This is a genomic window from Streptomyces sp. NPDC055013, from assembly GCF_053608645.1.
Genome location: NZ_JBSGVW010000008.1, coordinates 177,514 through 235,184, shown reverse-complemented (window position 1 = coordinate 235,184; position 57,671 = coordinate 177,514). Strand labels below are relative to the sequence as shown.

At 70.1% G+C, this 57,671-nt stretch carries 47 protein-coding genes (1 of these 47 running past the window's edge); 25 read left to right on the top strand and 22 right to left on the bottom strand.

Annotated elements, in window-relative coordinates:
- The 8 genes from mads2 to ACWGDB_RS13500 form a co-directional block, all read left to right on the top strand.
- Positions 1-2,041, top strand: the 3' portion of a protein-coding gene (gene mads2 / locus ACWGDB_RS13535; RefSeq protein WP_453822561.1) for a methylation-associated defense system DNA methyltransferase MAD2. The gene continues 98 nt to the left of window position 1, outside the view; the window shows 2,041 of its 2,139 coding nt (coding positions 99-2,139); its start codon lies beyond the left edge, outside the window; it ends in the stop codon at positions 2,039-2,041.
- Positions 2,038-3,462: a methylation-associated defense system restriction endonuclease subunit S MAD5 gene (mads5, locus tag ACWGDB_RS13530; RefSeq protein WP_453822560.1), complete on the top strand. Its 1,425-nt coding sequence runs from the start codon at positions 2,038-2,040 to the stop codon at positions 3,460-3,462. Before mads2 ends, mads5 begins: the two co-directional genes overlap by 4 nt.
- A complete protein-coding gene (gene mads6, locus ACWGDB_RS13525) occupies positions 3,462-7,769 on the top strand; it encodes a methylation-associated defense system protein kinase MAD6 (protein WP_453822559.1) in 4,308 nt (1,435 codons plus the stop codon). Before mads5 ends, mads6 begins: the two co-directional genes overlap by 1 nt.
- Positions 7,760-9,427: a methylation-associated defense system protein MAD7 gene (gene mads7 / locus ACWGDB_RS13520; RefSeq protein WP_453822558.1), complete on the top strand. Its 1,668-nt coding sequence runs from the start codon at positions 7,760-7,762 to the stop codon at positions 9,425-9,427. Before mads6 ends, mads7 begins: the two co-directional genes overlap by 10 nt.
- 110 nt (positions 9,428-9,537) lie before the next feature.
- Positions 9,538-15,093 (top strand): methylation-associated defense system ATP-binding protein MAD8, encoded by a 5,556-nt coding sequence (mads8, locus tag ACWGDB_RS13515; RefSeq protein WP_453822557.1) that lies wholly within the window; start codon positions 9,538-9,540, stop codon positions 15,091-15,093.
- A 491-nt stretch (positions 15,094-15,584) separates the two neighbouring features.
- Positions 15,585-15,833: a hypothetical protein gene (locus ACWGDB_RS13510; RefSeq protein WP_453822556.1), complete on the top strand. Its 249-nt coding sequence runs from the start codon at positions 15,585-15,587 to the stop codon at positions 15,831-15,833.
- An 81-nt stretch (positions 15,834-15,914) separates the two neighbouring features.
- Positions 15,915-16,193: a helix-turn-helix domain-containing protein gene (locus tag ACWGDB_RS13505; RefSeq protein ID WP_453822555.1), complete on the top strand. Its 279-nt coding sequence runs from the start codon at positions 15,915-15,917 to the stop codon at positions 16,191-16,193.
- A 127-nt stretch (positions 16,194-16,320) separates the two neighbouring features.
- Positions 16,321-17,583, top strand: coding sequence for a tyrosine-type recombinase/integrase (locus tag ACWGDB_RS13500; protein ID WP_453822553.1), 1,263 nt, complete (start codon positions 16,321-16,323; stop codon positions 17,581-17,583).
- Positions 17,584-18,046: 463 nt separating this feature from the next.
- Here ACWGDB_RS13500 and ACWGDB_RS13495 read toward each other — a convergent pair whose 3' ends face one another.
- The 5 genes from ACWGDB_RS13495 to ACWGDB_RS13475 all read right to left on the bottom strand — a co-directional run bounded on the left by ACWGDB_RS13495 (position 18,047) and on the right by ACWGDB_RS13475 (position 21,343).
- Positions 18,047-18,679: a hypothetical protein gene (locus tag ACWGDB_RS13495; protein ID WP_453822552.1), complete on the bottom strand. Its 633-nt coding sequence runs from the start codon at positions 18,677-18,679 to the stop codon at positions 18,047-18,049.
- A gap of 25 nt (positions 18,680-18,704) precedes the next feature.
- Positions 18,705-19,409, bottom strand: coding sequence for a hypothetical protein (locus ACWGDB_RS13490; RefSeq protein WP_453822551.1), 705 nt, complete (start codon positions 19,407-19,409; stop codon positions 18,705-18,707).
- 58 nt (positions 19,410-19,467) lie between these two features.
- A complete protein-coding gene (locus ACWGDB_RS13485; protein ID WP_453822550.1) occupies positions 19,468-19,974 on the bottom strand; it encodes a hypothetical protein in 507 nt (168 codons plus the stop codon).
- Positions 19,975-20,349: 375 nt separating this feature from the next.
- Positions 20,350-20,745, bottom strand: coding sequence for a MazG-like family protein (locus ACWGDB_RS13480; RefSeq protein ID WP_453822549.1), 396 nt, complete (start codon positions 20,743-20,745; stop codon positions 20,350-20,352).
- A gap of 25 nt (positions 20,746-20,770) precedes the next feature.
- A complete protein-coding gene (locus tag ACWGDB_RS13475; RefSeq protein ID WP_453822548.1) occupies positions 20,771-21,343 on the bottom strand; it encodes a DoxX family protein in 573 nt (190 codons plus the stop codon).
- A gap of 135 nt (positions 21,344-21,478) precedes the next feature.
- On the opposite strand from ACWGDB_RS13475, the gene ACWGDB_RS13470 reads away from it, so the two are divergent.
- A complete protein-coding gene (locus ACWGDB_RS13470; RefSeq protein ID WP_427841336.1) occupies positions 21,479-21,805 on the top strand; it encodes a nuclear transport factor 2 family protein in 327 nt (108 codons plus the stop codon).
- Positions 21,806-21,900: 95 nt separating this feature from the next.
- Complete coding sequence (locus ACWGDB_RS13465) at positions 21,901-22,887, top strand: aldo/keto reductase (RefSeq protein WP_453822547.1); 987 nt, start codon at positions 21,901-21,903, stop codon at positions 22,885-22,887.
- 280 nt (positions 22,888-23,167) lie between these two features.
- Here ACWGDB_RS13465 and ACWGDB_RS13460 read toward each other — a convergent pair whose 3' ends face one another.
- A complete protein-coding gene (locus ACWGDB_RS13460; RefSeq protein ID WP_453822546.1) occupies positions 23,168-23,947 on the bottom strand; it encodes an SDR family oxidoreductase in 780 nt (259 codons plus the stop codon).
- A gap of 134 nt (positions 23,948-24,081) precedes the next feature.
- Here ACWGDB_RS13460 and ACWGDB_RS13455 point away from each other — a divergent pair, with 134 nt between their 5' ends.
- Positions 24,082-25,722, top strand: coding sequence for an alkaline phosphatase D family protein (locus ACWGDB_RS13455; RefSeq protein WP_453822545.1), 1,641 nt, complete (start codon positions 24,082-24,084; stop codon positions 25,720-25,722).
- On the opposite strand, the gene ACWGDB_RS13450 is transcribed toward ACWGDB_RS13455, so the two are convergent.
- The gene (locus ACWGDB_RS13450; RefSeq protein WP_453822544.1) at positions 25,709-26,743 is read right to left on the bottom strand and encodes a Gfo/Idh/MocA family protein; all 1,035 of its coding nucleotides are present in this window, start codon (positions 26,741-26,743) and stop codon (positions 25,709-25,711) included. The two genes, ACWGDB_RS13455 and ACWGDB_RS13450, sit on opposite strands and share 14 nt — an antisense overlap.
- 88 nt (positions 26,744-26,831) lie before the next feature.
- On the opposite strand from ACWGDB_RS13450, the gene ACWGDB_RS13445 reads away from it, so the two are divergent.
- From ACWGDB_RS13445 to ACWGDB_RS13435, 3 genes are all read left to right on the top strand, one after another.
- A complete protein-coding gene (locus ACWGDB_RS13445; protein WP_453822543.1) occupies positions 26,832-28,148 on the top strand; it encodes a multidrug effflux MFS transporter in 1,317 nt (438 codons plus the stop codon).
- On the top strand, positions 28,100-29,272 hold the full coding sequence (locus ACWGDB_RS13440) for a serine hydrolase domain-containing protein (protein ID WP_453822542.1): 1,173 nt from the start codon (positions 28,100-28,102) through the stop codon (positions 29,270-29,272). The genes ACWGDB_RS13445 and ACWGDB_RS13440 overlap by 49 nt, the downstream gene beginning before the upstream one ends.
- Before the next feature lie 213 nt (positions 29,273-29,485).
- Entirely contained in the window at positions 29,486-30,487 is a 1,002-nt protein-coding gene (locus ACWGDB_RS13435; RefSeq protein WP_453822541.1) for a small ribosomal subunit Rsm22 family protein, read from the top strand.
- An 18-nt stretch (positions 30,488-30,505) separates the two neighbouring features.
- Here ACWGDB_RS13435 and ACWGDB_RS13430 read toward each other — a convergent pair whose 3' ends face one another.
- Complete coding sequence (locus ACWGDB_RS13430; RefSeq protein WP_453822540.1) at positions 30,506-30,718, bottom strand: DUF6243 family protein; 213 nt, start codon at positions 30,716-30,718, stop codon at positions 30,506-30,508.
- A 131-nt stretch (positions 30,719-30,849) separates the two neighbouring features.
- On the opposite strand from ACWGDB_RS13430, the gene ACWGDB_RS13425 reads away from it, so the two are divergent.
- Both ACWGDB_RS13425 and ACWGDB_RS13420 read left to right on the top strand, forming a co-directional pair.
- On the top strand, positions 30,850-31,485 hold the full coding sequence (locus ACWGDB_RS13425; RefSeq protein ID WP_383596098.1) for a TetR/AcrR family transcriptional regulator: 636 nt from the start codon (positions 30,850-30,852) through the stop codon (positions 31,483-31,485).
- 156 nt (positions 31,486-31,641) lie between these two features.
- Positions 31,642-32,370, top strand: a complete 729-nt coding sequence (locus tag ACWGDB_RS13420; protein WP_453822539.1) for a bifunctional DNA primase/polymerase — start codon at positions 31,642-31,644, stop codon at positions 32,368-32,370.
- Positions 32,371-32,384: 14 nt separating this feature from the next.
- On the opposite strand, the gene ACWGDB_RS13415 is transcribed toward ACWGDB_RS13420, so the two are convergent.
- The 7 genes from ACWGDB_RS13415 to ACWGDB_RS13385 all read right to left on the bottom strand — a co-directional run bounded on the left by ACWGDB_RS13415 (position 32,385) and on the right by ACWGDB_RS13385 (position 39,804).
- Positions 32,385-33,377: a hypothetical protein gene (locus tag ACWGDB_RS13415; RefSeq protein ID WP_453822538.1), complete on the bottom strand. Its 993-nt coding sequence runs from the start codon at positions 33,375-33,377 to the stop codon at positions 32,385-32,387.
- Positions 33,337-34,209 carry an iron uptake transporter permease EfeU gene (gene efeU, locus ACWGDB_RS13410; protein WP_453822537.1) on the bottom strand — a complete coding sequence of 291 codons (873 nt, stop codon included), beginning with the start codon at positions 34,207-34,209 and terminating at the stop codon, positions 33,337-33,339. The genes ACWGDB_RS13415 and efeU overlap by 41 nt, the downstream gene beginning before the upstream one ends.
- Positions 34,210-34,212: 3 nt before the next feature.
- On the bottom strand, positions 34,213-35,472 hold the full coding sequence (gene efeB, locus ACWGDB_RS13405) for an iron uptake transporter deferrochelatase/peroxidase subunit (RefSeq protein ID WP_453822536.1): 1,260 nt from the start codon (positions 35,470-35,472) through the stop codon (positions 34,213-34,215).
- 10 nt (positions 35,473-35,482) lie between these two features.
- Positions 35,483-36,628, bottom strand: a complete 1,146-nt coding sequence (gene efeO, locus ACWGDB_RS13400) for an iron uptake system protein EfeO (protein WP_453822535.1) — start codon at positions 36,626-36,628, stop codon at positions 35,483-35,485.
- Positions 36,629-36,777: 149 nt separating this feature from the next.
- Positions 36,778-37,593: a heme ABC transporter ATP-binding protein gene (locus ACWGDB_RS13395; protein ID WP_453822534.1), complete on the bottom strand. Its 816-nt coding sequence runs from the start codon at positions 37,591-37,593 to the stop codon at positions 36,778-36,780.
- A gap of 115 nt (positions 37,594-37,708) precedes the next feature.
- Positions 37,709-38,794: a FecCD family ABC transporter permease gene (locus ACWGDB_RS13390; RefSeq protein ID WP_453822533.1), complete on the bottom strand. Its 1,086-nt coding sequence runs from the start codon at positions 38,792-38,794 to the stop codon at positions 37,709-37,711.
- Positions 38,791-39,804, bottom strand: a complete 1,014-nt coding sequence (locus tag ACWGDB_RS13385) for a heme/hemin ABC transporter substrate-binding protein (protein WP_453822532.1) — start codon at positions 39,802-39,804, stop codon at positions 38,791-38,793. The genes ACWGDB_RS13390 and ACWGDB_RS13385 overlap by 4 nt, the downstream gene beginning before the upstream one ends.
- Before the next feature lie 127 nt (positions 39,805-39,931).
- Between ACWGDB_RS13385 and ACWGDB_RS13380 the strand changes: the two genes are divergently transcribed.
- The 4 genes from ACWGDB_RS13380 (at position 39,932) to ACWGDB_RS13365 (ending at position 44,513) form a co-directional block, all read left to right on the top strand.
- Entirely contained in the window at positions 39,932-41,356 is a 1,425-nt protein-coding gene (locus ACWGDB_RS13380; protein WP_453822531.1) for an HtaA domain-containing protein, read from the top strand.
- 101 nt (positions 41,357-41,457) lie between these two features.
- Complete coding sequence (locus ACWGDB_RS13375; RefSeq protein WP_453822530.1) at positions 41,458-42,978, top strand: HtaA domain-containing protein; 1,521 nt, start codon at positions 41,458-41,460, stop codon at positions 42,976-42,978.
- A 10-nt stretch (positions 42,979-42,988) separates the two neighbouring features.
- Positions 42,989-43,876 carry a hypothetical protein gene (locus ACWGDB_RS13370; protein ID WP_453822529.1) on the top strand — a complete coding sequence of 296 codons (888 nt, stop codon included), beginning with the start codon at positions 42,989-42,991 and terminating at the stop codon, positions 43,874-43,876.
- Positions 43,869-44,513 (top strand): PhzF family phenazine biosynthesis protein, encoded by a 645-nt coding sequence (locus tag ACWGDB_RS13365; RefSeq protein ID WP_453822528.1) that lies wholly within the window; start codon positions 43,869-43,871, stop codon positions 44,511-44,513. The genes ACWGDB_RS13370 and ACWGDB_RS13365 overlap by 8 nt, the downstream gene beginning before the upstream one ends.
- 49 nt (positions 44,514-44,562) lie before the next feature.
- Here ACWGDB_RS13365 and ACWGDB_RS13360 read toward each other — a convergent pair whose 3' ends face one another.
- Together ACWGDB_RS13360 and map are read right to left on the bottom strand one after the other, a co-directional pair.
- Positions 44,563-45,210, bottom strand: coding sequence for a biliverdin-producing heme oxygenase (locus ACWGDB_RS13360; protein ID WP_453822527.1), 648 nt, complete (start codon positions 45,208-45,210; stop codon positions 44,563-44,565).
- 122 nt (positions 45,211-45,332) lie between these two features.
- Entirely contained in the window at positions 45,333-46,190 is an 858-nt protein-coding gene (gene map / locus ACWGDB_RS13355; RefSeq protein WP_453822526.1) for a type I methionyl aminopeptidase, read from the bottom strand.
- A 58-nt stretch (positions 46,191-46,248) separates the two neighbouring features.
- Between map and ACWGDB_RS13350 the strand changes: the two genes are divergently transcribed.
- Entirely contained in the window at positions 46,249-46,479 is a 231-nt protein-coding gene (locus ACWGDB_RS13350) for a hypothetical protein (RefSeq protein WP_453822525.1), read from the top strand.
- Here ACWGDB_RS13350 and ACWGDB_RS13345 read toward each other — a convergent pair whose 3' ends face one another.
- Positions 46,480-47,832, bottom strand: a complete 1,353-nt coding sequence (locus ACWGDB_RS13345; protein ID WP_453822524.1) for an MFS transporter — start codon at positions 47,830-47,832, stop codon at positions 46,480-46,482.
- Between the two features lie 77 nt (positions 47,833-47,909).
- Positions 47,910-48,512, bottom strand: a complete 603-nt coding sequence (locus tag ACWGDB_RS13340) for a hypothetical protein (RefSeq protein WP_453822523.1) — start codon at positions 48,510-48,512, stop codon at positions 47,910-47,912.
- Positions 48,513-48,673: 161 nt separating this feature from the next.
- Between ACWGDB_RS13340 and ACWGDB_RS13335 the strand changes: the two genes are divergently transcribed.
- From ACWGDB_RS13335 to ACWGDB_RS13325, 3 genes are read left to right on the top strand one after another with little or no spacing between them, the layout of a single operon-like run.
- A complete protein-coding gene (locus tag ACWGDB_RS13335; protein ID WP_453822522.1) occupies positions 48,674-49,747 on the top strand; it encodes a sialidase family protein in 1,074 nt (357 codons plus the stop codon).
- A 37-nt stretch (positions 49,748-49,784) separates the two neighbouring features.
- A complete protein-coding gene (gene npdG / locus ACWGDB_RS13330; protein ID WP_453822521.1) occupies positions 49,785-50,510 on the top strand; it encodes an NADPH-dependent F420 reductase in 726 nt (241 codons plus the stop codon).
- Between the two features lie 54 nt (positions 50,511-50,564).
- A complete protein-coding gene (locus ACWGDB_RS13325; RefSeq protein WP_453822520.1) occupies positions 50,565-50,750 on the top strand; it encodes a hypothetical protein in 186 nt (61 codons plus the stop codon).
- Positions 50,751-50,763: 13 nt separating this feature from the next.
- Here ACWGDB_RS13325 and ACWGDB_RS13320 read toward each other — a convergent pair whose 3' ends face one another.
- A complete protein-coding gene (locus ACWGDB_RS13320) occupies positions 50,764-51,564 on the bottom strand; it encodes a site-2 protease family protein (protein ID WP_453822519.1) in 801 nt (266 codons plus the stop codon).
- A 229-nt stretch (positions 51,565-51,793) separates the two neighbouring features.
- On the opposite strand from ACWGDB_RS13320, the gene ACWGDB_RS13315 reads away from it, so the two are divergent.
- Positions 51,794-55,483, top strand: a complete 3,690-nt coding sequence (locus tag ACWGDB_RS13315) for an AfsR/SARP family transcriptional regulator (protein ID WP_453822518.1) — start codon at positions 51,794-51,796, stop codon at positions 55,481-55,483.
- A 46-nt stretch (positions 55,484-55,529) separates the two neighbouring features.
- Here the strand turns inward: ACWGDB_RS13315 and ACWGDB_RS13310 are convergent, their stop codons facing one another.
- Both ACWGDB_RS13310 and ACWGDB_RS13305 read right to left on the bottom strand, forming a co-directional pair.
- Positions 55,530-56,354, bottom strand: a complete 825-nt coding sequence (locus tag ACWGDB_RS13310) for an ABC transporter permease (RefSeq protein WP_453822517.1) — start codon at positions 56,352-56,354, stop codon at positions 55,530-55,532.
- The gene (locus tag ACWGDB_RS13305; RefSeq protein ID WP_453822516.1) at positions 56,351-57,376 is read right to left on the bottom strand and encodes an ATP-binding cassette domain-containing protein; all 1,026 of its coding nucleotides are present in this window, start codon (positions 57,374-57,376) and stop codon (positions 56,351-56,353) included. The genes ACWGDB_RS13310 and ACWGDB_RS13305 overlap by 4 nt, the downstream gene beginning before the upstream one ends.
- Positions 57,377-57,671: the final 295 nt, after the last annotated feature.

Here is a 57,671-nt window from a genome sequence, read left to right as displayed (position 1 = left end):
GGAGGGGCAGGTCGTCGACTACATCACTGGGGAGGCGATCAGGGAGACACCGAAGGAGAAGGTCCGACAGAGGATCGTTCGCGCACTGGTGCACGAGCACGGCATCGACCCTCATGACATGGCGCGCGACTTCTCGGTCACGGTCAGTGAAGAAGGTGCTCCGCGTAAGCGGACGAAGAAGGCCGACATCGCGATCTTCGAGTCCGGTGCCCAGCACACCACGGCGAATCTACGCCGCGTGGTGATCTGCAAGCCTGAGCCGAAGCGAGGCAAGAACGTCGTCAAGCTCCGCGAACCGGTGCAGGCGGAGAAGGATCTGGCCGAGCTACAGGAGCTGATGGGCAACGAGGATCGTCCCGAATGCGCGGACGGCATGTGGACGGACGGGGTCGACTTCTTCTTCCTCAAGAAGGTGATCGGCGACTTTGGTGCGACTTTCGAGGACCGCAGCGACTGGGAGGTCGCCGAGGGGACTAGAGGCAGCCGGACCGTGGCTTCGCATCAGCGGCTGCGGCGAGCTGAGCCGGAGATGCTCAAGACGACCTTCCGGCGTTGCCACAACTACATCCACGGCAACGAGGGCATGCCGAAGGATGCCGCCTTCTGGCAGTTTCTCTACCTCCTGTTCGCCAAGATGTACGACGAGCGGGTCAGCCGGGGAACGGCCCACGGAAGGTTCCGCACGGGCCTAAAGGAGATGTTCGACCCGGCGGGCCGTGCAGCCATCAGCGCCCGGGTCAAGGAACTGTTCGAGGACGTCAAGCGCGAGTACAAAGACGTCTTCAAGCCCACCGACGAGATCACCCTCTCTGACCGGGCCCTCGCCTTCATCGTCAGCGAGCTTGCGCCCTACGACCTGAGCGGCACGGATGTCGACGCCAAGGGAATCGCCTACCAGGAGCTCGTCGGAATTAACCTGCGCGGCGACCGGGGGCAGTACTTCACTCCGCGCGGCGCGGTCAACCTGATGGTCGAGATCCTCGATCCCCAGGAGGACGAGACAGTTCTCGACCCGACCTGCGGTACCGGCGGCTTCCTCCAGGCGACGCTCAACCACCTGCATCACACCTGGCAGAAACAGGAAGGGACATTCGGCTTCCCCGATACCGATGAGCAGCGCGAACGCTTCCGGGACCGGTTGCAAACGTACGCGGAGAAGCACCTGTTCGGCGCGGACTTCGACCGGTTCTTGGTCCGGGCGACCACCATGAACATCATGACGCTCGCGGAGACGACCGGGAATGTCTTCCACATGGACTCCTTGGCCTTCCCCCGAGGGCATCTGCCTGCCGTCGAGTCGGCGAAGAAGCAAATTCCGCTCGGCGAGGTTGTGGACGTGCTTCTCACCAACCCTCCGTTCGGGGCCGACATCCCCGTCAGCGACGATTCGGTCCTCGAGTCGTTCAGCGACGGCATCGCCAAGTCGTGGGTGCGGAACAAGGAGACCGGCAAGGTCGAGGCCAGCGGGACTACACCGTCGAGCATGGCGCCCGAGCAGTTGTTCATCCAGCGCGCCATCGAGTGGGTTAAGCCCGGTGGCCGTATCGGCATCGTCTTGCCCAATGGCATCCTGTCGAATCCAGGGCCGACCGACGAGGCGATCCGCCGGTACATCCTGGAGCACTGCTGGGTGCTCGCGAGCATCGAACTGCCGGTGGAGACCTTCATCGTCGACGCGAACGTCAACATCCTCACGACGCTCCTCTTTCTGAAGCGGAAGACCGATCGGGAGGTGCGCAACCACCGGATTGGAACGGAGAAGCCATACCCGGTCTTCATGGCAGTCGCCGAGAAGGTCGGATTCGACCGCCGGGGGAATGACCTCTACAAGCGCAAGCCCAATGGGGACATCGTGGTGGAGACGAAGGTCGAAATGGAGCGGCTCCGCATCCGCGGCAAGGTGGTCACCCGGCCGCTGAAGCGTAGCCAGCCGGTCATCGACAACGACCTGCCAGTGATCGCGGAGAAATACCGGGAGTTCCGGGCCAAACACCCGGTGCCGGGCGTGGACCCGCGCGAGGGCACGGAGGCGGGCGCGTGAAGGTCGCCAGCCTTTCCAACCCGGTGATGTCAGACTGGCTGGCGGACCAGGGGCTCCGGCTCGACGCATCGCCATACATCGCGGGCTCCCTGGAAGCGAAGAAGATGCTGGAGCGCCTGCCGGACACAGTGCCGCTGGCGAGCGTGACCTCCGGGTACAACGGCGGGATCTTCAGCGGGCCCATGTTCCGTCGGGTCTATCTCACAGACCCTGATCACAGCGTGCCGTTCCTTGGTACGAAGGACATGATGGCGGCCGACCTCACGGGGCTGCCCCGGCTGCGGAAGTCCGACGCCAGGTCGGCGGCCTTGTCCTACCTTCAAGTGAAGCCCGGTATGACCTTGATCTCGCGCTCGGGGTTCAACGCCGGCAGGAGAGCCTACGTCCGGCCTGACATGGGCGACTGCTGGGCGTCGGAGGACATCCTCAAGGTCGAGCCTGACCCGGAGGAGATTAAGCCCGGGTATCTGTACGCCTTCCTGCTTTGCCGGTTCGGAGAGTCACTCGTCCGCGGATCGGTCTATGGGTCGGCCGTGAAGCACATCGAGCCGCACCACATCGCAGGGCTTCCCGTGCCCCGGTTCAACGAGAGGTTCGAGGAGCGGGTTCATCTGCTGGTGGAACGAAGCGCGAAGCTGCGGGCGCGCTTTCAGGCAGGGCTTGTCGCTGCGACAAAAGATTTCTTCGACAGTGTCAAGCTTTCGGAGCTGAGCGACTTTCGTTGGCACCAGGAGAAACGGGACCTCGGGTTTGAAGTTCCCGATGTGGGCTCGGATTCGCTGCGGGCGTTGAACTTCGCGCCTCGGGCTAGAAAAATCATCGAAAAGCTCGAATCGGTTCCGGGTCGAACGCTTGGAGATATTTGCACCAGCGATAGCCTGCGTATTGGCTCGCGCTTTAAGCGGATTGACACTGACCCATCTCATGGAGTGCGCATGATTGGTCAGCGACAGGCGTTCTGGGGCCGCCCTGAAGGCCGATGGATCAGTGCATCTCAGGCTCCAGCAGATTCTCGCCTGCAGGATGAAACGGTCCTTGTTGCGGGGCGTGGCACTCTTGGCGAGAATGAGGTTTACGGTCGTTCAATCTTGGTTACAGGATCCTGGTTGCAGCATGCATACAGTCAGGACTACGTGCGAGTTTCGAGCGGGGATGCTGAAATTCCCGGCGCCTACCTCTTTGCCTTCTTCCGATCCGACGTAGCCTTCAGGGTCCTGCGATCCATGAGTTACGGCGGAAAGCAACAGGGATTCCATCCTCAGCGTCTCCAACAGTTGCACGTGCCCCTCGCGCCCCCTGCCGACCGTATCCGCATCGCCCAAACCGTTCGGTACGCCTACCAATGCCGCGACCGCGCCGACGTTTTGGAGGACAAGGCGCTCGCACTACTCACTGCTGCCATCGAGGAGGCCGCTGGCTGATGGGTGCCAGGATCGTTGCTGTTGGGGAGGCCGTCAACGATGCCGAGCGGAGGGTGATCGCGCACTTGCGTGATCATGCCCCCGACGACTGGACGGTCCTGCACTCCGTTGAAATCCCGTACCGGAACGAGCTGTTCGAGGTCGACCTGGTCGTCGTCACCGGACATGCCGTGCTCGTCATCGACGTCAAGGGCACCCGCGGTCGTATCGAGGTCGCTGGCAACCGGTGGCATCCGGCGATGCGGGCTCCGTTCCGGAGCCCGCTGCCGAAATTGCGCGGGCACGCCAAGCAGCTCAAGACGATCCTGGAGACGGCCCATCGGCCGTTGTCCCGGCTCTACACCGACGCGCTTATGGTGCTGACCGCGCGGGATGCCCTGCTCATCGATCGCACGCCGCGACAGCAGGATGCCAGGGACACCGTCACGCTGCCCGACCTGATCGGACGGCTTGCCGATGCTACCCGTGTCCCCACGGTCTCGGGGCGGTTCGACACGGACATCGCGGCGCATCACGAGCTGATCGTGCGTACGGTCCAGGGGTCCTCCCGACCGCCGTCCGGGCCCCTGCGATTCGGCAGCTGGGAGGTCATCGAGCGGCTCAGTGAGACGGCCCCCGATGACGGTGCCGACATCCACAGCGAGTACCGAGCGAAGAATGCGCTGGCCGTGCAGGGGTCGGGCACGGTCCGGCTCTCCGTTCGCAAGGCCGATCCGTACGCTCCGGAGGCCGATCGGCTGCTGCAGCAAAAGCGGATAGGCATCGCCTACGAGGCGCTGGGCAAGCTGCCCTCGCACCCGAACATCGTCGGGGTGCGGGACTTCTTCGCGGACGAGGACAAGGACGTCTTCGTCACCGTCTTCGACGACGTACCCGGCCACGCTCTGAAGCTGCATCTGACCGGGTCCGAGGATCCGCTAACCGCCGACGCGAAACTGCGGATCATCCGGCATGTCCTGATGGGCCTCGCCCATGCCCACCAACGGCGCATCGCGCACCGAGAGCTGAATCCGTCGACCATCCTGATCGCGCAGGACGGCCGGGCGATGCTGACCGGCTTCGAGTACGCGAAGACCGCGCAGCGGCGCGTCCACACGGTGATGCAGGAAGCCCACCAGGTTGCCGACCGGTCCTATCTGGCGCCCGAATGCCATGCGGACCCCGCTGCGATGGGCATGAAGTCGGACATCTACGCGGTTGGCGTCATCGGCTACCAGCTTCTCACCGGCGAGCTCCCCTTCACTTCGGCCACGGAGCAGGTAAGCGTGGCTGGGCAGCTCCCGGTCAGCGGCCTGGAGGGTGCCGGTGTCCGGGTCGAGCTTGCCCACTGGCTCCAGAAGCTCTGCGCGACGGACCCGGCGGATCGGCCGACCGCGCTCGAGGCGCTGCGGCGACTCGATCTCGCTATGGGCGCGCGAAACATTCCGTCCAAGCGCATCGGCTCCTCCGCCGCGCCCCAGTCTGCCTCTGCGGCGGGGGTGGATGGACCGCGCGGTCCTGAGTTCTTCAAGGACCTGCCTGCCGACTTCCAGCTCGGAACGAAGTACCTGGTGCGGCATCGGCTGGGCCGCCCCGGATCGTTCGGCGTGGCCTACCGGGTGTACGACACCATCAGGAGCGTTGACCGCGCGGTGAAGCTGGTCCTTCGTGATCGGGACTCCGTCCTGGAGCGGCTGCGCCGTGAAGCAGACGTACTGCAGCGACTCCAACACGCGCCGCATCGCAACGTGGTGTCGATGGTGGACGCGGACAGGCTGCTGCCTCCCGACGAATACCCCTACCTGGTCTTCGAGTTCATTGACGGCAAGGACGTCGCCGAGGTGGTCCGCGGCGGGCGGATGGGCGCGGCGGACGTGCTGCGGCTCGCGATCGACACGGCCCGCGGGCTGCGGCACATCCACGAACTCGGGGTATGGCACTGCGATGTCAAGCCGAGCAACCTGCTCTGGACCGACGACGGGGTCAAGCTGATCGACTTCGGGATATCCAAGACCTCGGACTCCTCCGAAGGGCACACCTACACCAGTCCGCGCTACACCCCGCCCGATCTGGACCAGGTCCCTGCTGACGGCACCGGATACACCGACCGCGACTTGTTCGGGCTCGGCGTCACCCTGTACGAGGCGCTGACCGGCGGACAGTATCCGTGGGAAGGCGTCGAGTATCCGCCGCCCGGGGTGCGCCCGGTCGATCCGCGCACCGCCTACAGCGGCTTCGGAGACCTCTCGCCGGGCCTAGTTGAGATCATGCTGCGGGCCATTTCCCCCTACCGTGGCGAGCGGTTCACCACAGCTGAAGAGCTGCTGCGCGCACTGGAGGCCCTGGAATCCGCGCGCATCGCGCCCGTTCCGCCGCGGCTGCCCGCGCGCTCCGAACTGTCGCCCGCTCCGTCGGTCACCAGCAGCGGTGACGAGTCTCTGCGGCCTGAGCCGAACAGCAATCCATTCGTCGCGCACCTCCAGACGCTGTACAGCCAGAGCCGCCGCAGTAACCGAGGCACTCGCGGACTCGACCCGCACAGTATGTCCGTGTATGTCGAGACGGCCCTGGACCGTGAGCTCGTACCGGCACTCCGCGAAGGTCGGCACACGCTCGTCGTGGTCACCGGCAACGCGGGCGACGGCAAGACCGCGTTTCTGGAGAGCTTCGAACGACAGGCCCGCGATCTCGGGGCCACGTTCGGGCCGCGGAGGCCCAACGGCACCGACTTCACCCTGGATGGTCACCGCTTCCGCACCAACCACGACGGAAGCCAGGACGAGGGCGAGACCAGCGGCGACGAGGTCTTGGAAGAGTTCTTCGCGCCGTTCACCGGTGCCGACGACTCGGCGTGGCCGGTTCAAGACGAGACCAGGCTGATCGCTATCAACGAGGGGCGTCTGGTCGACTTCCTCAGCCATCACCACGACCGCTTTCAACACCTTGCCAAGCTCGTCAACCTGGGCTTGGCGGGTCGGCCAACCGGACAGGCCGCCGCCGTGGTCAATCTCAACGCGCGTGACGTGGCTGCCCGTCCCCTCGATACCGATGGGGCGCCCCAAGACGGCGAGTCGCTGCTTGAGCGCATGCTCGACCGGATGACGCACAGCCGGTTTTGGGAGGACTGCGAGAGCTGTGACCTTGCCGCGACCTGTTACGCACGGCACAACGCCCAAACTTTCCAGCACCCCGCGGCCGGCCCGCAGGTCAAGCGGCGGCTGCGGCGGATCTACGAACTGACCCAGCTACGTGGCAAGCTGCACATCACCCTCCGGGACCTGAGGTCGGCCCTCGCTTTCACCCTCACCTCGGGCCGCGACTGCGCCGAGATCCACCAGCTGTATGCGGCCGGCGACGCGCGGGAGATCCTGGACAGCTTCTACTTCTCCGCACACCTTGGTACTCCGCCCGCAGACGACGGGACCCCACGGGAACGGGACCGGCTGCTCTCCCTGTTGCGGGAGGCCGATGTGGCGTCGGTTCCCCAGCCACAGCTCGACCGGCGGCTCGACTATGCGGGACTTCTCGAGGACCGTGCACTGGTCACGGTCGACGGCCGCAGCGACCACGGCCGCACACTGCTGGACCAGCAGTTCCAGCAGCTTGGCCGGTCGGCTGCCGCCCGCACCTCCCAGGCGGCGGCGCATCGCCGCTACGTGGACGGGGCCCGCCGGCTGCTCTACTTCGAGCTCCACGACGAGGAGCGCGCAGAGCGGATGCTGCCGTTCCCCTCGGTGCTGCGTTTCATGGACCTGCTCTCGGCCCGGAGCTCCCTTGCAGAGGAGCGGGACGGCATCCTGCGTGCGCTCAACCGCGGCGAAGGACTGGTTGTCCCCGAGCGGATCGGTGACGCCCTCGCGCTGAAGGTGCGGGACGTGCAGGGCGGAACCGTCCGCAGCTTCCGCCGATTCCCTTCCGCAGGGTTCCGCCTTGAACCCGGAGAAGCCCCGGACTCGACATACATCGAGTCCGGGCGCACCTCGTTGCGCCTCAGCTACCACGACCCGGCCGGCAGCCAGGGCGGGACAGCCGAGTTGGACATCCGGCTCGACCTGTTCGAGCTTCTGCAGCGGTTCGAGCGTGGCTACAGGCCGTCTGTCGCCGACCTCCAAGGACAGCAGCTCGCCCTTGCCGTGTTCAAGAACAGGCTGGCCGCCGTCCCGTATCAGGAAGTGCTGCTAACGACACATGGACACGACCTGCGTCGCATCCACCGCACCGAGGACTCCGTACTGCACATGGAAGAGCTGACGGCACGGCAGCCGGACGGCGAAGATGAGCCGCTCGCCGAGGGCGCCGACCGGGTGGAGGAGACGACATGGCGCTGACCGGGTCCCTGGGCACCTTCCACCATCCCGGCATCAGCCGGATCGACTACAAGGCGCTGGACATGGACCGTGTCCTCACCGCGCTCCTGGCCCGGCTTTGGCACCAGGGACTGCCCAGCAAGATCAGCCGGGCTAAGACCCTCGAGGTCGACGTGTTCGTCAAGCTGTTCCTGCAACATCCCGAGGTGTTTGACGGCTTCGACCGGGAGACCACCACCCGCTGGACGGCCACCCATCTCCTGGATCTTGTCAACCGGGGCAAGGCAACCGAGGCGGTGGCGAGCCCCCGGCCTCTGCACGGATTCACCTACCGCTTCCGCAACAGCCGAAAGTCTCGCCCGTACGGGGCCGACGAGCAGCTGTACGAGATGCTTGCCGAGGACCCGGGCGCCCTGGCCGGCCTGCGTGAGTTCTTCTTCTCCGACGTGGACCGGGCCACCGGGGCGATCACTCCCGGCCCGGGCACCGACGTGGAGACGCAGGCCCTGCTCCACCTGGTGGAGCAGGCCGGAAACCAGATGCAGGATCGGCCGGACACCAGCAAACCCCGCACGCCCTACCCGCCGCTGTGCGCTCAGCCGGCGCGGCAGTTGTGCCAGGACGTCATGCGGTTGCTGTACCACCAGGACCACATGCCACGCACCGTGCTCGTGGACTATCTTAAAATCCTCTTCGCCTTCCATCTGTCCCTCTACCACCTGCGCATGATGAAGCTGCTGCCCGCCGTCGTCGAGGCGGGCGCGGCCCCCGCGTCCTGCCGCAAGGGACACGCTGGGGAGGATGCGGCGGACCGCTGTCCGTACAGGGTGCGGCTCTTCCTCGACGTCGAAGGAACACCTGGCACCCCGGCCGCCGTGCTGGCCGAACGCAGCGCGGAGATCTGGTACCGGCGGATTCCTCGTTTCGTCCAGGCGACCTACCAGGTGAAGAAGCTCGACGACTTCGCCGAGCACCTCGCCGTCAAGACAGACAAACTCAGTCGGCCCCGCGGGAGGAACTACTTCACCCCGGAGGAGGTTCTGCGACTGCTCGGCAAGTCGTACCGCAAGGATCGCGACGCCTTCTTCCTGCAGCGCACCAACCGGGTGCGCGACGAGGAAGAGGACACTCCCGCGGAGCTGAAGCAGATCACCCAGCTTGACCTTGACCCCTTCGACGAGTACATCGAGATGCTGATGCACTACAAGGGGCGCTACTACCGCCGCTACTTTGTCGACTGCCTCGACTCGATGCTGCTCAAGCACCGGCCCGGCGCCCTGCTCGCGCAGCCGCGTGGCGGTCGCAGCGGTGGCGAGAACTCCGCCCGCCGCTTCGTGCTGGACGCGCGGCTACTAGAAGTGCTCCTTCAGGTGTCGCTGCTCCGGGAAGACAACGACTCCTCCGGTGATCTGCAGACATCGCCGATGCGTGTGGACGAGTTCCTCGCCCTCTTGCGGGATCGCTACGGGCTGTACATCGACCAGCTGCCCGACTCCGACGGATTCTCAGGCGCACACCTCGACGACCAGGCAGCACTGCGCGCCAACTCGGCGGCATTCCTCAACCGGCTTCGCGAGATCGGCTACTACCAGGACATGTCGGACGCCTATCTGACACAGACCATCACTCCCCGGTACGCCATCGGCACAGTGGAGAAGATGGGAGTGACGGCCCGATGAGCACAATCGGACTGGCAGAGATCACCCCCAAAGATCTCCGCGAGGCCCTCGAAGGCGTCCTCGTTCCCAGGCTGGCCAAGCTCGTCGGTGAGCGGACCGCCGGGCACTGCATGCGGATCACCGAGGTGGAGGCCGAACTCGCGGCGCCGCTTGTGCGCCGGCTCCGGGGAGCGCTCGGCCCCCACGCCACAGTCTGTGTCCTCGGCACGGCCGACGACTTGGCCCCTGACCTGCCGTTCCATGACGTCACCGTGACCAGCACCAAGCTGGTCGAGCTCCGCAACCGCACGGAGGACGAAGTCCTCCCAGGCCCTCTGCTGGTCTTCGTGCCACCGGGGATGCGCGTGAGCGCCGAAGACTCCTTCGGGATCGCGACGTTCGAAGAGGTGCCGCTCGGCGATGCATACGGGCAGCTGGCAGAGCACCTTCTCGACCAGGTGCCGGACCGACTGCGTCAAGGCGTGGACGAGCTGCTCGCCGCGCTCCGGGACGGCTCGGACCGTCGCATGGGCGACCGCGCTGTCGCGACGTACCTGCTGACACTTCAGGCCAACGCGTACCGTGAGCAGGTCGCTGGCGCCGCCGTCTTCCACTTCGGGCTGGTGCCCGACTTCGACCTGTTCGCCGATCCTACCCTCGTCAGGGAACGCGTAGAGCGGAACCGCGGGCTGGTCGACAAGCTGACCGGATCGACGCGATCTGAACGTCAGCGCGTCCTAGACCTCGGACTCAGCGATGCGGACTTCGCTGCCCGGCTCGCCGGCTTTGCGACCCGCTGCGGACTGGAAGATCCGGTGGCCTGGACCCGCCGTATCGTCGTCGAGCGGGAGAACTGGGGACTGTCCTTCGGTAACTGGCACATCGACGAGCGACGGCGCGCCACCGTCTCCATCGAAGTGAAAGAGCTCGGTCTGCTGGCCGCCGGAGACAATCCCGAGGATCTGCGTACCTATCCGGCGTTGGAGGCCATGGTCGGGCAGCCCTACCTGCTCGCTGGCGAGAAGGGCGTACGCGAGGTGACAGCACGATTCTCCGTGCAGCCGGACCCTCGCAAGGTAGATGGGCTCGAACGCTTCCGGGTGGAGATCGTCTCTGAGACCGGCGGGCCGATCGGACGGATCGCTTACCGCGGCAAGGGAAAGACGGCGACAGCCGAGTTCAGGGTCCCGCTGCGCCGGCTGAACAAGATCGACTGGGAGGAGGGGTGGCACTACGTACGCGTCACCCCACTCGACGCGTCGGACGTCGCGCTCGACGTCGCACCCAGCGCCCACGACCAACCGGGCGGCGAAAGCGAACGCTTCTACGTCGTCCCCGATGCGGAGACCGAGGAACCGCCCGATCGGAGCGCTGGGCGCTACGACGGCGTCGTCCAGGCACTGCGGTCCCTGCAGTTCGAAGCACTGGTCGCCGGCGACGCCCCGTCGCGTGTAACGGTCACTGATATCCGCTGGAAGGCGATCACGCCGCGCAGTCCACAGCGGGTCCTCAACGCCAGAATCCACACGGCCGGCAGCGCCGAGATCCGCCTCGCCCCTCTGTTGGTGCAGATCCAGCAGGACCTGCTGGCGCGGCCCAGCGACACCACGCTGCGCCGCTTGGTGCTGAACTCGAACGGCACAGCCGAATCGCCCACCGGCACCGACGAAAACGTGGAACGCGAACTGAGCGGGCGGGCAGCCGAGGCGTACGACACCTTCCTCGCCGCACGGCACGCCTACTTCACCGCAGTGAGCGGTCAGGGCGACGAAAAAGCAGGCGGGGCGGACACCGGGGACCTCCTGGTGAGCGAGGCGATCGACTTCGAGCGCGTACGCGAAGTCCTAGTTGCCTATGCCGAGACGTACGCCGAGCTGGTGGAAGCTCAATCGCTCCAGGTCGAGCGGTCCACAGACGACACCCGTGGCGCCGCACTCGTGACACTGGCGCGGCTTCAGCAGATCGACTGTGCCGCAATCACCCTCACCGACGGCCTCGGCCAGCGCGACACGATACTGCTCGTCTCACCCACCCATCCCCTGCGCGCGCTCTGGCTGGCGACCTGGTCTGCCATGGGCCAGGAGTGGGTCGCGCGCCTCGGCGACGCAGACAAACGCCAGATCATCGCGGCCCGGGAATCGCTCCTTGACGCCCTGTCCCCACTGGGCTTCCCGTTCGCCGTTCCCCGCCAGGACGGACGACTCATGGCCGCCGCGGACAACCTCACCCCATACTGGGGCGCCTACCTCGCCAGTGAGACCGCGGATCCCCGCGGCCTGCTCGGCCGCCTATCCACCGCCCTGAACATCCCCGCCGTAAGTTCACGTACCTCGAACGGCGCGAGCGCACTGTCCGGGACCCCGCTGGCCGACCGCATCGAAAGGTACGTCCGCCTCCACCCGTACGTCCGCACCCTCGTGTTGAACGTCGTCAACGCGGGGCGCGGCGAGATCATCGCCGACGCGCTCCTCGAACTGCAGCAACGCACGGCCACCCGCGACCTCACGTACGACATCCGCCTGTGCGTGACCGACCCGGAAGCCCAGGAAACCGGAGCGGCCCTAGGCGAACTGCTCAGCGCCCAGAACCAGATCGCCTCCGCCGAGGCTGAAGCCTTTCTGCACACGGCGGGAGGCACACGGACCGCGAAGCTCGTCTACTCCGTCCGTTCCGTAAGGGAGTTCAACCAACGCCCTGCCGAGTTCGACGCCCACCTGACCATACTGATCGACGCCTTCGGCGGCGAACAGTACAGCTCCGTTGTACGTCAGGACATCGTCAACGCGCCGGTACACGGACTCGTCCAAACGACAGCCTCCACCTACGAGGACAACGAACAGCAGATCGTCTGGCGTACCGTCCCGCGTCACGGCACCGCCCTGGCCACCGAGGACGCCGAAGACCTCGCCACACTCATGAGCAGGATGCCCGGGCTGCTCGCCAGCGCGGCTGCCAATGTCGCCACCGCCGGACAGGCACCGCGCAACGTCCCGTGCACCGTCCTGTCGCTCGACAACGCGGACCGCGCCCTGCTCTACCAGGCACACCAGGCTGGCGACTGGGTCGTCACCATCGACCGAACCCTTGGCCTGGAGTACTTCGACCACGCCGGACAGCACGGTAGGCCCGAATACGTCATCGACTACGCGCCCTCTCTCGCCGGCGGGCTGGGCCACCAGATCATGGTGAGCTCGAACTCGGTCGACGAACTACGCACCCTGCTCGGCCCCACGGCGGAGCAACACGGCCTCGACGTCGAAGAACGCCACCTCAACACCTTCTTCGAGCAGCTGCGCCTGCTCTCCGGAAACCTCGCCTTCAAACTGGCCTCCACCGCACCCAACCAGCGCACCGAAGTCCTCGGCCTCTCCCTGGCCCGCCTCTACCTGGACTACCAGGACGTCCTCCACAACCAGATCGTCGTCCCTCTCGACGCCCACCCAGAGCTGTACAGCGAAGCCAGGCGCCTGGCCCGGGAGCTTGGCGACGCCTTCTCCTTCCAGCGCAGCGACCTGGCCCTCTTCCACCTCAATGCCAGGGAACGGACCGTCGTCTGCCACCTCATCGAGGTCAAGTGCTACACCGCCCTTGACGACATCGGCGCCTACCAGAGGCTGAAGACAAAGGTTGCCCAGCAGCTGGAGCGCAGCGAAACCGTCCTAGCCGAGTCCTTTGACCCGGCGCGTACCACTCCTGACCGTGTCGACCGCACGGTCAAGAACCTTGTGCTTGGCTCCATGCTGCGCTTCTACCTGGAGCGAGCAGCACGCCACGGCACCATGGGCCACAAACCCCGCGAGGCAGCACACGCGCTGCTCGACAGCCTCGACAAGGGGTACAAACTGCGCTTCACCCGCAGCGGCCTGATCTTCGACCTCGCCCGCAACGGCACCGACCGGGAGCTCGACGACGGTGTGCACTTCCACCGGATCGGCAGCGACCTGATCACCGAACTCATCAACGCCATCCCCACCGTACGGCCAGGACTGCCCGAGCTCGGGGACACCCCTGTGGAGGACCAGGCCCCGGAGCCGGATGGCGAAGCCACGGCGCCCACCTTGGCGCTGCTGCAGCTGTCGGTGCCACGCCTGGCCGACGCGGAATTCCGTACGCAGGACGCAGAGGCTCCGTCGGAGCGCAACAGCGAGGACGCTCAGGTGTCGGAGTCGGCCGTCACCGAGCCGGACGAAGTTGATGTCCAGGCCCCTACCGGCACCCCGAGTGCTTCATCGGACCAGCAGGACCGAACGGACTCCGTAACTCCTCGGTCGGGACCGGATCCGGTGGAATCGGAGCGTGGCTCGGAGCGGGGTGACCTGCACGATAGTGCACACGATGTCCCTGCTCCCGGTGACACCCATTTGCCTCCCCGCTCAGCTACCGTGCACGCCCCACGGGGCTTCCCGGACGCTGTCACCGTCGATGCTCCCTTGGCTCCTTCAGCCGCGGCTTCAGCGCCTGCTTCGTCGGCCCCTGGAGTCTTTCTCGGTGTCGTCCACCCCTCGCCGCAGCACGGCGTCCTGGGCGAGGTGGCAGGCAGAACGGTCGCACTCGACCTCAACGAGACACACACGATTAGCCTGTTTGGTGTCCAGGGAGGCGGAAAGAGCTACACCCTTGGCAGCATCATCGAGATGGCCTCCCTATCGTCACCACCGGTGAACGAGCTCCCGCACCCGCTGGCAACGGTGGTCTTCCACTACAGCCAGACCATGGACTACGCCCCGGAATTCACGTCGATGGCGCGCTCCAACGACGACAAGGCTCAGCTGAAGGTCCTCAAGGAGCGTTACGGGGCCGAGCCGCGAGCCCTTGAGGACGTCCTGCTGCTCGCGCCGACCGACCAAGTCGCCGATCGACAGCGGCAGTTCCCTGGTATTGCGGTCCAGCCGCTGGCCTTCTCCTCCGCCGAGCTGCAGGCTTCCCACTGGCGGTTCCTCATGGGGGCCGTGGGCAACCAGTCCACCTACATCCGCCAGCTCACGCGGATCATGCGAGCGCATCGCAACGACCTGAGGCTCGACGTTATCCGACAGGGCGTGGCTGACTCGGGCATGCCGGACCATGTCAAGCAGCTTGCCCAGGAGCGACTTAACCTCGCCAGTGACTACATCGACGACAACGCCCGGCTCACCAGCCTCATCCGCCCGGGACGTCTGATCATCGTCGACCTTCGTGACGAGTTCATCGAGAAGGACGAGGCGCTCGGCCTCTTTGTCGTGCTGATGCAGCTGTTCGCCGAGGCACGCAGCGGCGATGAGCATTTCAACAAGCTGGTCGTGTTCGACGAGGCGCACAAGTACATCGACAGCCCCGACCTCGTCGCAGGACTCGTCGAGACGGTCCGAGAGATGCGGCACAAGGGCATGAGCGTTCTGGTTGCCAGCCAGGACCCACCGTCGGTACCGATCTCGCTCATCGAGCTCTCGGATCACGTCATCTTGCACAAGTTCACGTCGCCCGCCTGGCTGAAGCACCTTCAGAAGGCCAACGCTGCCTTCTCCGGGCTGCGTTCCGAGCAGATGTCACAGTTGCAGCCCGGTGAAGCGTACGTATGGGCAAGCAAGGCAACAGATAAGGCCTTTACTCATGGTGCGGTCCGTGTCCGGTGCCGTCCCAGAGTGACAAAGCATGGAGGCGCGACCAAGACGGCGTCCGGAGATGCGGCAGCATCAGGCCGGGTGTGAATGGCCACGTGTCGGTCACGCCAGTACCCTCGGCCTAACTGTCGCCGCTCAGCCGAAAGATCAGGTGCGTCGGCAGGCAGCCCAGATTTTCCATAGAAGGGCCAGCCCTGCCGGCGCAATGCAGTTAAGCGGAGGGAAGCGGCGCGCTGTGAAGACACGGTTCGGTGAGCGTGCCTGATCCTTCCGCGGCAGCCAGATCGGCGCAGTGATCGGCCCCCGAACGGCCGCCGGCTGCGGCCTACGTGGGGAAACTCCAAGGGAAGCATCTCCTGGATCGCGCCGTCCTTTTCGCTACTTGCCTCCGCGATGATGTGCTGCTGCTCCGGGTCGTCCTGAGGAGCGGACGTCCGGAACTGCGGGTGATCCAGGTCCAGGTCTGTTGCCGGTACCAGAGCACACGAATCGCAGGCCCTTGTAACCGCTCTCGGCCAGCGATGCACGGACGCTCTCAAGGGGGGGCCGAAGACATCAACGCACGGCACGCTCCCCTTGTGTTCCGTGTTCTTCTTCCTGGCTTGCTTCTCCGCCTTCTCGGCTTCGTCGAGCTGCTCAAAGGTGCGCTGGGAGAAGATGTTGCCGTTCGACTTCAGCACGACCGGCTCCGCAACGCCCTCGAACACGCACTTCACGTGATCGAAGAGCATCCGCAGGTGGTGCGGGCGGTCCCGGCTAGCTCTACCACGATGGAACAGCCACACCAAATCAGTGATTCTCCGGATTCTGATCCCGCTCGCCTGTAGACGGCCGTGCGGCTTCGCCACGCGGCTGGCGGGAGGACGGAACGTCAGCTGCTTCGGCAGCGCTTAGCCCGGAGAATCACGATGCGCAACCAGTCAGAGCCTGCCGTCGAGGCCGCCTTCCTGAACGTCCAGAACGCCGCGAAGTACATGGGCATCTCGGTGAACACCCTCTACGTCTGGCGCCATCGCCGGCAAGGGCCACCCAGCTTTCGGATGGGGCCCGGCGGGAGGGTCATGTACCGCCGGGACCTGCTCGATGCGTGGCTGAGTGAACAGCAGCAGGCGGACTCGCGGTCGAACCCGGCCCTTAACCCGCTGAACAAGGCCCCACGGCAGCGTGAGCGTCGTCGGGCTGCCTGACCTGGGGAAACGGGTCTGAGGAGTTCAGCAGCACTCGGAATTTCATGCACACGGAGATCGTCTGTGTGTCTGATCGCGACGCAGATCGCGCCGAGAGAAGCAAGGCGAGGCCGAGGGTAAGACGAGTATGGCGGGTTACATCGAAGATCGGTGGCTCAAGAAGCGGCCGAACAAGGAGACGGGCAAGCGCGAGCGCACCGCCCTATGGGGCAAGTGCACGCGCTACCGCGTCAAGGGGATACCGGGGGTCCGCGACCGGTCTTTCGATACTGTCGCGGACGCCAAGGCGTGGCTGGCCGAGGCACAGACCGACGCACGGCGAGGGGATTTCGTCGACGCGCGAGACGGTGCGATCAGCCTTCGCGAGTACGTCGAGAAGCACTGGTGGCCGTCACAGGTACATCCGGCTCAGACGCTGGAAAGCATGCGGCACCGGATCTGGGGGCAGGTCCTGCCGCAGCTCGGAGACCTGGCGCTCAGGGACATCGGCGTCGCGGAGCTGCGCAAGTGGTCGGCCGACGTGCAGAGGGCGGTGGCGTCGAGCACGGCCTACGTCGCCTGGGTGTATCTCAAGGCGATCATGCAGGCCGCGGTCGAGGACAAGCGGCTGTACCGAAACCCGTGCAAGGGCAACAGCTCGATCAAGCCGCCGAAGAAGCCGGAGCGCAAGGCCCGCGCCTGGGAGCAGGACCGCGTCAACGCCGTACGGCAGGCGCTGGCCGCCCGGTACCGGATCACAGTCGACCTCGGGGTCGGGTGCGGACTCCGACAGGGTGAGGTGTTCGGGTTCAGCCCAGACGATGTCCACGACGGCTTCGTGCACGTGGAGCGGCAGATCCTCATGTACAAGTCACAGCTGTACTTCGGTCCACCCAAGGGTGGCAAGGAACGGGACGCGCCTCTGCCCCAGGTGCTCGCGAAGCGGATCCTCACGCACCAGGAGCATTTCGAACCGATCGAAGTGACCCTGCCGTGGCTGGATCCTGAGGAGCCCGACCTCGCTCGCGAGGAGCGGCGCAAGGTGACGGTCCGGTTGCTCGTCTACACGGGGCGGCGCGGCCCGATCAACCGCACCACTTGGAACACCAAGGCATGGAAGCCCGCGCTCGCCGAAGTAGGAGTCATCCCGCCGCTGCCTGAGCGTCAGCCGGGCGAGAAGCCATCGCGCGTATGGGAGCCGAGTCGCGAGCACGGCTTCCACGTCTTGCGTCACACGTACGCCTCGGTGATGCTCGAAGCCGGTGAGTCGATCGTCTCGCTCGCGAAGTGGCTGGGGCACTCCGATCCGGCGTTCACGCTCCGGACGTACACCCACTTCATGCCGCAGGCCGGCGCGCGAGGACTGTCCGCCATCGAGGCCTGGTTCACCGACTCGGCCGAAAGTCCCTGAGAAGTCCCAGAGGGCTGAACCAGCCGCCGGATCCCCGCAAACATGCAGGTCAGAGCGTGATCGCTCCCTGAGCGGTACAGAACCCGGCGTACAGCTCGGCTCGTCTGCCGCTCGGGCCCCCTGACCAGGGAATGGGGTCGCGCGGCCACGTCTGGGGCCATGAAAGTAGCCATGGACCGTGGGGCGGAGGCCAGAAGCGCCGGTGCCTTGCCTCGGGTATTGCTCAGTGCACGCCGTCAAGGATCCGCCAGACCTTCCAGCAGGCCGTTTCCCCTGGCCCCGGGGCGAGACTGCCGGCAGCCGACCGTGGCACTCCCGCGAGCCGCATCGCCATCGCCTCCTCGGAGCGCACGGCGGAGAGGGCGTACGACGAGATGTTCCGCAGCTCGCGCCGGGACTCGACGGGTAGCGTCGCGAACTCCTGCCCGAGCGTCAGTGACAGGAGCGCCGACAGATTCCTCGCTCAGCCGCCCAGCGCAGCGATCGTGTTCACCTCCTTCTCCAAGAGGCCGGAGATTCCCGCCTGCGCGGCCAGGGCGCGGCGCTGCGGCTCGGCCTGGGCGCGCTCGGCCTCGTACTTCTGCCACTCGGCGGGCTGCAGGAACAGCATGTCGCCCGTGCCGGGGACGACCATGACGCCGCCGAACGCCGGGTCTCCCGCGAACCACGCGCCGTTCTCGGCGCCCTGGGGCCAGCGGCGGACCGTGGACGCGCTGACGGCGCGCATCGTGCGTGCGCCGTGCTGGCCGCGGACGGGCAGCTTCACCGTGTGCACGGTGCCGAGCAACAGCCGCTCGGAGCCGCGCTTGTCCACGCGGTCGCGGTACTCCAGGGGATACGTGCGCAACACCTGCTCACACACTCCGAGGCGCCGTCCGTGCCGGACCCGGATCAACAGGAAGAGCAGGACGAAGAGCCCGAGCACGATCGGCAGCACGGTCAGGAAGGTGTTCGGCACTCCCGCGGCGACGAGCACGAAGGGGAGGGCGATGAGAGCCGCACCGAGGGCGGCGCGCAGGGCGATGTGCCGGGTCCTGACCGCTTTGTTGTGCGCGAGGACCGCGGCCACTTCCGGGGTCTGGGGCGGCTGCGTCATGCGACGTCACTCCTCGTCGTGGGGGTCATCCGAAGTCGTTCTGTACCTGATGCGCGGCGCTGCCCGGCGCGGGGGAGCCCTGGACCTCTTCGGGCCCCGGCTGCGAGGGGTCGGTGTACGTCAGCGTATGGGCGATGCCGAGGAGCACGTCGCGGTAGTCGTCGGCCTGGTCGACCGCCTCCGTCACGAGCTGGATCAGCACGATGTCGTGGCCGCCGGGCCCGGTCACCGCGATGGTGCCCTGCCACACCAGGTCGCTACGGGGGCCGTCACCGCCCTCGGGAGGCCTGCCCGGAGCGAGCGTGCGGCGTTTCTCCTCGGCCAGGAAGCCGAGGCCGCACGGCAGTTCAAGGGGGCGCATGCCCACGTCGCGCCTGTCGGCCGCAGTGCCCGCGAGGCTCGCGATGACCGCCTTGGCATGACTGCCTGAGGTCGGCAGTGTGGAGACGGTGAGAACGGACGAGGTCAGGCCGCCGTCGTCATTCGGGTGCAGGCCGAGGGCGCAGCTCTGCACGCGTTGCGCGTTCAGGGCGCCTACGGTGGCGGCGTAGAAGCGCAGCACCTCCTCCGCACGGTCGCGTTCGTCCTCGGGCATTGCCATGACCTGCCGGACGAGTTCGACGACGCTGTTCAGCGGGGGATCGAGATCGATCCGGACATAGCCGTGGGGCAGGCCGTACCAGAATGCCGGTGTGCGGCCGTGCGGCGCCCTCGTGGGGGTTTCCGTCACGGGGTGGTCCACCTTTCACGGAGCGGGGCTTGCTGCTCGGGTATCGGGGCTGTGGGACTCATAGCCAGCCGAGGAGGCCCGCGATGGAGTGTGCGGTGGCAGCGGCCTTGGTGCTCTCCGCCGCGTTGTGCTCGGAGCCCTCCTCGTCCACCAGGCCCAGGCTCTCGGCGGAGGAGACCATGTTCGCCGCGACGTTGAGGCCGTTGGCGCTGATCTCGCCGATCAGCTTGGCCGAGCCGCCCGCCGACTCCCCGGCCGCGCGCCAGGCGTCGTTGACGTCGTCGGTGGCGTTCCGCGCGAAGGACGGGACGATCTCCTTGACGAAGCCGCCCGCCTTCTCCGAGTTGGAGACGGCCACGCCCCACCGCCCGGCGTCGGCCAGACCTTCGGTGACCTCCTTGGCGGCGGCGCCGAGGGCCTTGCCGCCCGGGATCATGCCGACGGTGTCACCGGCGAGTGAGGCCCAGGCCGCGAAGGTGTCCAGGCCGCTGCCGCCGCCCAAGGATCGGTGTCTCCCCGTGTCCGCCACCAATGTCCCGCCGAGATGACCGGTCGTACCGATCATCAGCTGCACCATACAGAGGCCGCGGAGTCGGTCGGCATGCCGCCTGCCGGGTTGTCGACTCGGCCCCGCGGGGGCCGTCTGCCGCTGCTCTCCCCGGTCCGGTGCGGGCTCCGCCGTGCGCATCACTCCTGCGGTTCATTCTCGGAGGCCGGAGCGTCGAGCCTCATCCACTCAGGACAAGTGGACCCGTCCCTTGGAGGCAGGCCATCGACGTGGCGGGCGTGCCCGGTCCGTCGAGGACCCCGTTCCAGGCCGCCGGGTCGCGCACATGCGGCTGCCCGACGTCGCCACACCCCTGGTCGGCCGCCGGGCGAGTATCCGGCTCATCGCCACGCTCCGGAGTCGAGGCGCCGGCTCGGCCCAACCGGTGCCCCTTCACCGCGTGGAGCGGACATCCCGGGCCGCCGAACCCAGCGAACGCTCCCTCACCCGCCCCAGATGCCGAGTGAACACCTCCCGCGTATCCGGCGTCAGCGTGCGCAGCGCGACCAGTGCCGTGATCACCACGTCGCACAGCTCGCCCTCTACGTCCTCCCAGGTGTGGGTGACGCCCTTGCGCGGGTTCTGACCGGTCGCCCCGATCACCGCCTCGGCGACCTCGCCGACCTCCTCCGACAGCTTCAGCATGCGCAGCAGCATGCCTTCCTTGCCGCCGATCGGCTGGTCGGTGTCGAGCCAGGTCCATAGGTCGTCGACGGTTGCCCAGAGGTCGTCGGAGGGCTTGGTGGCGGGCTCGGCGGCGGTGCCGGGAGGGGCTGCCTGATCGGTCATGCGGGCAGCTTGGCACAGCGGCTGCCTACTCCTCGAACAAGGCCTCCTGATCCTGCGGCACCCCCGCCCGCTCCTCCCTCTGCGTCCTCGCCTCGTCCAGCCTCCTGTTCCGCGTCCCGATCACCACCGCCGTCACCGCGGCCGTCGCCGCCAGTGCCGTGGGAACCATCCAGCCGCGGTCGACGACATGGCCGAGGGCGTGATCGAGGGAGAAGCGGCCGGGGCCCGCGATCGCGAGGCAGGTCGCGGCGAGGCCGAGGGTGGCCGCGTGCTCGTAGCCGCCCTCCTGGTTGAAGAAGCCGTTCGGGGCGTGCACCGCTGCCGCGCCCGCCATGCCGCCGGCCGCCGCCGCACCCGCCGCCGGTGTCGCCAGGCCCAGCGCCAGCAGGGTGCCGCCGCCGGCCTCCGCGAGGCCCGAGGCCGTCGCGCTGGCCTTGCCCGGCTGGTAGCCGATCGACTCCATGAACTGGCCGGTGCCCTCGATGCCGTGTCCGCCGAACCAGCCGAACAGCTTCTGCGTGCCGTGCGCGATCAGCACGCCGCCGGCGCCCAGCCGGAGCAACAGCAGGCCCAGATCATGTCGGTCGTAAGCACTCACGATGACTCCCGGAACAGACCACTGGGTAGCGGAACCCCGCCCTCGAATCCACCGTCGCATCGAAGTCACCCGCCCGGCCTGCCCTCGCCGCCGTTCGGGTGGCGGGGCCCCGGAGGCGGTGTGAGGCTGGCCCGTATGACGATTCAGACGTCCAAACTCAGCGACCCCGCCGTCCGTGCCTTCGTCACCGCCGTCAACGCCCACGACCGCGAGGGCTTCATGAGCATCCTCGCGCCCGGCGCGACCATGGCGGACGACGGCAGCGACCGCGACCTCGCCGACTGGATCGAGCGGGAGATCTTCTCCTCCAACGGCCACATGGAAGTCGACAACGAGTCGAATCGCGGGCGCGACCTCCTCGCCAGCTACCGCAACGACACCTATGGCGAGATGCGCACCCGCTGGCACTTCGAGGTCGAGGGCGACGGCAGGATCTCCCGCTTCGAGACCGGTCAGGCATAGCCGGGAGCCAGAAAGTCACCCCCACACCCGCCCTCACCCCCACAACCGCTCAAGCGCTTGCCCTCGTGTGCACTTCAACTTCTACCGTCCCCCTCATGGAGACCAAGAGGACTTTGGGACGGACCGGCATCGAGGTCAGCGCGCTCGGCTTCGGCTGCTGGGCCATCGGCGGTGAGTGGCAGTCCGCCGACGGGCAACCGCTTGGCTGGGGCAAGGTCGACGACGAGGAGTCCGTACGGGCCGTCCGGCGCGCCCTGGATCTGGGCGTTACCTTCTTCGACACCGCGGACACCTACGGCGCCGGCCACAGCGAACGCGTCCTGGGCCGCGCCCTCGGCAAGCGCCGCGCAGATGTCGTGGTCGCCACCAAATGGGGCAACGTCTTCGACGAGGAGACCCGCACCCTCACCGGCGCCGACGACACGGTGCCGTACGCCCGCCGCGCGCTGACCGCCTCGCTGAAGCGCCTGGACACCGACTACGTCGACCTGTACCAGCTGCACCTGTCCGACGCCGGCCCGGAGCGTGCCGCCGAGCTGCGTGACGTCTGCGAGGAGTTCGTGCGCGAGGGGCTCATCCGTGCCTACGCGTGGAGCACCGACGACCCGGCCCGTGCCGCCGTGTTCGCACAGGGGGAGCACTGCGCGGCGGTACAGCACGCTGCCAATGTGCTCCAGGACGCCCCCGGGATGTTCGCCCTGTGCGAGGAGCGGGAGCTGGCGAGCATCAACCGCAGTCCGCTGGCGATGGGCCTGCTGACCGGCAAGCGCAGGACCGGGCAGGCGCTCGAGGCCGGGGACATCCGCAGTCGGCCGCCGCAGTGGCTGCAGGGGTTCGAGGACGGGTCCGGAGCCGACCCGGAGTGGCTCGCGCGCGTGGACGCGCTGAAGGACGTCCTCACCAGCGGCGGCCGCACGCTCGGGCAGGGCGCCCTCGCCTGGCTGTGGGCCCGCAGCCCGCGCACGGTGCCGATTCCGGGGTTCCGTTCCGTCGAGCAGGCCGAGCAGAACGCCGGCGCGATCGCCAAGGGGCCGCTCACTGCCGGGCAGATGGCCGACGTCGACCGGATCCTCGGCCGCTGAGCACTGTCGTACGGGCCCTTGAGGGCCGTCGTACCGCTTAACCGGCAGCCGTTCCACGCACCGGTGCGTACCTCGCGGTCCCACGCGAGGTCCACCCCCACCCGGTGTCATGGAACGGCTGCCGCCTCCCCCCTCGGAGTGGCCTGCGGAAGCCGTCTGCTTCATATGTGAAGCTCTGGTGCAGAACGACTTGAGCATAAGTCGCCTACCGGCCGCGATGTGCAGGAATTCAACATTCCGATTGTGTGAGTTGTGGAGATGGCGGGGAAGGGGAGAGGCCTCAGCCGCGCCCCACGTACGGCATCGCCGTCGCCAGCACCGTCGCGAACTGCACGTTCGCCGCCAGCGGCAGCTCCGCCATGTGCCGCACGGTTCGGGCCACGTCGGCCACGTCCATCACGGGTTCGGGCGCCACCGAGCCGTCCGCCTGCAGGGCGCCCGTCTGCATGCGCGCGGTCATGTCGGTGGCCGCGTTGCCGATGTCGATCTGGCCGACGGCGATGTTGTACGGCCGCCCGTCCAGCGACAGGGACTTGGTCAGTCCGGTCAGCGCGTGCTTGGTCGCCGTGTAGGCGACGGAGAGCGGGCGGGGTGTGTGCGCCGAGATCGAGCCGTTGTTGATGATCCGGCCGCCCTGCGGGTCCTGCTCCTTCATCTGCCGGTAGGCCGCCTGCGCGCACAGGAACGCCCCGTTGAGGTTGGTGTCCACGACATGCCGCCAGGCGTCGTACGGCAGCTCCTCGACCGGCACCCCGCCCGGCCCGAACGTCCCCGCGTTGTTGAACAGCAGGTCCACCCGCCCGAACCGCTCCACCGTGGCCGCGAACAGCGCGGCCACGTCCTCCTGCCGTGACACGTCGGTCCGTACGGCCAGAGCGGCGGCTCCGGGCGCCTGCCCCGCCGTCTCCTCCAGGGTCTCGACGCGCCGCCCCGCCAGCGCCACCGACCAGCCCGCGCGCAGCAGCTCCACCGCGACGGCGCGGCCGATGCCGGAGCCCGCGCCGGTCACCACGGCGATCTTCGGGTCCGTGATCCTCGTGTCCGTTTGCCTGTCATTCATGGGGCCGCAGCGTAGGGGAGGGTCCGCCATTCGGAACTCATCTGTCTGCCATCCGGGTGTTGTGTACGCGCCAAGTGAGTGTCGTCCCCGGCCACTCCAATGCCTCATGCATCCATCAGGCAGGGGAGGACCGGATGACACTCACACCACACGCGCCCCAGCACACCCCCGAACTGCGCGCCGCCGCCCGGCACATCGGACGCCGCCGCTTCCTGACCCTCACCGGCGCGGCAGCCGCGCTCGCCTTCGCCGTGAACCTGCCCGCCACGGGCACGGCGAGCGCCGCCGAGCTCGACGCCCGCCGGATCGACACCGACCCCTTCACCCTCGGCGTGGCCTCAGGCGACCCGCTGCCCGGCTCCGTCGTGCTGTGGACCCGCCTCGCCCCCGTGCCGTACCAGCCCGACGGCGGACTGCCCGCCGAACGGGTCACCGTCGACTGGGAGCTGGCGAACGACGAGCAGTTCAGCAGCATCGCCAGGAGCGGCACCGCCACCGCGCACCCCGAGTTCCACCACACGGTCCACGTCGAGGTCGACGGCCTCGACCCGGACCGCGTCTTCTACTACCGCTTCCGCACCGGCACCTGGATCAGCGAGACGGGCCGCACCCGCACCGCGCCGCTCGCGGACGCCGCGGCGAGCTCGCTGACCCTCGCGGCGGTCTCCTGCCAGGCGTACACAGACGGCTACTACACGCCGTACCGCCACCTCGCCCAGGACGACGTCGACATCGTCTTCCACCTCGGCGACTACCTGTACGAGTACGCGGTCAACTCGGTCGGCGGCTACCGCAACTACACCGACCGCACGCTCCCCGCGCTCTTCAACCGCGAGACGATGACCCTGGAGGACTACCGCTTGCGCTACGCCCTCTACAAGTCCGACCCCGACCTCAGGGCCGCGCACGCCGCGCACCCGTTCGTCGTCACCTGGGACGACCACGAGACCGAGAACAACTACGCCGACGACATCCCGGAGAACAGCGTCCCGCCGGAGGAGTTCCTGCTGCGCCGGGCCTCCGCCTACCGGGCCTACTGGGAGAACCAGCCGCTGCGCCTCCCGCAGCGGCCCGTCGGCCCCGACATGCAGCTCTACCGGCGCCTGCGATGGGGCCGGCTCGCCCAGTTCGACGTGCTGGACACCCGGCAGTACCGCTCCAACCAGGCGTACGGCGACGGCTCGCAGATCCCCGGCCCGGACGTCGACGACCCGGCGCGCACGATGACCGGGGCGACGCAGGAGCGGTGGCTGCTCGACGGCTGGCGCGACTCGACGGCACTGTGGAACGTCGTACCGCAGCAGGTCACCTTCGCCCAGCGCAAGTTCGACCTCGTCACGCCCTCACGGGTGTCGATGGACGCCTGGGACGGCTACCGCGCCTCCCGCCGCCGTGTGCTGGACGGCGCCAAGGCCGCCGGCGTCGAGAACCTGATGGTGCTCACAGGTGACGTCCATGTCGGGTACGGCTTCGACATCAAGGACGACTTCGACGACCCCGACTCCGCCACGCTAGGCACGGAGATCGTCGCCACGTCGATCGCCAGCGGCCGGGACGGCATCGACAAGCCCGCCAACTGGGACACGTACATGCAGGCCAACCCGCACATGAAGTTCTACAACGGACGGCGCGGCTATGTGACCGTCGCCCTGGGGCAGCAGCTGGCGCGGACCGACTTCAAGACGGTGCCGTACGTGACCACGCCCGGGGCGCCGGTCACGACGGCCGCGTCCTTCGTGACGGAGGTCGGGGAGCCGGGGCTCACACCGGCGTGAGTTCGGGCGCGCGGTCCTCTTCGGGGGCCTCGCCCGGGTAGCGGACGCCGACGCGGTCCCGGATCGCGTCGAGCGTCCGCATCACGGCCAGCGTGCCGTCCAGCGGGACCAGCGGTGACTCGCTCTCGCCGGCGCGCAGGGCCCGCATCACCTCGGCGGCCTCGTGCCGAAGGCTGTTGCGGGGCCCGTCCGCCGGGTCGGCCGTGAACTCCTCGGGGTCACGGCCGTCGCGGTGCAGGACGAAACGGTCCGGGAAGAAGAAGCCGTGCGGGATGTCGATACGGCCGCCCGAGCCGGTGACCGACGCGGCGGTGGCCGTACCGCCGACGATGGAGCAGTGCAGCGAGGCGAGGGCACCGCTGTCCCAGGAGAGCAGGGCGCCGGTCTGGAGGTCGACGCCCTCGGCGGACAGCATCGAGCGCGCCGTGACGTCCGACGGCTCCCCGAGCAGCAACTGCGCGAAGGAGACCGGGTACACGCCGAGGTCCAGCAACGCGCCGCCGCCCTGTGCCGGGTCGCGCAGCCGGTGCGCGGGCGGGAAGGGGCCGGCCAGCCCGAAGTCGGCCTGCACATGGCGCACTTCGCCGATCGCGCCGTCGTCCACGAGGGCCTTGAGCCGCCGGACGAGCGGGTTGCAGTACATCCACATGGCTTCCATCAGGAAGCTGCCGCGCGCCTTCGCCAGCGAGACCAGTTCCTCGGCCTCCCGCGCGTTCAGCGTGAACGCCTTCTCACACAGCACGTTGCGCCCGGCCGCCAGGCACAGCCCGGCGGCGACGCGGTGCGCCGAGTGCGGGGTGGCGACGTACACGACATCGATGTCGCCGTCCTCGGCGAGCGCGTTCCAGTCGCCGTACGCCCGCGGGATCCCGAAGCGCTCGGCGAACGCGTCGGCGGAGTCCTGGCTCCGCGAGGCCACGGCCACCACCTCGGCATCCGGCAGGTCCACGAGATCCGCGGTGAACGCGGCCGCGATCCCGCCGGTCGCCAGGATCCCCCACCGCACGCTTCGTTCCGTCACTGCGGTCCCACCCCTCGCTCATGTGACCCTCGGCACTCTGTTCGAGCTGAGAGCATAGAGGGCGGATCACTCGGAGAGGGAGGGGCGCATGGGCGACCGTGGGGGGCCGATACAGCCGGCGGAGCCGAGACCGGAGGTGTCGCAGCCGGCCGTACCGATGACGGACGGGCCGCCCGCCCGGTCACTGCGGGCCACCGGATGGCTCGTCACCCTCATCCTCGGCGGCCTGACGGCGACACCCCCGCTGGCGATGGACATGTACCTCCCGGCGCTCCCCGAGGTCACCGGGTCCCTGCACGCCCCCGCCGCGACCGTGCAGCTCACCCTCACCGCCTGTCTGGCCGGCATGGCGCTCGGGCAGCTGGTGGTCGGCCCGATGAGTGACCGGTGGGGCCGCAGGCGCCCGCTGCTGGCGGGCCTCGCCGTGTACGTCGTCGCCACCGCGCTCTGCGCGCTCGCGCCCAACATCGGGTTGCTGGTCGCCTTCCGGCTGGCGCAGGGCCTCGCGGGGGCGGCGGCGATCGTGATCGCGCGGGCGGTCGTACGGGACCTGTACGACGGCGTGGCCATGGCCCGCTTCTTCTCCACCCTCATGCTGATCTCCGGGGTCGCCCCGATCGTGGCGCCGCTCATCGGCGGCCAGGTCCTGCGGGTGACGGACTGGCGGGGCGTGTTCGTCGTGCTGACGGTGGTCGGGGTACTGCTCGCCGCCCTCGTCTGGCGCAGGCTCCCCGAGACCCTGGCGCCGCCGGACCGGCACAGCGGTGGGGTCGGTGAGGCCCTGCGGGCCATGCGCGGGCTGCTCGCGGACAGGGCCTTCGCCGGGTACATGCTGGCCGGCGGGTTCGCCTTCGCCGCGCTGTTCGCCTACATATCGGCATCGCCGTTCGTGATCCAGGAGATCTACGGTGCCTCGCCGCAGACCTTCAGCCTGCTGTTCGGCCTCAACTCGGTCGGGCTGGTGATCGTCGGCCAGATCAACGGCAAGGTGCTGGTGGGGCGGGTCAGTCTGGACCGGGTGCTGGGCGCGGGGCTGGCCGTGGTGATCGTGGCCGCGACCGCGCTGCTGCTGATGTCGCTGGGCGTCTTCGGCGAGGTCGGGCTGGTGCCGGTGGCGGCGGCCCTCTTCGTCCTGATGTCCGCGATGGGCGTCACCCTGCCCAACACCCAGGCCCTCGCCCTCCTGCGCACCAAGCACGCCGCCGGGTCCGCCTCCGCGCTGCTCGGCACGTCCTCGTTCCTCATCGGCGCCATCGCCTCGCCCCTCGTGGGCATCGCCGGAGAGGACACCGCCGTCCCGATGGCCGTCGTCCAACTGGCCGCAGCACTGGTGGCGCTGGCCTGCTTCATGGGAATGTGCCGTCCCTGGAACAGTCGTGCGGGTGCGGAGGGAGCAGAGAGCTGAACGCGCCGAGACTGCGCGGGGACACGCCGGAAAGGGCCGGACTCGACCCCGAGGAGATCCGTCAGCTCGTCCGCGAGGTCCACGACCTCACGACCGGCCCTCGCCCCTGGGCGGCCGGGGCGGTGCTGATCGTCGGGCGGGGGCCCTACCTCGCCGTCGAGGAGGCCGTGGGCTGGGCTGTGCGGTACGCCTCCTACGACGAGGAGAAAGACGCCGGGGTGGAACTGCCGCCCGAGAGGCAGGTCCCGATGACCACCTCGACCCCCTTCGACCTCGCCTCCCTCACCAAGCTGTTCACCTCGGTGGCCGCGGTGCAGCAGATCGAGCGCGGCACCCTGGGCATCGACGCGCGGGTCGGGGCGTATCTGCCGGACTTCCACGCGGCGGCCCGGCACGACGTCACGGTGCGTCAGTTGCTGACCCACACCTCGGGCTTGCGGCCCGAACTGCCGCTGTACGACTGCCGGGACGACGCGGAGCGGCTGGATCGGTTGCGTGCGGAGCCGCCGGTGGGGGTGCCGGGGACGTACTGCTACTCGGACCTCAACCTGCTGTTGCTGCAGCACGTGCTCGAACGCATCACCGGCCGCACGCTCGACGTCCTGATCCACGACGGCATCACCCGGCCCCTGGGCATGACGTCGACCCATTTCGGACCCTGCCCCGGAGCGGCGGCGACCGAGGACCAGCGGCGGCCGTGGGCCAAGGCGGACCGGGGGATGCTGCGGGGGGTCGTCCACGACGAGAACGCCTGGGTGCTGGGCGGGGTGGCGGGCCACGCCGGCCTCTTCGCCACGGGGCGTGACCTCGCGGTCTTCTGCCGGGCCCTGCTCTCCGGCGGCGCGTACGGGCCCGCCCGGATCCTCGGTCCGGACTTCGTGGAACTCCTGCTGTCCGAGCCCGGGCTGGGGTTCGCGGTGGATCAGCCGTGGTTCATGGGGGAGTTGGCGGGAAGGGGGGCCGCCGGGCATACGGGGTTCACGGGGACGTCGTTGGTGGTGGATCCGGTGACGGACACGTTTGTGGTGCTGCTGGCGAATACGGTGCATCCGCGGAGGCGGGCGCCGGACAGTAGGCCGCGGGCCAGTGCGGGGACGCGGGTGGCGCGGGCGGTGCGGGGGTAGAGCGCTGTTCCAGCGCCGGCCCAGTCGATTCAGCCCGTCCGGCGTTTGAGGACGAGGCCCGTTCAGGGCCGAAGCGGGGGTCTGGGGGCGGCAGCCCCCAGGGACGATGGGGTCCCCCCGCTCGAGCGAAGCCGAGAGTGGGGGAGGGTAGGGGCGGCGGGGGCGAGAAACCCCGGGCCGCGCCCACACCGCCCGCCCTCGTAGAATCGCCGGGTGAACGACCCCGCATCCCCGGCGGACGCCCTGCGCAGCAGCCTCGCCACCCTCCTCGACGGCCTCCCGCCCCGCCAGGCCGCGCAGGCCGTGGAGCGGCTGATCGCCAGCTACCGGGGCGCCACCCCCACCGACGCCCCCATCCTGCGCGACCGCGCCGACGTGGCGGCCTACGCCGCGTACCGGATGCCCGCGACCTTCGAGGCGGTCCACTCGGCGCTGGAGGCGTTCGCACAGGCCGTACCGGACTGGACCCCCGGCAGCCACACCGACGTCGGCGGCGGCACCGGCGCCGCGACCTGGGCCGTCACCGCGACCTGGCCGGGCGAGCGCCGCGTCACCGTGCTGGACTGGGCCGAGCCCGCCCTGCAGACCGGCAGGGAGATCGCCGCCGCCAACCCGGCGCTGCGACAAGCCCGTTGGCAGCGCGCCCGCATCGGCTCGGCCCTCACCCTGGACCCCACCGACCTCGTCACCGTCTCCTACGTCCTCAACGAGCTCACGGCCCCCGACCGCACCACCCTCCTCGACACCGTGGCGTCCGCCGCCCAGGCCGTCGTGATCGTCGAACCCGGCACCCCCGACGGCTACGCCCGCGTCATCGAGGCCCGCGACCGCCTGATCGGCGCCGGATTCCACATCGCCGCCCCCTGCCCGCACAGCGCCGACTGCCCGATCGTCCCCGGCACGGACTGGTGCCACTTCTCGGCACGGGTCAGCCGCTCCTCCCTGCACCGCCAGATCAAGGGCGGCTCCCTCGCCTACGAGGACGAGAAGTTCAGCTATGTCGCCGCCACCCGCCTCCCGGTCGCCCCGGCCCCCGCCCGCATCGTCCGCAAGCCGCAGATCCGCAAGGGCCAGGTCCTCCTCGACCTCTGCGAGACCGAACCGGCCCTGCGCCGCACCACGGTCACCAAGCGCCACGGCGACCTCTACAAGGCCGCCCGCGACGCGGACTGGGGCGACGCGTGGCCGCCGGCGTTCGACCAGGACGTCCACTAGTCCAGGAGGTGTGCTCGGCTAGGACGCCTGCTGGCCCTCCCGGGACGCCTCCGTCCCTTCCTCCTGCTCGGCGTTCTTCTCCTGGAACTTGCGCAGCAACTCCTTCTTGTGGGCCTGCGGGTCGACCCCGCCGCCGATCCGGCCGTTCCGGCCGCCGCCGCGCAGCGCGTTGCGGTCGAGGTTTCGACGTGTGCCGCCGACTCCCAGCATGTTTCCGCCACCTCGGGTCATGGTGCGGCTCCTCTCGGCATTCGTTCTCGCCACCCAGTGGGCGACAAAGCGACGAGACGTATCGTCTCGATTGAGTACCCTCTCAGGGTCCAGCGAGACGCTCCGTCTTGTCAACCTGATAAATTCGAGCCATGGCAGCTCAAAAGTCCGCTCAGCCCGCACCCAACAGCACCCGCCGGAGCGAGAAGTCCCGTCGGGCCATCTACGACGCCGCCCTCGCCCTCGTCGGGGAGGTCGGCTACCCCAGGACCACGATCGAGGGCATCGCCGCCCGCGCCGGCGTCGGCAAGCAGACGATCTACCGGTGGTGGTCGTCGAAGGCGGACGTCCTGCTGGAGGCCTTCCTCGATCTGAGTGAACAGGCGTCGCGGGACGCGGGCCCGGAGTACGAGTTCGCCATCCCGGACACCGGCGACCTCGCCGCCGACCTCAAGGCCGTGCTGCGCCTCACCGTCGACCAGCTCAAGGACCCCGGCTTCGAGATCCCGTCCCGAGCCCTGGCCGCCGAGGGCGTGGTCAACGAGGAGCTCGGCCGGGTCTTCGTCGCCAAGCTCCTCGCGCCCTCGCTCCAGTTGTACGTCGACCGGGTGCGCGCCGCCCAGGAGGCCGGCCAGGTCCGCCAGGACGTCGATCCGCGCATCGCCCTCGAACTCTGGGTCTCCCCCCTCGCCCAGCGCTGGCTCCAGTACACGGGCCCGATCACGTACGAGTACACGGACACCTTGGTCGACTACGCCCTCCACGGCATCGCCCCGCGCACGCGGTAAGGGCGTAATTGCCGCCGAAGCAGCGCATTGCTGATGATCCAGGTGCTGTGTACGCCTCGCCCCACCTGGCCCGGTTGTCCGCTACGGCCCCCCGAAGCGCATGATGGTGGGACCATAGGGCATGCTGTTCCGCACGACAGCGAGGCGAGGGGATAGATGAGCGCGGAGTTGGGCCGGACCGGCCTGCAGGGCAAAATCTCCCAGTGGCTGCGCGGACGCCGCCCCAAGGAGGCCGCCGGCGACGGTGGCCGGGAGGCCCTGCTGCTCGCCGCCGCGGCGGTGGGACTGCCGCTCGCGCCCGCCGCGCACCCGGCCGGCTACCGATGTTCCTGTGATCGCGTCGGCTGTCCCACGCCCGCCAGGCACCCGGTGTCCTTCGCGTGGCAGACGCAGTCCACCACCGACCGCGCCCAGATCGAGCGCTGGGCCCGCCACCAGCCGCAGGCCAACTTCATCACCGCCACCGGCATGGTGCACGACGTCCTGGACGTCCCGGTCGAGGCCGGGCTCGAGGCGCTGGAGCGACTGCTCGGCGCGGGCATCGAGGTGGGCCCGGTCGCCGAGAGCGACGACGGCCGCCTGCTGTTCTTCACCCTCACCCGCGGCACCCCCGAGGACGAGGACGAGTGGTGGCCCTGCGAGCTGGACTGCCACCCCGAGACCATGGACGAGCACCCGGGACTGCGCTGGCACTGCCGCGGCTCGTACGTCCTCGTACCGCCCGCGCAGCTGCCCGGTGACCAGACCGTCCACTGGGTACGCGGCCTCGAGCACCCGCTGCCCGACCCGCTCAGCCTCCTGGAGATCCTCACCGACGCCTGCGCCCGCTACGTCGGCGAGGAGCCCGACCACGTCTCCGCGGCCTGGCCCCTGCGCCGCCACTGACTCCCGGCGGAGCGCTACTCGCCCTTCGCCGACGTCATTCCCTGGATCCGGCCGAGGACCTGCACCTTTCCGGAGCCCTTCGGGTCCAGCGCCACCTCGGTGGAGACGAACTCCATCGTCAGCGACTGCTTGATCTCGCCGTTGGTCAGCGCCAGCACGCCCTTGCTCGGGGTGGGGACGGCCGAGCCCGTGTGGGCGGTCTCCTTCTCGTAGTGGCGCGTGGTGAAGAACACCAGCGCCCCGCCGTCCTTCGTGCGCAGCGCCAGCGGCTGGTAGTCGCCGCTCGTCAGCGGCTCGTCGATGTACTGCCTGACCAGGCCCGGCCGCTCGGCCTTCTGCGACCGCTCGGTACGCCAGGTACTGGTGTGACGGCCGTTGGCGAAGGTGTCCCCGCCGTCCTTGAGGTAGGTCACGTAGTCCTTGCTCAAGTCCCCGGGCGGCACGGCCAGTTCGGTCGAGTTCGCGGGCACGGCCTCGGCCCAGCCGTCCTTGTCCGTCTTGAACTGCGGTACGTCATCGGGGGCCAGCAGCGTCAGATACGCCGCCTCCCACGGATCGGTCAGGCTGTCCCGGCTGAACACGAACACCCAACGGGCGCTGCCGCCCTTGTTGGCGGCCGTGTCGGCCACGAACCAGCGTGGCCAGCCCGCCTTCTTCGGGATCGTGAACTTGGTGTCCGACAGCTCCAGCGGCGTGTGCGCCGCGTTGCCCTCGGGACTCACCGCCTTGCCCGCCTTCAGCCGCGCCTGGTCGATGGCGCCGAAGGCGCCGGTGACATGGTCGGCGTCCAGGGAGCTGTCGTAGGCCTCGTCGGCCTTGTTGTACGCGGCTGTGAACTGCTGGAGGGCCTTGGCGGCCTCCGCCTTGGTGGCCGAGGGGAGCACTTCCTTCTCCCCGTGGACCACCACGCATCCGCTTGCCGTCAACGACAAAGCGGTCAGCGATGCCGCTATCAGTGCGCTCCGGTCAAGCCTGCGGAGCCTTCGAGGGCCGCGATCCCTGCTCATCAGGTGCCTTCACCTTCCCCTTCCCGGAGGCGAACCCTACCGGGGCGAGGAACAGCGCGAGCGTCGGGATCAGGTACAGCAGCCACACCGTGACCTGGAGGACGGTCGGGTCGGGCTGGAAGTTGAAGACGCCCTTCAGCAGGGTTCCGTACCAGCTGGACGGATCGACGGTGTCGCTGACGTCGAACGCCTTGTCACTCAGGCCGGGCACCCAGCGCGCCTCCTGCAGGTCGTGGACCCCGTACGCCAGCACGCCCGCCGCCACGACGACCAGCATGCCGCCGGTCCACGTGAAGAACTTGGCGAGGTTGATGCGCACGGCGCCGCGGTAGAAGAGCCAGCCCAGGACGACCGCCGTGGCGATGCCGAGGGCGACGCCGATCAGCGGGCGCGGGGTGCCGTCGCCGGCCGCACGCACCGACGCCCATACGAACAGGGCGGTTTCCAGGCCCTCCCGGCCCACGGCCAGGAACGCGGTCGCCACCAGCGCGCCCGTGCCCATCCGCAGGGCGGCGTCCAGTTTGCCGTGCAGCTCGGCCCTGAGATGCCGGGCGGTGCGCCGCATCCAGAAGACCATCCACGTCACCAGGCCCACCGCGACGATCGACAGGGAGCCGCCGAGCGCCTCCTGTGCCTCGAATGTCAGCTCCTGGGAGCCGAATTCGAGTGCGCAGCCGAAGCCGAGCGCGAGGGCGACGGCGACACCGATGCCGATCCAGATGGGCTTCAGCGCGTCCCGGCGGTCGGTCTTGACCAGGTACGCGATGAGGATGCAGACGACGAGGCTCGCTTCCAGCCCCTCGCGCAGGCCGATCAGGTAGTTGGAGAACACGGGCTACGCCTCCTTGGCGAACAGCGTGCTGCCCCACCAGTCGTCCTTGTCGCGGACGCCGGGCGGGACCGCGAAGAGCGCCGAACCCACGTGCTGGATGTACTCGTTGAGCGAGTCGGGGGCCAGATTGCGCTGGATCCGGATGAACCCGGTGCGCGGGTCGCGCTGGTAGGCGAGGAAGAACAGCCCCGCGTCGAGGCGGCCGAGGCCGTCGGTGCCGTCCGTGAAGGAGTAGCCGCGGCGCAGGACCGTCGCCCCGTCGTTGGAGTCGGGGTGCGCGAGCCGGACGTGCGCGTCGGGCAGCATCGCCTTCAGGAACGGCTCGTCGCGCTCCTTCGCCTTGCCGACCGGGGCGCCCTCGCCCTTGTCCCGGCCGAAGATGTCCTCCTGCTCCCGCAGAGACGTGCGGTCCCAGGTCTCGATGTGTATACGGATACGGCGGGCCACGAGGTAGGAGCCGCCGCGCAGCCACGCGGGCCCCTCGGCGGGGTCCACCCACACGAACTTCTTCAGGCGGTCCGTCTCCGTCCCCGCGATGTTGCGGGTGCCGTCCTTGAAGCCCATGAGGTTGCGCGGGGTCTGCTCCTCGGGGGTCGTGGACGAGGTCTTCCCGAAGCCCAGCTGGGACCAGCGGATGACGACCTTGCCGAAGCCGATGCGGGCCAGGTTGCGAATGGCGTGCACGGCGACCTGCGGGTCGTCCGCGCAGGCCTGGACGCACAGGTCGCCGCCGCTGCGGTTCCCGTCCAGATTGTCGCCGGCGAACTTCGGCAGCTCGACGAGGGGTTCGGGGCGGGCGTCCGCGATGCCGAAGCTCTCGCCGTACTTCTCGAAGAGCGACGGTCCGAAGCCGATCGTCAGCGTCAGCCGCGACGGCTTCAGCCCCAGCGCCTCACCGGTGTCGTCCGGCGGCGCCTCGGCCAGACCGCCGAACCCGCCCTCGCCGACCGCCAGCCCGGCGGTCATCCGGCGCGCGGCGGCCGTCCAGTCCTTCAGCATCCGCACGAACTCGGCCCGGTCGTCGGTCTTCACGTCGAACGCGGCGAAGTGCAGCCGGTCCTGCACCGGCGTGGCGATACCGGCCTGGTGGTCACCGTGGAAGGCGATGGCACCGCCCGCCGCCGCGCCGGCCGGCTCCACGTCGCTGCCGGTGCGCGTCATGGCCACGGCACCGCCGGCCGCGACGGCACCGAGCGCGAGCCCGGCACCGCCCCAGCCGATCAGCGCACGCCGTGAGGGAACGCCCTCGGTCGATTCCGACATGACTGTGCCCCTACTTCACGACGACGGCGGCGGCGAGCTTGGACAGCGGCTCCGCGAGGGCGTTGACGCCGTCCGACAGCTCCTTGCGGGCGTCCTTGCCGACCTTGTCGTACGAGGTGAAGTCGTACGACGACTTGTCCGCCCGGTACTTGTCGAGCAGCGTGTCCAGCGCCGCGAACTGCTTGTCGAGCTCGGTGACCAGCGCCGGGTCGTTCTCCTGCGCGACCGGCTTCAGCAGCTCGTACGCCTTCTCGGCGCCCTCGACGTTGGCCTTGAAGTCGACCAGGTCGGTGTGCGAGTAGCGCTCCTCCTCGCCGGTGACCTTGCCGGTGGCGACCTCGTCGAGGAGTTCCTTGGCACCGTTGGCCATGGAGGTCGGGGTGATCTCGGCCTTGCCGACCCGCTTCTGCCAGTCCTTCAGGTCGGTGATCAGCCGGTCGGCGAGGGTGGTGTCCTCGGCGGTGAGCTTCTTGTCCTGCCAGAGGGACTTCTCCAGGCGGTGCCAGCCGGTCCACTTCTGGCCGTCCTCCAGGCCGTCCTCGCGGACGTCGACCTTCGGGTCGATGTCACCGAAGGACTCCGCGACCGGCTCGGTGCGCTCCCAGCCGATGCGGGAGGGGGCGTAGGCCTTCTTCGCGGCCTCGATGTCGCCGTCCTTGACCGCCTCGGCGAACGCCTGCGCCTTCGGCAGCGTCTCGTCGGCCTGCGCCTGCGCGTACTCGCGGTAGGCGGCTACGGCCTTGTCCAGCCGGGGGTCGCGCTCGGCGGCCGCGCCCTTGCCGGTGGCCTTGACGGTCTGCCGGATGCCGTCGCCCTTCATGCCGGGCTTGCAGGCGATGGTGTAGTCGCCCGCCTTCACCTCCGCGGTCACCGTCTGCTTGGTGCCGGGGCCTATGTTCTCGCGCTCGGTGACGATGCGGTCGTCCGGGAAGAGGATGTAGACCTCGGTGACCTTGGAACCCTTGTTCTCGATGGCGAGTTCGACGTGCCCGGCCGGGAACTCCTTCTTCGAAACCTCGCACTTGTCGTCCGTCGCGGTCACGCTGACGATTCGCTCGTCGCCCGCCGAACTGCCTTTCTCGGTGCATCCCGTGACGGCGGCCAGGGCCGCCACGGTGGCGGCGGCGGTGACGACGGAGAGTCTGGCGGGTCGCATGGGGGCTCCAGGGAGGGTGGCCGAAAAGAGTGCATGACGGGCCTCACGCAGACAGGAAGGTGAGGCTCACCTAACGCACCTAAGGATGGCCGAATTGGCCAAAAACGCTCCCATAGGGAAGTCAAAGGAACGTCAAAGGTTGCGCGGTTTCAGCGGCGTGGGGTCACCAGGACCTCTCCCGTCCGCGGATGCGGAAGCACCTCCACCGGCTGGTCATAGACCTCCGACAGCAGCCGCTCGGAGAACACCTCGGCAGGCCGCCCGTCCGCCTCGACCCGCCCGGCGCGCAGGATCGCCACCCGGTGCGCGTAGGCGGCCGCGAGCCCCAGATCGTGGAGGACGACCACCACCGCGTCCCCGGCCCGCGCCCGCGCCCGGCACAACCGCAGTACCAGCTCCTGGTGTTTGAGGTCCAGCGCCGCCGTCGGCTCGTCGAGCAGCAGTAGCGGCGCACGCTGCGCGAGCACCCGCGCGAGTGCGACCCGGGCCCGCTCGCCACCACTGAGCGCGGAGAACGGCCGTACGGCGAACTCCGTCACCTCGGTGGCGGCCATGGCCTCGGCGACGGCCGCGTCGTCGTCCTCCAGCCCGAGGGAGGCCCAGGGCGCACGGCCCATCCGGACGACCTCCTCGACGGTGAAGGGGAAGGACAGGGTCGCCGACTGGGGGAGCACGGCGCGGCGCAGGGCGAGTTCGGGCGCGGACCAGTCGCCCGCCGGGCGGCCGTGGATCCGTACGACCCCCTCGACGGCCGGGAGATCGGCGGCCAGCGCGCTCAACAGGGTGGACTTTCCTGCGCCGTTGGGGCCGACGAGGGCGAGGACCTCGCCGGCGCGGACGGTCACGGAGACGCTGTGCAGCACCTCGCGGGAGCCGAGGCGCACATGGAGGTTCTCAGTCTCGGCGATGGTGTCGCCGGGTTCGGCGGGCGCAGGCGGGGTGGGGCGGTGGCGGAGGAGTCTCATGAAAGGGGTCCTTTGACGGGGGGCGAGTTGCTGTCGCGGGTGGGACCGACGTCGCTCAGGGGCGCGGGGAACTGCGCGACCAGCCCCCGTCCACCCCGCGGCCGACGTACGACCCTCAGGCCCACCCCCCTTGTCGCCGCCGAGTCCGACGCAGCAGCCAGAAGAAGAAGGGGCTGCCCAGCAGAGCCGTAAGCACCCCCAGGGGCAACTCCGCCGGCGCCGCAATCGTCCGCGCGGCGAGATCCGCCGCGAGCAACACCACCGCCCCGCCCAGCGCACTCCCCGGAATGAGAAACCGATGCCCCGGCCCCGCCGCCATCCGCAACAGGTGCGGCACGACAAGGCCGATGAACCCGATGACCCCGGACACACTCACCGCGGCCGCGGTGAGCAGCGCGACGACCAGGATCAACGCGACGCGCATCCGCTCCACGTCCACCCCGAGGTGCCGGGCGGGCCGGTCGCCGAGCGCGAGCAGGTCCAGGCGGCGTGCGTACAGCGGCGCCACCACCAGCCCGACGACCGCACAGGGCAGGACCGCCGTCACCTTGGGCCAGGTGGACTGGGCGAGGGAGCCGAGCTGCCAGAAGGTGATCTGGTTCACCGCGGCGGTGTCCGCGAGGAAGATGAACAGGCCGATGAGCGCCCCGGCGAAGGCGTTGACGGCGATGCCCATGAGGATCAGGGTCACGACCTCCGTACGGCCGGCCGAGCGGGACATCGAGTACACCAGCAGCACGGTGCCGAGCCCGGCGACGAAGGCCATCGCGGGCAGGGTCCAGTTGCCGAGGAAGGTCAGCCCGAGCGAGATGGAGGCCACCGCCCCGACCGCCGCGCCCAGGGAGACGCCGATGGTGCTCGGCTCGGCCAGCGGGTTGCCGAACACGCCCTGCATCAGCGCCCCGGCGCAGCCCAGCGAAGCCCCGATGAGCAGCGCGAGCACGATCCGGGGGAAGCGCACGTTCCACAGCACCGACTCCGCGACCCGGTCCAACTCGCCGCCGCCGAGCCCGGCTTTGTGCTGCAGGGAGCCGAGGACGTCCCCGACCGGGATCGGGTAGGCGCCGATCCCGGCGGCGACCGGGACGAGGACCAGGAGGGCGACGCCCATGCCGACGGTCAGCAGCCACGTGGTGGTGTGCCGTCCGCGGACCGGTAGGGCGGGCGCGGCCTCGGGTGCGGCCTTCTCCAGTACGGTCATGCCGCGTCTCTCTTCTTGTAGAGCTGCTCCACGACCGACCTCAGCACCTGGTCGGTGCGTGGCCCGTAGCTCAGCAGGGCGCCGTCCTCGATCGAGACGACCCGGCGGTCCATCCCCGCCGGGGTCTCGGCGACGCCCGGGATCTTCACCAGGCCGTCGACGCCGCCGACGGACTCGAGTCCCTTGGACATCACGAGAATCGCGTCCGGTGCGGCCTTCGCGAGGGCCTCGCTGGTGATGGGCGTGAAGTCCTTCGCCAGTCCCGACTCGGCTCCCGCGTCGAGCGCACCGGCCGCCTCGACGAGGGAGCCGGCACCGGAGCCCTTGCCGCCGATGAGGTAGACGGAGGCGGAGCCGCGCAGGTAGAGGAAGGCGACCCGCGGCTGCTCGCTCTGCCGGGGAACTTCCTTGCGCACGGCGGCGATCCGGTCCTGCGACCGCTCGGCCAGCTCCTTGCCCGCGGACGATACGCCGAGCGCGTCGGCGACGGCCCGGATGCGCGGGCCGACGTCGTCGAGGCCGTGGGCCGGGGCGACCACGAGGACCGTGATGCCCGCGGCGCGGATCTGCTCCATGGCCTCCTCCGGGCCCGTCGTGGTCTCGGCGAGCACCAGGTCGGGCTTGAGCGACAGCACGCTCTCCGCCGAGACGTCATGGCCCCGGGTGACGACCGGCAGCTTCGCCGCCTGTTCGAACGTCGCGGTGATGTCCCGGGCGACGACGTGGTCGCCGAGCCCGAGCGTGAAGACGATCTCGCTGAGGCTGCCGGAGAGGGGGACGAGGCGACCGGCCTTCTCGACCGTCAGCTTCTTGCCGTCGGCCGCGGTGACCGTGGCGGGGAGGCTCGGGGCTGGGGTGTTCTCCAGGGGCTCGACCCGGTTGGCGGTCTTCGTGGTGGCGGCCGACTCGTTCGCCGGGTCCGCCGCCGGTGAGCCACCGCAGGCCGTCGCCGTGGTGAGGGCGAGCACCGCCAGCAGTGCGCCCGTCAGTCGTGTGCGCAAGGGTCGCACGGTCCGTCCGTTCCTCTCGGTATGCCGTTTCAGCTCGGTCACGGCCGTTTCAGCTGGGCAAAGCTTAGGTTAGCCTTACCTTCATTCGCTACCGGTCGTCGTGTCCGTCGTCTCCGGAGGACCTCTCATGCCTGTCCGCCTACGTGTCCTGGTCGCCGTGCTCTGCGCGGTCGTCCTCGGAGCCCTGCTCCCGGTGACCGCCGCGTCCGCCGCGAGCCGCACCGTGCAGGGCGGGCGGCTCGACTGGGGCGTCAAAGCGTCCTTCCAGAGCTATGTCACCGGGCCCATCGCGAAGGGGAGTTACTCCCTGACCGGCGGCGCGGCCACCGTGGGCAGCGGCGGCTTCCGCTTCCACTCGGCCACCGGGACCTACGACGGCGACACCGGCGCCTTCACCGCGTCCTTCTCCGGCGGCGTCCACTTCGTCGGCCACAAGACCGACGGCGGCGCCTACCAGCTCGACCTCACCCTCAGCCGGCCCACCGTCCGTGTCTCCGGCTCGGGCGGCACTCTCTTCGTGGACGTCACCAGCAAGGCGAAGGGCACCGGGGCGGTCACGACGTCCTCGCAGGTGCCCTTCGCCTCCCTCTCCCTCGGCGGGATCGACATGAGGGGCGGCGGCAACACGGTCGCCCTCAACAACCTGCCCGCCACGCTCACCGCGCAGGGCGCCAAGTCCTTCGCCGGGTACTACACCGCGGGGACCGCGCTCGACCCGGTGAGCCTGTCCGCGGACGTGCGGGCGGCGGCGACGGGGAGGCCGACGTCCTCGGCCACGCCGAGCGCCACCAAGTCCCCGGAGAAGAAGGAGACTTCGAACGGCAAGCTCGTGGACGGCGCCGTCGACTGGGGTGTGCGCCGCACCTTCCGGGAGTACGTCACCGGGGACATCGCCAAGGGCGAGTGGACCCTGTCGTCCGGCGCCGAGGACGGCGGCGCGCTGTTCCGCTTCCCCGACGGGGAGGGGACGTTGAAGGACGGTGCCCTGCGGGCGTCGTTCAGGGGCGCGGTCCGCTTCACCGGGGCGCAGGGCCTCGACCTGGAACTGAGCGGCGTCCGCGTCACCGTCGAGGACGGCAAGGGCACACTCCTCGCCGATGTGGCCGGCGCCGGATTCACCGGCGACAAGGTCCGCCTGGTCACCTTCACGGCCAAGGGCCTGAAGGCGAAGGACGGCCTGGCGAAGGTCACCGAGGCCCCCGCGAAGCTCACCGCCGAGGGCGCCAAGGCCTTCGGCGGGATGTACAAGGCGGGCACCGAGATGGACCCGGTGTCGCTGGCCGTCGCCACCGCCGACGACGCCGAACTGCCCGCCCTGCCCGACCTGGGCAGCACCCCCACGGCGAGCGCGACGCCGGACAAGTCGTCGGCCTCGCCCGGCCCCTCGGCCGAACCCGTCGCGAGCACCTCCGACGACGACGTCCCCGCCCTGCCCATCGGCATGGCGGCCGGGGTCCTGCTGCTCGCGGGCGCGGCCTTCGCGTTCGTCACCGTACGCAAGCGCCGTACCCGGCCGGCCGGCGAGGCCGTCCCCCCGTCCGCCGAGGACTGAACGTCCCAAGAGGACTTCCCCCCCCATGCCCCGACCGCCGTGCCCGCGCCGCCCCCGGCCGCCGCGGCGGACTCCCACCCACCGCAAGGAGAACCCCGAGCATGTCCGCCACTTCCCGCAGACGCCGTCCCGTCACCCTCGCCGCCGCTGTCGCCACCGCGGCCACGCTGGGCGCCACCGCACTCGCCACCCTCGGCGCCGGCACCGCCTCGGCGGCCGAAGTCCCGCTCAGCGGCTACGAGTTGACGTGGGGCATCAAGCAGTCGTACCGCACCTACGTGACCGGCATGGCGGCCGGCAGCTTCACCGCGAAGGACGGCGCCTCGCAGGCCGCCGGGAACGGCGCGTTCACCTTCACGGACGGCACCGGCACCTACGACTCCACGGCCCACACCGTCGACCTCGGCTTCCAGGGCGACCTCCAGATCGTCTCCAAGCTGCACGGCTTCGACATCGCCCTGTCCGACGTGCGGTTCGACAGCGCGGCCGCCGAGATCACCGCCGACGTCACCAAGTCCGGTACGACCGCGCAGGACGTGCCGCTCGCCGACATCACCGTGACCCGGGCGATGACCGACATGGCGACCAAGCTGACGAAGGAGGCCGCGGACGTCTTCGGCAGCGCCAGCTACGAGGGCGCGGCGGGAGACCCGCTCACCGTCGTACAGAAGACGCCGCCCCAGTCGCCCACGCCGACGGCCACCGCCACGCAGTCCCCGAGCCCCACCCCGACGCCGACCGCGACGGCCACGCAGTCCCCGGGCCCGACCGCCACGGCGACCGGGTCCGCCTCGCCGTCCACGAGCGCCGACCCCTCCGAGTCCGCCTCCGAGGCCCCGGCCCAGGGCGACATAGCCGACGGCACGCTCGACTGGGGCGTCAAGCAGTCCTTCCGTTCGTACGTCGTGGGCACGGTGGCGAAGGGCGAGATCACGACGTCGGACGGAGCCTCGCAGGCCACCGGCAACGGTGCCTTCACCTTCGTCGACGCGACGGGGGAGTACGACACCGACGCCGGCACCCTCTCCGCGAACTTCGAGGGAGCCGTCAACTTCAAGGGCCACAAGGGCGAGGGCGAGAACGACGGCTACGGCCTCGACCTCACCCTGAACAACCTCCGCGCGACCCTCGACGAGGGCACCGGCGAACTCACCGCCGATGTCACCAGCCTCGGCGAGAAGACCGACGACGTGGTGCTGGCCGACCTGAAGGCGAACGAGTCCGACCTGACCGCGCAGGACGACGTCATCACGGTCGACGACGTCAAGGCCACCCTCACGGAGGCCGGCGCGAAGGCCTTCGGCGGCTTCTACACCGCCGGCACCGAACTCGACCCGGTCGACCTGGCGGTGGCCCTGACCGCCGACGCGGACCTGCCCGGCGGCGACGGCTCGACGGGGGGCTCCACGGGCGGCTCCACGGGTGGTTCCACCGGCGGCTCCTCCGGCACGGCGGGTTCGACCACCGGCGGCACGGGCTCGACGACCGGCGGTGTGACGGGCGGCCTCGCCAACACCGGCTCGGACGTGCCGGTGGCGGCGCTGGGTACGGCCGCCGCGGTGACCGCAGCCGCGGGCGCGGCCGTGGTGGTCGCGATGCGCAGGCGGCGTACCGAGGCGTAAGACTGTCCCCATGAACAGGGGGCACAGAGAACTGCTGGGGCCGGGGCGGCTGGTACTGGACGTACGAGACCGTCCCGGCCCGCCGGCGTTGCGTTTCGAGACCGCGGACCGGGGACGGCTGCTGCTGCGGCAGGGGGACCGCCCTGTGCTGCTGGGCCGGTCGGTGGGCGAGGGCTGCTGCCCGGAGCTCCATCTGCACCGCCTCGACGGCTACCGCTCACCGCTTCCGCCGCTGCGCTCGTCAGCCATGCGCTCCTCGGTCAACTGGCCGCACCAGTACGCGCGTTGGCTGGAGGAGGCGGAGGGGACCCCGCTGCGGGACGGACGCTGGGAGCTGGCCCGCCGGACCGGTTTCCCGCCGGGCATCTGGATCGAGGACTTCGTGCGGGACTGGCCCGGCGGCCGGCTGGAGCTGTACTGCGGGGGCGGCTGGCACGGAGTCGTGCCGCTGCGCCGGCTCTCGGCACCGGATGCCGCGCGGGTGAAGGCGTACCGCAAGCACGCCCGTGACGGCTCACTAGCGCCGGTCCTGCTGTGGTGGGTGACCTTCCTGGACGGCTGGGTGATCCTCGACGGTCACGACAGGGCGGTGGCGGCGCTGGCGGAGGACCGGACGCCGGAGTGCGTGGAGCTGGGCCGGGTGCCCGACGAGGAGCAGTGGCGCCGGGCTGCCGAGGAGGTGACCGAGGCCCACGAGCACCGAGTGCAAGGGCTGGCCGACCACGCCGACGACCCGGGCGCGGAACACCGGCGGGCCACCATGGAGAGGGCGTACGGCGAAACGATCGCCTCGCTGCCCTACGGCGTGCCCCCCACCCGCTTCCTGCCACTGTCCGGCGGAGCCGCCGCCTGGGACGAGCTCGCGGCCCGGGTGATGTTTCAATTTCCCCGTGACTGACTTCGACGTCCTGCGCGTCTTCTGCGGCCCCCACGGCGGATACGGCAACGAACTCGGCGTCGTCCGCGAGGGCTCCGTCCTGCCCGACCGGGCTGAGCGGCAGGCGTTCGCCGGCAAGCTCGGCTTCAGCGAGACCGTGTTCGTCGACGACCCCGAGCGCGGAGTCATCGACATCTACACCCCGACCCTGCGCCTGCCCTTCGCCGGTCACCCCTGCGTCGGCACGGCCTGGCTCCTCGACGTGCCCGAACTGATCACTCCGGCCGGCGTCGTCGGGGCACGGCTGGACGGGGAGTTCAGCTGGATCGAGGCCCGGGCGGAGTGGGCCCCGCCGCGCACCCTGCGGCAGTACGGGACGGCGGCCGAGGTGGACGACCTCGACGTGCCCCCGCCAGGTGAGTGGATCTATGCCTGGGCGTGGGAGGACGAGGCGGCCGGACGGGTCAGGGCCCGCGGCTTCCCCGGCCGCGGCGACGGCATCGACGAGGACGAGGCGACCGGCGCGGCCGCCCTGCTGCTCACCGACCGCCTGGGCCGCGCCCTCAACATCACCCAGGGAGCCGGGTCCCAGATCCTCACGGCGCCGCAGCCCGAGGGCTGGGTGGAGATCGGAGGGCGAGTCCTCCTGGAGCGCTGAGCCCGGACGCTCAGCCCCTCAGACCTCAGCCCCTCAGGCTCTCGGACACTCAGGCGCTCAGCGGGAACTCCTCGCCCAGCGCCCGGAACACCGCCGTGTTCAAGGCGAACGCCTTCTTGCACTCCGCCACGATCCGCTGCTTCTCCAGGTCGTCGGCGCGGACCCGGTCCAGGAGCTCGCGGTAACCCCGCTTGAACGCCGCCGGGTTGGTGATCTCCTCGAAGACGTAGAAGCGGACCCCGTCGCCCTTGCGGGCGAAGCCCCAGGTCTTCTCCGCCTTGTCGCGGATGATCTGGCCGCCGGAGAGGTCGCCGAGGTAGCGCGTGTAGTGGTGGGCGATGTAGCCGGCCGGCCACGCGTCGGCGCACTCCCGCACCCGGTCCGCGTACGCCTGCGTCGCGGGCAGTGCCGACAGGCCCGTCCGCCACCGCGGACCCCGCAGATGCGCCAGGTCCCGCTCCAGCGACGTCAGCCGGAACAGCTCCGGCTGGATGAAGGGGCCGGTCACCGGGTCCGACGCCAGCCGCTCGGTGCCGGTCTCCAGCGCCTCGTACACGAACCACAGCTGCTCGGTGTAGCGCGCGTACGCGTCCACGCCCAGCCGGCCGCCGAGCAGGTCGCTCATGAACGTCGAGGTCTCCGCCTCCACGTGCTGCTCGTGGGAGGCGGTGCGGATGACTGTCGAGAAGGAGTCCATGGGAGTATTTTCTGAGGTTAGGCTTACCTAAGTCAATAGGTTTGCCGACGCTGTGTCGGTAAAAGGGTACCGAGAAAACCCGCCCTCCGCAGGGCGAAGGACGGGCCAGGTGACCTGCTCGGTTACGGCAGCGTGAGGATCTCCGTCCCCGTCTCCGTCACCACCAGTGTGTGCTCGAACTGCGCGGTGCGCTTGCGGTCCTTCGTGACGACCGTCCAGCCGTCGTCCCACATGTCGTACTCGTGCGTCCCGAGCGTCAGCATCGGCTCGATGGTGAAGGTCATGCCGGGCTGGATCACCGTCGTCGCGTGCGGGCTGTCGTAGTGCGGGATGATCAGCCCCGAGTGGAACGACGAGTTGATGCCGTGGCCGGTGAAGTCGCGGACCACGCCGTAGCCGAAGCGCTTGGCGTACGACTCGATGACCCGCCCGATGATGTTGATCTGGCGGCCCGGCTTGACCGCCTTGATCGCGCGGCTCAGCGACTCACGGGTGCGCTCCACCAGCAGGCGGCTCTCCTCGTCGACGTCGCCTACCAGGTACGTGGCGTTGTTGTCGCCGTGCACCCCGCCGATGTACGCGGTCACGTCGAGGTTGACGATGTCGCCGTCGCGCAGCACCGTCGAGTCCGGGATGCCGTGGCAGATCACCTCGTTGACGCTGGTGCACAGGGACTTCGGGAAGTTGCGGTAGCCGAGCGTGGAGGGGTAGGCGCCGTGGTCGCACATGTACTCGTGCGCCACCTTGTCCAGCTCGTCCGTCGTGACACCGGGCGCGATCAGCTTCGCCGCCTCGGCCATCGCCCGCGCGGCGACCCGGCCGGCCACCCGCATCGCCTCGACGGTCTGTGGAGTCTGCACCTCCGGACCCGTGTACGGCGTCGGCGCGGGCTTCCCGACGTACTCGGGGCGACGGATGTTTCCGGGCACGGAACGGGTGGGGGAGAGCTCCCCTGGTACGAGCAGCGACTGGCCAGACATGCCAGCGAGTCTAACCAGCGGGCATGGGGGAACATGACGATGGCGAGAGGAGCCGGACATGGCCTTGTTCAAGAAGCGGACCGTCGGCAAGCCGGGCGAGTGGTACTACTGCCTCGTCCACAAGAAGGTCGAGGAGGGGCCGGACTGCCCGGCCAAGGACCGCTTCGGACCGTACGCCACTCCGCAGGAGGCCCAGCAGGCGATGGACCTCGCCCGTGAGCGCAACCTGGAGTGGGAGGGCGACCCGCGGTGGCACGACGCCCCGAGCCGCCCGGCGGACGACGACTGATCAGCCCTCCGCGGGCGCCGACGCGGGTTGTGCCGTCGGCGCCTGTGCGGCCGCTGCCGCCGCCCGCTGCTCCCGCAGCCGTACCGCGTGCTCGTTCGTCCGCGCGTCGTACGTCATCAGTTTCGGCAGACACAGCGCCAGCAGCCCCACGGCACCCACGCACAGCAGCCCGCCCGACCAGATCGACGTCCGCACGCCCCGCCAGGCCGCCATGCCGCCGACGTAGGTCTGGCCCAGCTGCGGGCCCACCGAGTACGACAGCAGCTCGATCCCGGCGAGCCGGCCGCGCAGCTCGTCCGGGATCGTCTGGTTCCACATCACCCCGCGGAAGATGCCGCTGACCATGTCGGCGGCGCCGCCGAGGGTCAGGAACAGCAGGACCAGCCATACGTTCCCGGAGACACCGGCCGCCGCGATCGCCGTGCCCCACAGCGCCGCCGCCACCACGACGGCCCGCCCGTGCCGGTGCACCCGCGAGGTCCAGCCGCTGGTCAGGCTCACCAGCATCGCCCCGGCCGGGATCGCCGAGTACATCAGCCCCAGTGCCCAAGGGGCGTTCAACTCGTCGGCGAGGAACGGCAGTACGGCGAGCGGCATCGCGAACAGCATCGCCGCGATGTCGATCACGTACGTGCCGAGGAGCTCCTTGCGGTTCCAGGCGTAGCGGGCGCCCTCGGCGATGGCCTTGAGGGACGGCTTCGCGGCCTCGTGGGAGGCGGGGGAGGGGGCGAGCCCGAGCACGAGCAGCACGGAGACGACGAAGGTCAGCAGATCCACGCCGTAGGCCCAGCCGAGCCCCGCGTACGCCACGACCACACCGGCCAGGGCCGGGCCCGCGACGCCGCCGACCTGCCAGCGCAGCGCGTTGAGCGAGGCGGCGGCCGGGAGGTGGTCGTGGGCCACGATCCGGGGCAGCAGGGCGTCCATGGCCGGGCGCTGGACCGACACGAGGGCGGAGGACAGCGCGGCGACGACGTACAGCGGCCAGATGGCGGGGCTCGGCAGCAGTGCGTTGACCAGCAGCACCGCGCTGAGCACCGCCTGCCCGGCCTCCGTCCACACGATCAGCTTCCGCTTGTCGAGCGCGTCGGCGAGCGCACCCCCGTACAGCCCGAACACGATCAGCGGCACCAGCTCCACGGCGCCGATCGCCCCGACCGCCGCGGCGGACCCCGTCAGCTCCTTGATCTGCACGGGCAGCGCGACGAAGGTCAGGAAGCTGCCGAAGTAGGTGACCAGCCCCGCCAGCCACAGCCGCCGGAAGTCGACGGAGGCCCGCCACGGGGCGAGATCGGGAAGTACGGCCCGGAGGCCGGAAGGCGGCGCGGGGGGAGTGGGGGAGTCGTCGGTCACGAAGGGCCATGCTCAGGCGGTGCGGTGCTGCGAGGCAAACGGTTTTGCGGGCGAGGCGCCGGGCACCGGCCGACGGGTCACCAGCCCGAGGGCGGCGGCGCCGTCAGGGAGTCCGCCAGGCGGGACAGGCGGTCCCGGAAACGCCGGCGACCCCGCGGAGCGGGCAGCGCGTTCTCGCCGGCCGCCGCGCTCACCAGGTGCTGCACGGTGTCCAGGTCCAGCTCCGCACCCTCCGGCACGGTCAGCGTCTCGTGGGCCATCGACGTCAGTTCGCCCTCGTCGGTGCCGAGCGCCAGCACCGTCGCGCCGGCCAGCCGGGCGTCGTGCACCCGCTCCAGAAGCGGCGCTCCCGGCCCTTGTGGCGACACCACCAGCAGCGTCTCCCCGCCCCGCGCCGCCGCCAACCGCCCGAGGCCGACCGCCAGATGCGCCGGATCCGAGGCGCGCGCACGATGCCGTACGAGTGTCGGGGCCAGCTCCGGAGTGCCCGACCACGCGGCCTCGTCGACCAGATGGGCCGCCAGATGCCACGGCTCGTACTGCGGTGTGCCGACCAGCAGCAGCCCGCCCCCGTGCGCCACCGCCGCCGTCCGCAGCGCACCCGCGAACCGCCGGGTTGCTCCCAACCACTCGGTTCCGGCAAGCACTTCGCGCAACAACGCGACACGTACGGCATCCATGCGACCGCATCCTGCCGCAACCGACCACTCGTGACCCGGAGTTCACCACGAATTCGCCCGACTTGGGCAGATGGACTCGTTGTCCCGCACATCCGTCCGTACACCGGCCGCGCAGCCACCGCCGACCGAGCCATGGCGACCGGCCATCCGAGGAGCCCCCCATGGCAGAGACCAGCGTCCCCTTCCGCGCCGGCCGCGAGGGCTACGCGAGCTTCCGCATCCCGGCCGTCGTCGCCACCTCCACCGGCACCCTCCTCGCCTTCTGCGAGGGCCGGGTCGGCTCGCACGACGACTTCGGGAACATCGACATCGTGCTGAAGCGCTCCACCGACGGCGGCCGCACCTGGGGCCCGCTCCAGGTCGCCGCCAAGCACGGTGACGACCTCGCCGGCAACCCGGCCCCCGTCGTCCTCGACACCGGCCGCATCCTGCTCGTCCACGTCCGCAACGCCGCCCTCGCCACCGAGAGCGCCATCCGCCGCGGTGTGGTGAGCGCCGCGGACGGGCGGCGGGTCTGGGTCCAGCACAGCGACGACGACGGCGCGACCTGGTCCGCGCCGACGGAGATCACCAAGGGCACGAAACGGCCGGAGTGGCGCTGGTACGCCACCACCCCCGGCCACGCCGTCCAACTGGCCGGCGGCCGGGTCGTCGTCCCCGCCAACCACTCCCTGCCGCCGTCCGGACGGGACAACGGCACGGAGGGCAAGTACAACGGCGGCCACTGCCTGCTCAGCGACGACCGCGGTGCCACCTGGCGCATCGGGTACGTCGACGGCAACACCGACGGCTACGTCAACGTCAACGAGACCACCGCCGCCGAACTCCCCGACGGGCGCGTCTACTTCAACACCCGCAACGACTCCACGTCCCCCGGCACCCGGGCCGACGCCTACTCCGAGGACGGCGGCGCGACCCTGGTGAAACCCTTCCGTCCGCAGGCCGGCCTCGCCGCCCCCGTCTGCGAGGGCAGCGCCCTGCACCTGCGCGACCCCGACGTGCTGCTCTACTCCGGCCCCGCCGACCCCGGCTTCCGCGCCCTGATGACGATCCGCGCCTCCACCGACGGCGGCATCACCTGGCGGTCGGCGCACACGGTGGACGGACTGCCCGCCGCTTACTCGGACCTCGTACGGATCGACGACGAGGCGGTCGGACTCCTCTACGAGACCGGCGACTTCAGCGCGTACGAGACCATCACCTTCCGGCGGGTGCCCGTGACGGAGCTCACCTGAGCCAGGGGGCCGGGCGGCGCGGACGTAAAGTCGGCGCATGACCTCTAGCGACAGTGCACAGCAGCCCGCCGGGACGCCCGCGAAGGCTCCCGCCAAGGACCCCTGGGACCTCCCGGACGTCTCCGGGCTCGTCGTCGGCGTGCTCGGCGGGACCGGGCCGCAGGGCAAGGGCCTTGCCTACCGGCTCGCCCGGGCCGGCCAGAAGGTGATCATCGGCTCGCGGGCGGCCGAGCGCGCCGAGTCCGCCGCCGAGGAGCTCGGGCACGGCGTCGAGGGCGCCGACAACGCCGAGTGCGCGCGGCGCAGCGACATCGTGATCGTCGCCGTGCCGTGGGAGGGCCACGGCAAGACCCTCGAATCCCTGCGCGAGGAGCTGGCCGGCAAGCTGGTCGTCGACTGCGTCAACCCGCTCGGCTTCGACAAGAAGGGCGCCTACGCGCTGAAGCCGGAGGAGGGCAGCGCCGCCGAGCAGGCCGCCGCCCTGCTCCCGGACTCCCGGGTGACCGCGGCCTTCCACCATCTGTCGGCCGTCCTGCTGGAGGACCCGGAGATCGACGAGATCGACACCGACGTGATGGTCCTCGGCGAGGACCGGGCGGACGTCGAGATCGTCCAGGCGCTCGCGGGCCGCATCCCCGGCATGCGCGGCATCTTCGCGGGGCGGCTGCGCAACGCCCACCAGGTGGAGTCGCTGGTCGCGAACCTGATCTCGGTGAACCGGCGCTACAAGGCGCACGCGGGGCTCCGCGTCACCGACGTGTGACGGGATGGGGGACACTGGTCGGCGTAGCAGTGTCCCCCGAAGGAGCCGAGTGAAATGCCCCGCCTTGGTGTCTATGCCCTGATCGTCTGTGTGCTCGCCGTGGCCGCGGCCGTGGTCTCGTTCACGCAGGGCAGCTTGCTGGGGATCGTGTGGGTGCTGCTGGCGGGGCTGTCCAGCAACATGTGCTGGTACTACGTGAAGCGGGCCAGGGACGAGCGGCGGGACTCGGTCACGGGCTGAGCCACGAACCGGGTCACGCGTTGATCGAGCAGAGCTCGTTCGAGTCCCGCCAGAAGCGGAACAGGTCGTAACCGCAGTACGTGTCGAAGTCGCTGATGCCGAGGCCCCGCAGCACGGCGTCGATCATGTCGAAGAACACGCCGTTGACCTCCGGCACCCACAGCAGCGCGAACACGAACAGCAGCCCGAACGGCGCGAACGGCTGCACCTGGCGCCTGACCTTGTGCGACAGCCACGGCTCGATCACGCCGTAGCCGTCCAGGCCCGGCACCGGCAGGAAGTTCAGGATCGCCGCCGTGACCTGGAGCAGCGCGAGGAAGGCGAGCGCGAACCGGAAGTCGCTGGGCACGCCGTCCAGGGCGTCCAGCCAGAACGGGGCGGTGCACACGACGGCGAACAGCACGTTCGTCAGGGGCCCGGCCGCCGAGATCAGACTGTGCCGCCAGCGCCCCCGGATCCGCCCGCGCTCGATGAAGACGGCACCGCCCGGGAGGCCGATGCCGCCCATGATCACGAAGATGACGGGGAGCACGATGCTGAGCAGGGCATGTGTGTATTTGAGAGGGTTGAGCGAGAGGTAGCCCTTCGCGCCGACCGAGATGTCCCCGCTGTGCAAGGCGGTACGCGCATGTGCGTACTCGTGCAGACACAGGGACACGATCCAGGCGGCCGTCACGAAAAGGAACACGGCCAGGCCTGGCTGCTCGGCGAACCCGGTCCAGGTGGCCCAGCCCGTCACCGCCGTGACGGCCAGGATCCCCACGAAGACGGGGCTGATCCGCCGGTCGCTGCGGCGGGTGAGAGCGGTGGTCATGAGGACGGGCTCCTGGGACGGCGGGACGTCGGGACTGCCCGACCGTACCGGGCGCACCCGGAAAACGTCTCGCGGTGGGCCGTAGGTTCCGGGGAAGGTGGGGGCATGGGCTGTGGCGGGTGGCGTACGTGGGCGGGCGCACCGCACCCGACGGCCCCCCGCACCCCGCCCCGCAGCCGCCCCGCCCCGCCGCCCAATGCCGTGACCGGCCCCACGACCACCAGAGACAATGGACCCCGTGCGCTATCGCATCCTCGGCACCACCCAGGTACTCCGCCCCGACGGCAGCCCCATTCCTGTCGGCGGGGCCCGCTTGCGTGCCCTGCTCACCGTGCTCGCGCTGCGGGGCGGCCGGACCGTGCCGGCGGGCATGCTGGTCGACGAGGTGTGGGAAGGGGCGCCGCCCGCTGACGCCTCGGGGGCGTTGCAGGCGCTCGTCGGGCGGTTGCGGCGTGCCCTCGGCGCGGACGCGATCGTCTCGGCGGACGGCGGTTACCGGCTCGCCGCCGCGCCCGACGACATCGACCTGCACCGCTTCGAGCGGCTCGTCGGCGAGGGCACGCGCGCGCTGGCCGACGGCGACCCCGCCAAGGCCGCCGTCGTCCTCGACGACGCCCTCGCCCTGTGGCGCGGGCCCGCCCTCGCCGACCTCCCCGACCGCACCGCCGAGGCGGCCCGCCGGGCGACCCGGCGCCTCGACGCGCTGCGCGCCCGCCACACCGCCGCCCTCGCCCTCGGCCACGCCGAACAGTCCCTGCCGGAACTGACCGCCCTGTGCGACAGCCACCCCCTGGACGAGCCCCTCCAGGCCCTGCGCCTGCGCGCCCTGCGCGACGCGGGCCGCACGGCGGAGGCCCTGGTTGCCTACGAGGACGTACGACGCCTCCTGGCAGACCGCCTCGGCTCGGACCCGGGCCCGGAACTGCGCTCCCTGCACGCGGAGCTGCTTCGCCCGGGGGGCGGTGCGCGCGGGCACGGCCAGCGGGTGGACGACGGATCCGGCACCGCGCGGGGTGGGCATGGCGTCCGCCCGCTCGGTGACGTGGACGCAGGTGCCCACGGTCCGGGCCACGGCAGGATGTCCGCCGTCCCCGAGGCCCACCGATCCGGCCCCCTCGGCGCCCCCGACACCGAAGCGCGCCGTACGAGGCCCGCCGACGCAGGCACAGCTGGGTCCGGCACGCGCACCGGCCCCGGCGCGCGCCCCCCGGCCGCGCCCGGCGAGGCGGAGGCCCCCGGCCCCCCGAGCACCCTCGGCGTTCCCGCCGCGCCCGCGGCCCGTACCGCCGGCCCCGCGCCCGGCCGGAACCACACACCCGACGCCCCGGCCGCCCCCGGCGGCCTCACCGCCCGCACGGACGCCTCCGCCGACCCGCCCGGCGCACCGCGGCTCACCCCACCCCCCGGCAACCTCCGCGCCCGGCTCACCTCCTTCGTCGGCCGGGAAGCCGACATCGAGGCCATCCGCGGGGACCTCGGCACCGCCCGGCTCGTCACGCTGCTGGGCCCCGGTGGCGCCGGGAAGACGCGGCTGTCGCAGGAGGCCGCCGAGAGCGTGCGGGACGGTGCCCCGGACGGGGTGTGGCTGGCCGAGCTCGCGCCGGTCGACGCCCCCGAGGCCGTGCCGGAGGCCGTACTCACCGCCGTCGGTGCCCGCGAGACCGTGCTGTACGGCGCCGGCGCCGAGGCCATGCGGGCCGGTTCCGACCGGCACGACGACCCCGTCGAGCGGCTCGCCGAGCACTGCGGCAAACGCCGGATGCTGCTGATCCTCGACAACTGCGAGCACGTCGTCGAGGCCGCCGCCCGCCTCGTCGCGGAGCTGCTGGAGCGCTGCCCGGAGCTGACGGTGCTGGCCACCAGCCGCGAACCCCTCGGCGTACCGGGGGAGTTGCTGCGGCCCGTCGAGCCGTTGCCCGAGCCCGTCGCGCTGCGGCTCCTCGCCGACCGGGGAGCGGCCGCCCGGCCCGGCTTCCGCGTCGACGCCGACGACGAGACCGCCGCGGCCTGCGCCGAGATCTGCCTGCGCCTCGACGGTCTCCCGCTCGCCATCGAACTTGCCGCCGCCCGGTTGCGCATGCTCACCCCACGCCAGATCGCGGACCGTCTGGACGACCGCTTCCGCCTCCTCACCTCCGGCAGCCGCACCGTCCGCCCCCGCCAGCAGACCCTGCGTGCGGTCGTCGACTGGTCCTGGGAGCTGCTCGACGAGGACGAACGCGACGTGCTGCGGCGGCTGTCCGTCTTCGCGGGCGGCTGCGACCTCACCGCCGCGGAGGCCGTGTGCGGGCCCGCCGCCCTGGACTCGCTCGGCTCGCTCGTCGACAAGTCCCTGGTGGTGGCCGCCCCGTCGGCGGACGGCGCGATGCGCTACCGGCTCCTGGAGACCGTCGCCGAGTACGCCGGCGAGCGCCTCGACGAGACCGGCCGTCGTGCCGAGGCCGAGCGCGCGCACCTGACGTACTACCGCGAACTCGCCCGCATCACCGACGCGTTGCTGCGCGGGCCCGGCCAGCTCGCCGCCATCGACCGGCTGGAGCGCGAGTACGAGAACCTGCGCATCGCCCTGCGCCACGCGGTCGCCGACCGTGACGAGCAGGAGGCGATGTGTCTGATCCTGTCGCTGGCGTGGTACTGGCAGATGCGCGAGCTGCGGATCGATGCCCGCAACTGGTCCCGCGAGGTCCAGGCCCTCGGCCCGGACCCCTTCACCGATCCGGTCCGCCCGGCGCAGCCGGTGTGGGAACGCTGCACGGACACCCCGCCCCCGTGGACCGGGGAGGCCCTCGAAGAGGCCCGGCGCGGCGTCCACCTCGTCCATCTCGCCTGCATGGACACCGAGTTGGATGCCTGGCAGACCCCCGCGGCGCAGGCCAAGCTGCGGGCCATCGCCGCCACCTACGAACCGGGCATGCCGCAGACCTGCCGGCTGCCCGGCTACCTCTGGATCTTCGCCGTCATGCTCACCGGGGACGTGGAGCGGCTGCGGATCGTCCTCGACGCCACCGTCCGCACCTCCCGCGAGACGCCCGGGTACGACTGGGAGCTCGCCGCGAGCCTGCAGTGGCGCGCCAACATGTACGCCAACCGCAGCGACTGGGCGGGCGAGGGCGACGCCATCCGCGATGCCGAGGAGTCGCTGGAGATCTACGAGCGCCTGGGCGACCTGTGGGGCACCGCCGAGGCCCTCGCCGCGCGCGCCGAGGCTTGCGAACGCAAGGGTGAGTGGGACAGGGCCGCCGCGAACTACGAGGCGGCGATCGAGCGTGCCGAACGGCTCGGCGCCCACGCCCAGAAGGGCGTACTGCGGGCCCGGCTCGGCAGCGTCATGATCGAGGCGGGCGAGGTGGAGCGGGGCGAGCGGCTGCTGCGTGCGGTCATCGACGAGGCGAGCGGCGGGAACGACCAGGCGATGCCGTTCGCCCGGCTGATCCTGGCCGGCCGGCTCGGCATGAGCGGCCGGATCGCCGAGGCGCGTGAGCAACTCCGGCTGTTGCGCGAGCAGTTCAAGATCGCCCACTTCGTCGTCTTCGATGCCTACATTCTCGGTGCGGAGGCCTGGCTGGACGCGGCCGACGGCCGGTACACGCGATCCCTGGACACGATCAAGCGCGCCATGGAACGCGCCGAGGAACCGCTGTCCGAGGCCATCGCCCCGAACATGCGCTCGGCGTTTCTGAGCACCGCCGCCTACGCCCTGGCCCGCGTCGACGGCGGCTGCCGCACCCGTGACGCCGCCCGCTGCCTCGGCGCCGCCGACGGGCTGCTGCCGGCCCGGTACGTCGCGTCGACACACGAGCGCAAGGTGTACGAAGGGGCGGCGGAACGCGCCCGCGCGGTGCTCGGCGACGCGGCCTACGAGGTGGCGTACACGGAGGGCGGTGGCCTCTCCTCCCGGGAGGCCACCGCCCTGATCTGACGTCCGCCGGTTCCTCGTACGGACGGTCGGTTCCGCGTACGGAACGTCAGTTCTTCGTGCGGAACTTGTGGATCGCGATAGGCGCCATGATCGCCGTCAGGCCGACCGACCAGGCGACGGTCACCCACAGGTCGTGCGCGACCGGGCCGCCCACCATCAGGCCGCGCGCGGCGTCCGCGAGCGAGGACAGCGGGTTGACGTCCGTGAAGGACTGCAGCCAGCCCGGCATCGACGTGGTCGGCGCGAAGATCGACGAGCCGAACTGGAGCGGCATCAGCACCAGGAAGCCGAGCCCCTGCACGGACTGCGCGCTCTTCAGGATCACACCGAGGGTGAGGAACACCCACATCAGCGCCGACCCGAACAGCGCCGCCAGCGCCACGGCCGCGAGCAGCCCGACCCAGTTGGTGATGTCGAAGCCGACCAGGACACCGACGATCAGCATGATCGTGGTGGCGATCATCATGCGCAGGAGCTCTACCGCGATCTTGGCGAAGAGCACCGAGCCGCGCCCGATCGGCAGGGACCGGAACCGGTCCATGACGCCGGTGTTGAAGTCCTGGTTGAACCCGGTCCCGACCGACATGGCCATGCTCATGCCCATCATGGCCATCATGCCGGGCACGACGTACTGGACGTAGTCCTCCTGGCCGCCGCCGAGCGCCTGTCCGATCGAGCCGCCGAAGACGTACACGAACAGCAGCGTGAAGACGATCGGCATCAGGATGGCGTCGAACATCGACTCCGGGTCCTGCCGGATCCACAGGAGGTTGCGGCGCACGAGCGCACCGGTGTGCCGCAGGTGCGCCCGCAACGAGATGCGGGCGTCGGCGGCGGCCGCCGGGTGGGCAGTTGTGGTGGCGGCGCTCATACGGCGACCTCCTCGCGGTCGTCGGTGGGCACGGCGTCCTGCGGGGCACTGGCACGGTGGCCGGTGAGGGACAGGAACACCTCGTCCAGGCTGGGCAGTTCGGTGGAGATGGAGGCGAGGGTGACGCCCCGCGCGGTGACGGCGCCGACGATGGCGGTGAGCTGCTCGTCGCTGAGCACCGGGACGAGCAGGGTGCCGGTCTCGGTGTCCACGGTGGTCGTCGCGAGGCCGGTGATGCCGAGGTCGTCGAGGTATCCGGCGAGGGGCCGCAGCTGCAGGGCATCGGTCGGCCGGATCCGCAGGGTGCGCCCGCCCACCTTGGCCTTGAGCTCCTCGATGCCTCCGCCCGCGATGACCTTGCCGCGGTCGACGACCGTCAGCTCGGAGGCGAGCTGCTCGGCCTCCTCCATGTACTGGGTGGTCAGCAGCACGGTCACGCCGTCCCCGACCATGGCCTTGACCTCGGCCCACACCTCGTTGCGGGTCCGTGGGTCGAGCCCCGTGGTCGGCTCGTCGAGGAACAGCACCGTGGGCCGGCCGATCATGGAGGCGGCCAGGTCGAGCCGCCGCCGCATGCCGCCGGAGTAGGTCGCCGCGGGCCGCTTGGCCGCGTCGGTCAGTGAGAACCGCTCCAGCAGCTCGTCGGCACGCGTGCGCGCCTCCTTGCGGGGCAGGTCCAGGAGCCGCCCGATGAGGTACAGGTTCTCCCACCCGGGGAGCTTCTCGTCGACGGAGGCGTACTGACCGGTCAGCCCGATCACCCTCCGCAGCTGCCGGGGCTGCCGCAGGACGTCGTATCCGGCGACGGTGGCCTCTCCGGCGTCCGGCGTCAGCAAGGTGGACAGGATGCGCACGAGAGTGGTCTTGCCGGCCCCGTTCGGCCCGAGCACGCCCATCACGGTGCCCTCGCGCACCTCCAGGTCGACCCCGTCCAGAGCCTTGGTCTCGCCGTAGTGCTTGACCAACCCCCGCACGGATACGGCGCTGCTCACGCCGCCGGGGTTCTTGTCGATTCGCGTCATGGGGACGACGTTGTCAGGCCGCACCGACAAACCACCGACAGCTCACCGACAGAACCGACAGGACACCGACAGGGCGCCGCCCAAGGGGCGCGGGGCGGCAATCGATGTGCGGCCACCACCGCGTGGGCGCGACCGATCGGAACCTGCTCGCGCCCGCGACGAGGAACCTCAGTGCCGAACGGTTTCGGCCCGCTGCGGGACCTGTCCCGCGACGACTCGCTGTCGCCCGCTCCGTGGGGCGCCTCCGCGTTGGTCCACCGCGTAGGCGGCACCCGCGGCCGCGAGCCCGAGGACG

Coding starts and splice junctions, on each gene's coding strand:
- ACWGDB_RS13370 (WP_453822529.1), top strand. CDS start 42,989: ATGAACAGGGGGCACAGAGAACTGCTGGGGCCGGGGCGGCTGGTACTG.
- ACWGDB_RS13305 (WP_453822516.1), bottom strand. CDS start 57,376: ATGACGCGAATCGACAAGAACCCCGGCGGCGTGAGCAGCGCCGTATCC.
- mads6 (WP_453822559.1), top strand. CDS start 3,462: ATGGGTGCCAGGATCGTTGCTGTTGGGGAGGCCGTCAACGATGCCGAG.
- ACWGDB_RS13485 (WP_453822550.1), bottom strand. CDS start 19,974: ATGATCGGTACGACCGGTCATCTCGGCGGGACATTGGTGGCGGACACG.
- ACWGDB_RS13360 (WP_453822527.1), bottom strand. CDS start 45,210: ATGGACTCCTTCTCGACAGTCATCCGCACCGCCTCCCACGAGCAGCAC.
- ACWGDB_RS13505 (WP_453822555.1), top strand. CDS start 15,915: ATGCGCAACCAGTCAGAGCCTGCCGTCGAGGCCGCCTTCCTGAACGTC.
- ACWGDB_RS13415 (WP_453822538.1), bottom strand. CDS start 33,377: ATGAGCAGGGATCGCGGCCCTCGAAGGCTCCGCAGGCTTGACCGGAGC.
- ACWGDB_RS13395 (WP_453822534.1), bottom strand. CDS start 37,593: ATGAGACTCCTCCGCCACCGCCCCACCCCGCCTGCGCCCGCCGAACCC.
- ACWGDB_RS13445 (WP_453822543.1), top strand. CDS start 26,832: ATGGGCGACCGTGGGGGGCCGATACAGCCGGCGGAGCCGAGACCGGAG.
- ACWGDB_RS13420 (WP_453822539.1), top strand. CDS start 31,642: ATGAGCGCGGAGTTGGGCCGGACCGGCCTGCAGGGCAAAATCTCCCAG.
- ACWGDB_RS13480 (WP_453822549.1), bottom strand. CDS start 20,745: ATGACCGATCAGGCAGCCCCTCCCGGCACCGCCGCCGAGCCCGCCACC.
- ACWGDB_RS13500 (WP_453822553.1), top strand. CDS start 16,321: ATGGCGGGTTACATCGAAGATCGGTGGCTCAAGAAGCGGCCGAACAAG.
- efeO (WP_453822535.1), bottom strand. CDS start 36,628: ATGCGACCCGCCAGACTCTCCGTCGTCACCGCCGCCGCCACCGTGGCG.
- ACWGDB_RS13470 (WP_427841336.1), top strand. CDS start 21,479: ATGACGATTCAGACGTCCAAACTCAGCGACCCCGCCGTCCGTGCCTTC.
- ACWGDB_RS13380 (WP_453822531.1), top strand. CDS start 39,932: ATGCCTGTCCGCCTACGTGTCCTGGTCGCCGTGCTCTGCGCGGTCGTC.
- ACWGDB_RS13350 (WP_453822525.1), top strand. CDS start 46,249: ATGGCCTTGTTCAAGAAGCGGACCGTCGGCAAGCCGGGCGAGTGGTAC.
- ACWGDB_RS13315 (WP_453822518.1), top strand. CDS start 51,794: ATGGACCCCGTGCGCTATCGCATCCTCGGCACCACCCAGGTACTCCGC.
- ACWGDB_RS13340 (WP_453822523.1), bottom strand. CDS start 48,512: ATGGATGCCGTACGTGTCGCGTTGTTGCGCGAAGTGCTTGCCGGAACC.
- ACWGDB_RS13465 (WP_453822547.1), top strand. CDS start 21,901: ATGGAGACCAAGAGGACTTTGGGACGGACCGGCATCGAGGTCAGCGCG.
- ACWGDB_RS13430 (WP_453822540.1), bottom strand. CDS start 30,718: ATGACCCGAGGTGGCGGAAACATGCTGGGAGTCGGCGGCACACGTCGA.
- ACWGDB_RS13310 (WP_453822517.1), bottom strand. CDS start 56,354: ATGAGCGCCGCCACCACAACTGCCCACCCGGCGGCCGCCGCCGACGCC.
- ACWGDB_RS13425 (WP_383596098.1), top strand. CDS start 30,850: ATGGCAGCTCAAAAGTCCGCTCAGCCCGCACCCAACAGCACCCGCCGG.
- map (WP_453822526.1), bottom strand. CDS start 46,190: ATGTCTGGCCAGTCGCTGCTCGTACCAGGGGAGCTCTCCCCCACCCGT.
- efeB (WP_453822536.1), bottom strand. CDS start 35,472: ATGTCGGAATCGACCGAGGGCGTTCCCTCACGGCGTGCGCTGATCGGC.
- ACWGDB_RS13390 (WP_453822533.1), bottom strand. CDS start 38,794: ATGACCGTACTGGAGAAGGCCGCACCCGAGGCCGCGCCCGCCCTACCG.
- ACWGDB_RS13495 (WP_453822552.1), bottom strand. CDS start 18,679: ATGACGCAGCCGCCCCAGACCCCGGAAGTGGCCGCGGTCCTCGCGCAC.
- ACWGDB_RS13335 (WP_453822522.1), top strand. CDS start 48,674: ATGGCAGAGACCAGCGTCCCCTTCCGCGCCGGCCGCGAGGGCTACGCG.
- mads7 (WP_453822558.1), top strand. CDS start 7,760: ATGGCGCTGACCGGGTCCCTGGGCACCTTCCACCATCCCGGCATCAGC.
- ACWGDB_RS13325 (WP_453822520.1), top strand. CDS start 50,565: ATGCCCCGCCTTGGTGTCTATGCCCTGATCGTCTGTGTGCTCGCCGTG.
- ACWGDB_RS13320 (WP_453822519.1), bottom strand. CDS start 51,564: ATGACCACCGCTCTCACCCGCCGCAGCGACCGGCGGATCAGCCCCGTC.
- ACWGDB_RS13375 (WP_453822530.1), top strand. CDS start 41,458: ATGTCCGCCACTTCCCGCAGACGCCGTCCCGTCACCCTCGCCGCCGCT.
- ACWGDB_RS13455 (WP_453822545.1), top strand. CDS start 24,082: ATGACACTCACACCACACGCGCCCCAGCACACCCCCGAACTGCGCGCC.
- npdG (WP_453822521.1), top strand. CDS start 49,785: ATGACCTCTAGCGACAGTGCACAGCAGCCCGCCGGGACGCCCGCGAAG.
- ACWGDB_RS13460 (WP_453822546.1), bottom strand. CDS start 23,947: ATGAATGACAGGCAAACGGACACGAGGATCACGGACCCGAAGATCGCC.
- mads8 (WP_453822557.1), top strand. CDS start 9,538: ATGCGGATCACCGAGGTGGAGGCCGAACTCGCGGCGCCGCTTGTGCGC.